This window comes from Arthrobacter sp. Y3221048, from assembly GCF_059092685.1.
In genome coordinates, this window is sequence record NZ_JBNHHX010000002.1 from 167,586 (window position 1) to 223,870 (window position 56,285).

The 56,285-nt window shown below is 69.7% G+C and carries 48 protein-coding genes and 1 riboswitch (2 of these 49 cut by a window edge); of the genes, 27 read left to right on the plus strand and 21 right to left on the minus strand.

Features of this window, described 5'->3' with window-relative positions:
* From AC5RVS_RS05410 to AC5RVS_RS05420, 3 genes are all read left to right on the plus strand, one after another.
* Positions 1 to 71, plus strand: the end of a protein-coding gene (locus tag AC5RVS_RS05410) for a D-sedoheptulose-7-phosphate isomerase (RefSeq protein WP_494107860.1). 583 nt of this gene lie to the left of the window's left edge; the window shows 71 of its 654 coding nt (coding positions 584–654); its start codon lies beyond the left edge, outside the window; its stop codon occupies positions 69 to 71.
* Positions 68 to 1,429: a PfkB family carbohydrate kinase gene (locus AC5RVS_RS05415; protein WP_494107431.1), complete on the plus strand. Its 1,362-nt coding sequence runs from the start codon at positions 68 to 70 to the stop codon at positions 1,427 to 1,429. Before AC5RVS_RS05410 ends, AC5RVS_RS05415 begins: the two co-directional genes overlap by 4 nt.
* Before the next feature lie 74 nt (positions 1,430 to 1,503).
* Positions 1,504 to 2,205, plus strand: coding sequence for an SDR family oxidoreductase (locus AC5RVS_RS05420; RefSeq protein WP_493989685.1), 702 nt, complete (start codon positions 1,504 to 1,506; stop codon positions 2,203 to 2,205).
* On the opposite strand, the gene AC5RVS_RS05425 is transcribed toward AC5RVS_RS05420, so the two are convergent.
* Entirely contained in the window at positions 2,171 to 3,361 is a 1,191-nt protein-coding gene (locus tag AC5RVS_RS05425; protein WP_494107432.1) for a glycosyltransferase family 9 protein, read from the minus strand. The two genes, AC5RVS_RS05420 and AC5RVS_RS05425, sit on opposite strands and share 35 nt — an antisense overlap.
* Positions 3,362 to 3,860: 499 nt before the next feature.
* On the opposite strand from AC5RVS_RS05425, the gene AC5RVS_RS05430 reads away from it, so the two are divergent.
* From AC5RVS_RS05430 to AC5RVS_RS05440, 3 genes are read left to right on the plus strand one after another with little or no spacing between them, the layout of a single operon-like run.
* A complete protein-coding gene (locus AC5RVS_RS05430; RefSeq protein WP_494107433.1) occupies positions 3,861 to 5,258 on the plus strand; it encodes an aldehyde dehydrogenase family protein in 1,398 nt (465 codons plus the stop codon).
* Positions 5,255 to 6,805 carry a D-glycero-beta-D-manno-heptose 1-phosphate adenylyltransferase gene (gene rfaE2 / locus AC5RVS_RS05435; protein ID WP_494107434.1) on the plus strand — a complete coding sequence of 517 codons (1,551 nt, stop codon included), beginning with the start codon at positions 5,255 to 5,257 and terminating at the stop codon, positions 6,803 to 6,805. The genes AC5RVS_RS05430 and rfaE2 overlap by 4 nt, the downstream gene beginning before the upstream one ends.
* A 35-nt stretch (positions 6,806 to 6,840) precedes the next feature.
* Positions 6,841 to 7,659 carry a glycosyltransferase gene (locus AC5RVS_RS05440; RefSeq protein ID WP_494107435.1) on the plus strand — a complete coding sequence of 273 codons (819 nt, stop codon included), beginning with the start codon at positions 6,841 to 6,843 and terminating at the stop codon, positions 7,657 to 7,659.
* Here the strand turns inward: AC5RVS_RS05440 and AC5RVS_RS05445 are convergent, their stop codons facing one another.
* Entirely contained in the window at positions 7,660 to 7,998 is a 339-nt protein-coding gene (locus AC5RVS_RS05445) for a hypothetical protein (protein WP_494107436.1), read from the minus strand.
* Between the two features lie 329 nt (positions 7,999 to 8,327).
* Between AC5RVS_RS05445 and AC5RVS_RS05450 the strand changes: the two genes are divergently transcribed.
* Entirely contained in the window at positions 8,328 to 9,512 is a 1,185-nt protein-coding gene (locus AC5RVS_RS05450; RefSeq protein WP_494107437.1) for a TerC family protein, read from the plus strand.
* Between the two features lie 256 nt (positions 9,513 to 9,768).
* The gene (locus tag AC5RVS_RS05455) at positions 9,769 to 10,926 is read left to right on the plus strand and encodes a baeRF2 domain-containing protein (RefSeq protein ID WP_494107438.1); all 1,158 of its coding nucleotides are present in this window, start codon (positions 9,769 to 9,771) and stop codon (positions 10,924 to 10,926) included.
* A 101-nt stretch (positions 10,927 to 11,027) separates the two neighbouring features.
* Here the strand turns inward: AC5RVS_RS05455 and AC5RVS_RS05460 are convergent, their stop codons facing one another.
* Both AC5RVS_RS05460 and AC5RVS_RS05465 read right to left on the minus strand, forming a co-directional pair.
* Complete coding sequence (locus AC5RVS_RS05460; RefSeq protein WP_494107439.1) at positions 11,028 to 12,917, minus strand: glycogen debranching N-terminal domain-containing protein; 1,890 nt, start codon at positions 12,915 to 12,917, stop codon at positions 11,028 to 11,030.
* Positions 12,918 to 12,986: 69 nt separating this feature from the next.
* Positions 12,987 to 13,223, minus strand: coding sequence for a hypothetical protein (locus AC5RVS_RS05465; protein WP_493989676.1), 237 nt, complete (start codon positions 13,221 to 13,223; stop codon positions 12,987 to 12,989).
* A gap of 146 nt (positions 13,224 to 13,369) precedes the next feature.
* On the opposite strand from AC5RVS_RS05465, the gene AC5RVS_RS05470 reads away from it, so the two are divergent.
* The 6 genes from AC5RVS_RS05470 (at position 13,370) to AC5RVS_RS05495 (ending at position 22,151) form a co-directional block, all read left to right on the plus strand.
* A complete protein-coding gene (locus tag AC5RVS_RS05470; protein WP_494107440.1) occupies positions 13,370 to 14,056 on the plus strand; it encodes a GntR family transcriptional regulator in 687 nt (228 codons plus the stop codon).
* Positions 14,057 to 14,113: 57 nt separating this feature from the next.
* Positions 14,114 to 15,613 (plus strand): MFS transporter, encoded by a 1,500-nt coding sequence (locus AC5RVS_RS05475; RefSeq protein ID WP_494107441.1) that lies wholly within the window; start codon positions 14,114 to 14,116, stop codon positions 15,611 to 15,613.
* Positions 15,614 to 15,712: 99 nt separating this feature from the next.
* Positions 15,713 to 16,225 carry a mycothiol transferase gene (locus AC5RVS_RS05480; RefSeq protein WP_493989673.1) on the plus strand — a complete coding sequence of 171 codons (513 nt, stop codon included), beginning with the start codon at positions 15,713 to 15,715 and terminating at the stop codon, positions 16,223 to 16,225.
* A gap of 101 nt (positions 16,226 to 16,326) precedes the next feature.
* Positions 16,327 to 16,426, plus strand: a riboswitch (glycine riboswitch).
* A 171-nt stretch (positions 16,427 to 16,597) separates the two neighbouring features.
* Positions 16,598 to 19,477 (plus strand): aminomethyl-transferring glycine dehydrogenase, encoded by a 2,880-nt coding sequence (gene gcvP / locus AC5RVS_RS05485; protein WP_493989672.1) that lies wholly within the window; start codon positions 16,598 to 16,600, stop codon positions 19,475 to 19,477.
* Between the two features lie 15 nt (positions 19,478 to 19,492).
* Entirely contained in the window at positions 19,493 to 20,644 is a 1,152-nt protein-coding gene (gcvT, locus tag AC5RVS_RS05490; protein ID WP_494107442.1) for a glycine cleavage system aminomethyltransferase GcvT, read from the plus strand.
* A 79-nt stretch (positions 20,645 to 20,723) separates the two neighbouring features.
* Positions 20,724 to 22,151 carry an L-serine ammonia-lyase gene (locus AC5RVS_RS05495; RefSeq protein ID WP_494107443.1) on the plus strand — a complete coding sequence of 476 codons (1,428 nt, stop codon included), beginning with the start codon at positions 20,724 to 20,726 and terminating at the stop codon, positions 22,149 to 22,151.
* Here AC5RVS_RS05495 and AC5RVS_RS05500 read toward each other — a convergent pair.
* Positions 22,132 to 22,797, minus strand: coding sequence for a hypothetical protein (locus tag AC5RVS_RS05500; protein WP_494107444.1), 666 nt, complete (start codon positions 22,795 to 22,797; stop codon positions 22,132 to 22,134). The genes AC5RVS_RS05495 and AC5RVS_RS05500 overlap by 20 nt on opposite strands.
* 256 nt (positions 22,798 to 23,053) lie before the next feature.
* On the opposite strand from AC5RVS_RS05500, the gene AC5RVS_RS05505 reads away from it, so the two are divergent.
* From AC5RVS_RS05505 to AC5RVS_RS05515, 3 genes are all read left to right on the plus strand, one after another.
* Positions 23,054 to 24,400, plus strand: coding sequence for an NAD(P)/FAD-dependent oxidoreductase (locus AC5RVS_RS05505; protein ID WP_494107445.1), 1,347 nt, complete (start codon positions 23,054 to 23,056; stop codon positions 24,398 to 24,400).
* Between the two features lie 340 nt (positions 24,401 to 24,740).
* Positions 24,741 to 26,036 (plus strand): MFS transporter, encoded by a 1,296-nt coding sequence (locus AC5RVS_RS05510; RefSeq protein ID WP_493989667.1) that lies wholly within the window; start codon positions 24,741 to 24,743, stop codon positions 26,034 to 26,036.
* Between the two features lie 57 nt (positions 26,037 to 26,093).
* On the plus strand, positions 26,094 to 27,002 hold the full coding sequence (locus tag AC5RVS_RS05515; protein ID WP_494107446.1) for an aldo/keto reductase: 909 nt from the start codon (positions 26,094 to 26,096) through the stop codon (positions 27,000 to 27,002).
* Between the two features lie 82 nt (positions 27,003 to 27,084).
* Here AC5RVS_RS05515 and AC5RVS_RS05520 read toward each other — a convergent pair whose 3' ends face one another.
* The 10 genes from AC5RVS_RS05520 to AC5RVS_RS05565 form a co-directional block, all read right to left on the minus strand.
* Entirely contained in the window at positions 27,085 to 27,936 is an 852-nt protein-coding gene (locus AC5RVS_RS05520; RefSeq protein ID WP_494107447.1) for a DNA-3-methyladenine glycosylase family protein, read from the minus strand.
* 3 nt (positions 27,937 to 27,939) lie between these two features.
* Complete coding sequence (locus AC5RVS_RS05525) at positions 27,940 to 28,332, minus strand: universal stress protein (protein ID WP_493989664.1); 393 nt, start codon at positions 28,330 to 28,332, stop codon at positions 27,940 to 27,942.
* 149 nt (positions 28,333 to 28,481) lie between these two features.
* The gene (locus tag AC5RVS_RS05530; protein WP_494107448.1) at positions 28,482 to 29,084 is read right to left on the minus strand and encodes a DNA-3-methyladenine glycosylase I; all 603 of its coding nucleotides are present in this window, start codon (positions 29,082 to 29,084) and stop codon (positions 28,482 to 28,484) included.
* A 69-nt stretch (positions 29,085 to 29,153) separates the two neighbouring features.
* Complete coding sequence (locus AC5RVS_RS05535; protein WP_494107449.1) at positions 29,154 to 29,819, minus strand: alpha-ketoglutarate-dependent dioxygenase AlkB family protein; 666 nt, start codon at positions 29,817 to 29,819, stop codon at positions 29,154 to 29,156.
* Complete coding sequence (locus tag AC5RVS_RS05540; RefSeq protein ID WP_494107450.1) at positions 29,816 to 30,448, minus strand: methylated-DNA--[protein]-cysteine S-methyltransferase; 633 nt, start codon at positions 30,446 to 30,448, stop codon at positions 29,816 to 29,818. The genes AC5RVS_RS05535 and AC5RVS_RS05540 overlap by 4 nt, the downstream gene beginning before the upstream one ends.
* Positions 30,445 to 30,969, minus strand: coding sequence for an RNA polymerase sigma factor (locus tag AC5RVS_RS05545; RefSeq protein ID WP_494107451.1), 525 nt, complete (start codon positions 30,967 to 30,969; stop codon positions 30,445 to 30,447). Before AC5RVS_RS05545 ends, AC5RVS_RS05540 begins: the two co-directional genes overlap by 4 nt.
* Before the next feature lie 49 nt (positions 30,970 to 31,018).
* Entirely contained in the window at positions 31,019 to 31,531 is a 513-nt protein-coding gene (locus tag AC5RVS_RS05550; protein ID WP_494107452.1) for a methylated-DNA--[protein]-cysteine S-methyltransferase, read from the minus strand.
* 124 nt (positions 31,532 to 31,655) lie between these two features.
* The gene (locus AC5RVS_RS05555; protein WP_494107453.1) at positions 31,656 to 33,134 is read right to left on the minus strand and encodes a gamma-aminobutyraldehyde dehydrogenase; all 1,479 of its coding nucleotides are present in this window, start codon (positions 33,132 to 33,134) and stop codon (positions 31,656 to 31,658) included.
* Between the two features lie 10 nt (positions 33,135 to 33,144).
* Positions 33,145 to 34,581, minus strand: a complete 1,437-nt coding sequence (locus tag AC5RVS_RS05560) for an NAD(P)/FAD-dependent oxidoreductase (RefSeq protein WP_494107454.1) — start codon at positions 34,579 to 34,581, stop codon at positions 33,145 to 33,147.
* Positions 34,578 to 36,290, minus strand: a complete 1,713-nt coding sequence (locus tag AC5RVS_RS05565; RefSeq protein WP_494107455.1) for an amidohydrolase — start codon at positions 36,288 to 36,290, stop codon at positions 34,578 to 34,580. The genes AC5RVS_RS05560 and AC5RVS_RS05565 overlap by 4 nt, the downstream gene beginning before the upstream one ends.
* A gap of 241 nt (positions 36,291 to 36,531) precedes the next feature.
* Between AC5RVS_RS05565 and AC5RVS_RS05570 the strand changes: the two genes are divergently transcribed.
* Both AC5RVS_RS05570 and AC5RVS_RS05575 read left to right on the plus strand, forming a co-directional pair.
* Positions 36,532 to 37,575 (plus strand): iron-siderophore ABC transporter substrate-binding protein, encoded by a 1,044-nt coding sequence (locus AC5RVS_RS05570; protein WP_494107861.1) that lies wholly within the window; start codon positions 36,532 to 36,534, stop codon positions 37,573 to 37,575.
* A gap of 113 nt (positions 37,576 to 37,688) precedes the next feature.
* Positions 37,689 to 38,954 (plus strand): MFS transporter, encoded by a 1,266-nt coding sequence (locus AC5RVS_RS05575; RefSeq protein ID WP_494107456.1) that lies wholly within the window; start codon positions 37,689 to 37,691, stop codon positions 38,952 to 38,954.
* Positions 38,955 to 38,976: 22 nt separating this feature from the next.
* Here the strand turns inward: AC5RVS_RS05575 and AC5RVS_RS05580 are convergent, their stop codons facing one another.
* From AC5RVS_RS05580 to AC5RVS_RS05590, 3 genes are all read right to left on the minus strand, one after another.
* Positions 38,977 to 40,068 carry a GTP pyrophosphokinase gene (locus AC5RVS_RS05580; RefSeq protein WP_494107457.1) on the minus strand — a complete coding sequence of 364 codons (1,092 nt, stop codon included), beginning with the start codon at positions 40,066 to 40,068 and terminating at the stop codon, positions 38,977 to 38,979.
* A gap of 116 nt (positions 40,069 to 40,184) precedes the next feature.
* Positions 40,185 to 41,555, minus strand: coding sequence for an aspartate aminotransferase family protein (locus AC5RVS_RS05585; RefSeq protein ID WP_494107458.1), 1,371 nt, complete (start codon positions 41,553 to 41,555; stop codon positions 40,185 to 40,187).
* A 12-nt stretch (positions 41,556 to 41,567) separates the two neighbouring features.
* Positions 41,568 to 43,061, minus strand: coding sequence for a CoA-acylating methylmalonate-semialdehyde dehydrogenase (locus AC5RVS_RS05590; RefSeq protein ID WP_494107459.1), 1,494 nt, complete (start codon positions 43,059 to 43,061; stop codon positions 41,568 to 41,570).
* Positions 43,062 to 43,216: 155 nt separating this feature from the next.
* On the opposite strand from AC5RVS_RS05590, the gene AC5RVS_RS05595 reads away from it, so the two are divergent.
* The 3 genes from AC5RVS_RS05595 (at position 43,217) to AC5RVS_RS05605 (ending at position 46,945) form a co-directional block, all read left to right on the plus strand.
* Positions 43,217 to 44,902 carry a PucR family transcriptional regulator gene (locus AC5RVS_RS05595; protein WP_494107460.1) on the plus strand — a complete coding sequence of 562 codons (1,686 nt, stop codon included), beginning with the start codon at positions 43,217 to 43,219 and terminating at the stop codon, positions 44,900 to 44,902.
* A 100-nt stretch (positions 44,903 to 45,002) separates the two neighbouring features.
* A complete protein-coding gene (locus tag AC5RVS_RS05600; RefSeq protein WP_493989631.1) occupies positions 45,003 to 46,127 on the plus strand; it encodes a glutathione S-transferase family protein in 1,125 nt (374 codons plus the stop codon).
* Positions 46,128 to 46,132: 5 nt separating this feature from the next.
* Entirely contained in the window at positions 46,133 to 46,945 is an 813-nt protein-coding gene (locus AC5RVS_RS05605; protein ID WP_494107461.1) for a gamma-glutamyl-gamma-aminobutyrate hydrolase family protein, read from the plus strand.
* A 120-nt stretch (positions 46,946 to 47,065) separates the two neighbouring features.
* Here AC5RVS_RS05605 and AC5RVS_RS05610 read toward each other — a convergent pair whose 3' ends face one another.
* Positions 47,066 to 47,839, minus strand: a complete 774-nt coding sequence (locus tag AC5RVS_RS05610) for a MerR family transcriptional regulator (protein WP_494107462.1) — start codon at positions 47,837 to 47,839, stop codon at positions 47,066 to 47,068.
* A gap of 85 nt (positions 47,840 to 47,924) precedes the next feature.
* Here AC5RVS_RS05610 and AC5RVS_RS05615 point away from each other — a divergent pair, with 85 nt between their 5' ends.
* Together AC5RVS_RS05615 and AC5RVS_RS05620 are read left to right on the plus strand one after the other, a co-directional pair.
* On the plus strand, positions 47,925 to 48,983 hold the full coding sequence (locus AC5RVS_RS05615; RefSeq protein ID WP_494107463.1) for a DMT family transporter: 1,059 nt from the start codon (positions 47,925 to 47,927) through the stop codon (positions 48,981 to 48,983).
* 44 nt (positions 48,984 to 49,027) lie between these two features.
* A complete protein-coding gene (locus tag AC5RVS_RS05620; RefSeq protein ID WP_494107464.1) occupies positions 49,028 to 49,990 on the plus strand; it encodes a hypothetical protein in 963 nt (320 codons plus the stop codon).
* 13 nt (positions 49,991 to 50,003) lie between these two features.
* Here AC5RVS_RS05620 and AC5RVS_RS05625 read toward each other — a convergent pair whose 3' ends face one another.
* On the minus strand, positions 50,004 to 52,037 hold the full coding sequence (locus AC5RVS_RS05625) for an acyl-CoA dehydrogenase family protein (protein ID WP_494107465.1): 2,034 nt from the start codon (positions 52,035 to 52,037) through the stop codon (positions 50,004 to 50,006).
* 164 nt (positions 52,038 to 52,201) lie between these two features.
* Between AC5RVS_RS05625 and AC5RVS_RS05630 the strand changes: the two genes are divergently transcribed.
* Positions 52,202 to 53,239: an LLM class flavin-dependent oxidoreductase gene (locus AC5RVS_RS05630; RefSeq protein ID WP_494107466.1), complete on the plus strand. Its 1,038-nt coding sequence runs from the start codon at positions 52,202 to 52,204 to the stop codon at positions 53,237 to 53,239.
* Positions 53,240 to 53,301: 62 nt separating this feature from the next.
* Here the strand turns inward: AC5RVS_RS05630 and AC5RVS_RS05635 are convergent, their stop codons facing one another.
* Positions 53,302 to 54,045, minus strand: coding sequence for an alpha/beta fold hydrolase (locus tag AC5RVS_RS05635; RefSeq protein WP_494107467.1), 744 nt, complete (start codon positions 54,043 to 54,045; stop codon positions 53,302 to 53,304).
* 173 nt (positions 54,046 to 54,218) lie between these two features.
* Here AC5RVS_RS05635 and AC5RVS_RS05640 point away from each other — a divergent pair, with 173 nt between their 5' ends.
* Together AC5RVS_RS05640 and AC5RVS_RS05645 are read left to right on the plus strand one after the other, a co-directional pair.
* On the plus strand, positions 54,219 to 55,334 hold the full coding sequence (locus tag AC5RVS_RS05640) for a FecCD family ABC transporter permease (RefSeq protein WP_494107468.1): 1,116 nt from the start codon (positions 54,219 to 54,221) through the stop codon (positions 55,332 to 55,334).
* Between the two features lie 137 nt (positions 55,335 to 55,471).
* On the plus strand, positions 55,472 to 56,285 hold the 5' portion of the coding sequence (locus AC5RVS_RS05645) for a FecCD family ABC transporter permease (RefSeq protein WP_494107862.1). 263 nt of this gene lie beyond the right edge of the window; only the first 814 of its 1,077 coding nucleotides appear in the window; it begins with the start codon at positions 55,472 to 55,474; its stop codon lies beyond the right edge, outside the window.

Here is a 56,285-nt window from a genome sequence, read left to right on the forward strand (position 1 = left end):
CCTTCGACGCCGAGGTGGCACGCCTTGAGGCAGGCACCGCCGGCGGGCGCGGGCAGGGAGGCCGGCCATGAGGATCGTAGTGGTGGGCGACGTACTGCTCGATGCCGATGTGGAGGGTGCGGCAACCCGGCTGAGTCCGGACGGACCGGTGCCGGTGGTTGATGCCGCCGAAACGACCTACCGCGCCGGGGGAGCCGGGCTCGTGGCCCGGATGTTGGCCCGCGACGGCCGGGACGTTCTCCTGGTCACGGCGCTGTCCGACGACGGCGCTTCCTCCCGGCTGCACGACGCCTTGGACGGCGTCCGCGTGGTCGCCGGACCATCCGGCGCCCCAACGCCGGTGAAAACCCGGATCCGGGCCGGCGGGCAGTCGGTGGTCAGGGTGGACGAAGGCTGCGCCCCGGCACCTGTGCCGGTACCGACACCGGACATGCTCGACGCGCTCGGGACGGCCGACGCCATCATCGTGGCGGACTACGGCCGCGGCTTGGCGGCCGCACCCGCGCTGCGCGACGCCCTGGCCTCGCTGGTGCACCGGATCCCCGTGGTGTGGGATCCGCACCCGGCAGGCCCGGCCCCGGTCGAGGGCGTGGCCGCCGCAACGCCGAACCTGCCCGAAGCCCTGCGCATCGCCGGCCAGCGGGACAACGGCACCCGGGAAGCGGCACTGGCCGCGGCGGAACTGCGTTCACGGTGGAACAGCAGCGCCGTCGTCGTCACGCTCGGCGCGGAAGGAGCCCTGATCCAGTCGGACGGCGACCTGCCGCAGGCCGTTCCAGCCCCGACGCTGGAGCCGGCCGACACCTGCGGCGCGGGGGACCGGTTCGCCGCCTCCCTGGCGGTGGCGCTGGCCTCCGGGCAGCCGCTGACCGCCGCGGTGGAAGAGGCCGTCGGACAGGCGGCGGCTTTCCTCGCCGCGGGCGGGGTGGCATCGCTTCGGCGGGAAACCGCCCCGGTCCCGCTGCGCGGGCCGGGGGTAGACGCCATGCGCGTTGCCGCGCAGACCCGCGAAGCCGGTGGCACGGTGGTAGCCACCGGAGGCTGCTTCGACTTGCTGCACGCCGGCCACGCCAGGACCCTGGCCGCCGCCCGGAAGCTGGGCGACTGCCTGATCGTCTGCCTTAACTCGGACGATTCGGTCCGCCGCCTCAAAGGCGAAGAGCGTCCGATCATGAACCAGGAGGACCGGACCGAGCTGCTGCTGGCGCTGGAGTGCGTGGATGCGGTGCTGGTCTTCGACGAGGCCACCCCCGAAGCGGCGCTGGAACGGCTGCGCCCGGACATCTGGGTCAAGGGCGGCGACTACACCGCGGACCAACTGCCCGAAGCGCGGCTGCTGCAGTCCTGGGGCGGGCAAACCGTCACCGTGCCCTACTACCCGGCGCGTTCCACTACCGGCCTGGCCGCCGCCCTGGCGAAAGTCGGCTGAAACGCGACCCTGCTCCGCGCACCCGGCGGGCGGGCCGGACCAAAGAACCATCCCCGAACCTGAGGAGGAAAAACATGAGCATTGCACCAACGAACCCCGGGCGCGTCCTGGTCACCGGCGGAGGGTCCGGACTGGGAGCCGCCGTCGTGGAGGCGGTCCTTGCCGCCGGCGGCACGCCGGTCGTGCTGGACCGTGACGTCAGCCGGGTGGGCCAGGCGAAGAGCATCGAGGTGGACGTCGCCGACCGCGCCGCCGTCGAAGCGGCAGTGCAGCAGGCCGCCGATACCCTCGGCGGGCTGGACGCCGTCGTGACGGCGGCCGGGATTGACCGCTGCGGACGCCTGGAAGATGTGCCGGCCGAAGAATGGGAGAAGGTCATCGGCGTCAACCTGATGGGCACCGTCTCCGTGGTGCGCGCGGCCCTGCCGCACCTGATGTCCTCCCACGGGCGCGTGATCACGGTCGCCTCGTCGCTGGGAATCAAGGCCGTCTCCGACGCCACCGCCTACTGCGCCTCCAAGTTCGGCGTGGTCGGTTTCAGCCGGGCGCTGGCGGCCGAAACCCGCGGCCAGGTCGGAGTGACCACCATGATTCCGGCCGGCATGAAGACCAGGTTCTTCGACGACCGCACCGAGCAGTACAAGCCGCAGGACGACTCCCGGCTTAACGATCCGGAACGGGTGGCCGATGCCATCATCTTCGCCCTGTCACAGCCGAAGGGCTGCGAGGTGCGCGAGATGGTCATTTGCCACGAAGAAGAAGACTCGTGGCCCTGAGCTGGCGCAGGTCCGCGTAGACATCCTCTGCGCGGACCTGATCCGTCAGGGAGAATTCGTGGCTGCAGCGTTCGGCAGTCCAGCCCACTTGCCTCAGGTCGGAGCCGCAGGCCGGGCACTGCGTCATCCAGGACATGTGGATCCGGTGCATGGTCCGGCCCAGTGCCCCGGCCATGATCATGTTGCCGGCCCAGTAGATGCCCACCGTGGGCGTTCCCACCGCCTGCGCCAGGTGCCGCGGCCCGCTGTCATTGCCGACCATCACGTCGCTGGCGCGCAGCACGGCGGACAACTCATCCAGCTCCAGCCGGCCGGCCACGGAGTCGATGCTGCCGCCGCTGCCGGTTCCGGCCGCCGCGCGGCCCAGGCGAACCACTTCCTCGGCCAGCGCCACGTCGGATTGGTCGCCTACGACCAGGACCTGGCACCCGTCGTCGGCCGCCCATGCAGCCACCTGGGCAAACTCCGACGCCGGCCACCGACGCCGCGGGTCGGTGGCGCCCGGGTGGATGGTCACCAGCGATGGCCTGCCTTCTTCGAGCAGCCCGGCCAGCAACGCCTCTTCGTCGGCCAGGGGCTGCAGTTCCGGCTGCAGCGCGGCCGGAGCAGCGCCGGCCAGGCCCACCACCTCCAACGCGCGCAACACCTCGTGCTGGTAGTACAGATACGGGATGGACCGCTCGAGCGCGGCCGCGTCGTCGGTCCGGGTGCCCACAGTGTGCCGCGCGGCCAGTTTCAGCAGGAACGGGTTCGAGTTCCGGCCGCCGCCGTGCAACTGCACGGCCAGGTCGAACTGCTCGGCGCGCATCCGCTGCTGGAACCGGGCGGTGGCCTGCGGCTCCTCCGGTCCCGGGCGAACCCCGTGGGCGAACGGCAGCGGTTCCACCCGGTGCACCGGGCCGGGCCTGCCGCGAAACAGCGCGGCGTGGGCCTCGGTGCCCAGCAGGGTCAGGCTGGCCTCCGGATAGGCGGCAGCCAGCGACTCCAGTGCCGGGACCGAAAAAAGCACGTCGCCCAGTCCTCCGCCCCGGAGCACCGCAATCTTCCGCACACCCTCGAAGGGCTCCAACAACGGTCCGATGCCCCGGCCATGCCTGGCCTCGGTACTGAGCCTTTGGTCACCGAAAGCGGCGCCGCCTGTGGGGGAACCAGCCATCTCCACCTCCTGGATCAACGTCCCGCTGCAGCGATCCACCCGGCGCGCGGGTTTCAGGCCTGCCGCATCCCCTGAGAACCCGCCCCCGCGAGCCCATAGTGAACTTCACCCTAGGGTGCTTTCGACCCGCTGGCCAGAGCCCGCATCGGGCCCGGAGGCACAAACCGGCCAGCAGGAACCTGTCACACCGATGCCTGAAACCGCGCGATGCGACTGAAACCGCGCGGTGTGTCTGAAACCGAGCGATGCGACTGAAACCGAGCGGTGTGTCTGAAACCGAGCGGTGTGTCTGAAACCGCGCGATGCGACTGAAACCGAGCGGTGTGTCTGAAACCGAGCGGTGTGTCTGAAACCGCGCGATGCGGGGTAGGGAACCAGTACCACGCATTGTTGCCGGTGTTGCGTGCCCGTGGCGGGCACTGCACTGCCGCTGCGTGACCGTGGACTTTGGCCAGACACCAACGGGCGGGCCCAGGCCGCCGTGGAGGGGAGGAGCAATATGACCACCGATTCCGATACTGCCCGGGATTTTGCCTTGTTTCAGGTGCACGACCCGAGGGACGGCAGCCTGGTGGGCAGGCTTGAGGAAACGAGCCCCGACGAGGTGCGGGCCGCCGTCGCCGCCGCCAAGGCTGCCCAGCCCGGCTGGGCGGCCACCGACGCTGCCGCCCGCGGCGAACTGCTGGAGGCGGCCGCGGCGGCCTTGCAGGAGCACTCGCAGGAACTGGCCGAGATGAACGCGCGGGAAACCGGCCGGCCGGAACATGAAGCCCTGGAGGGCGTGCTGGCCGGCGCCGGGACCCTGCGGCAGTACGCCCAGCTGGGCCCCGTGCACCGCGGCCGCAGCCTGCGCGGCGGTTCGCTTGCCGCCGACTACACGGTGAACGAACCGCGGGGCGTGGCGGCTGTGCTCACGCCCTGGAACGATCCGGTGGCCGTGGCAGCCGGGCTGCTGGGTGCCGCCCTGGCCACGGGAAACACCGTCCTGCACAAACCAAGCGAACGCTGCCCGCATCTGGGCGAGCTGCTCGGCCGGATTCTCTCGGACGTGCTGCCGCCGCAGGTCTTCACGACGCTGACCGGCGGACCCGCCGTCGGAGCGGCGCTGGCCGGCCATCCTGATGTCGATGTAATCGCGCACGTCGGATCGAGCCTCACCGGCGCCCGGATTGCCCGGGCGGCGGCGCTCACCGGCGCCCATGTGATCCGCGAGAACGGCGGAAACGATCCGCTGATCGTCGACGCCGGCGTTGATCCGGCGTGGGCGGCGGAGCAGGCAGCCATCGGGGCGTTCGCCAACAGCGGGCAGATCTGCACGTCGGTGGAGCGGATCTACGTGCACCGCGACGTCGCCGGCCCGTTCTGTGAAGCGCTCGTCGCCGAGGCCCGCACCCGCAACGACGCCGGACTGATGGCACCGCTGGTGGACCGCAGGCTGCGGGACAGCGTCAACGCCCAGGTGGCAGAGGCGCTTTCGCTCGGTGCGACGGCTGCCGAGGGCGGCTCGGTGCCCGAGGGGCCGGGTGCCCATTATCCGGCCACCGTGCTGCTGGACTGCACGGACCGAATGACCGTGATGCAGGAGGAGACCTTTGGCCCGGTGGCCCCGGTCCGGGTGGTGGACAGCTTTGACGACGGGCTGCAGCTGGCGGCGGAGGGCCGGTACGGTTTGGCCGCCACGGTGCTGACCGCGGACCTGGAGCATGCGCACCGGGCCGTAGCGGCGCTCCAGGTCGGCACGGTTAAGATCAACGCCGTCTTTGGCGGCGCGCCGGGCGGTTCCGCCCAGCCCCGCCGGGACAGCGGCGACGGGTTCGGCTACGGCCCCGAACTGCTGGACGAGTTCAGCGCGGTGAAGGTCGTCCACGTCGGCCTGCCCGGTGGGGTGCGGCGATGAGCACGCCCCTGTCGGACGTTTCGGGGCTGGCCGGCTGGTTGCCGGCCCGGCTGGCTGAGGCCGCACCGCAGGTCACCGTGGTGGGCGACGTGATGCTGGACGGCTGGTTCGGCGGCCGGATCGAACGGTTCTGCCGGGAAGCCCCCGCCCCGGTAGTGGACATGACCAAGCGGGAGTACGCCCCGGGCGGCGCCGCCAACACGGCCATGAACCTCGCCGCCCTCGGGGCGCGGGTGCGCATTGTCGGCCTGATCGGCGGGGACGACGCCGGCCGCCGGCTGGGTGCCCTCCTGCAGGGTGCGGGGGTGGAAATCTCGGGGCTGGTGGAACACGAGGACGTCCTGACCACCACCAAGTACCGCATTATCGGCGGCGACCAGATCATGCTGCGGCTGGACGAGCGCACGGAGCGGGTACCGGAAGCGGCGCAGGAACGGCTGGCCGCAGCAGTGCCGGACGCGCTCGCCGGCAGCGACGCCGTGGTGGTCTGCGACTACGGATCCGGCGCGTTGGGCGACGCCTTGCGCAGCGTGCTGGCGCGTCACCGCGACGGCCGGCTGCTGGTGGTCGACGCCCACGACCCGCGGCCCTGGTCGGCGATCGCGCCGGACCTGGTCACTCCGAATGCTGCGGAAGCTGCCGCGCTGCTGGGCGTGACGCTGGATCCCGACAAGGACCGGGCCGCCGCCATAGCCGACCATGCCGGGGAGCTGCTGCAGGCGACCGGGGCGGGCGCCGCCGTCGTCACGCTGGACAAGGACGGTTCTTTCCTGCTGACGCCCGACGGCGGAACCCACCGCACCTGGGCCAGCCCCGTCACCGAGAAGCAGGCTTCGGGCGCCGGCGACACGTACGTGGCCTGCCTGACCCTGGCGCGGGCCGCGGGACTGCAGCTCAGCACGAGCCTGGACCTGGCCCAGGCGGCCGCGGATGTAGTGGTGCGCCGGCGCGGCACGTCGGTCTGCGGCACCACCGACCTCGCCGCGCACCTGGGCAGCTTCTCCGACGCCGCGCTGGACGCGGAGGCGCTCGGGCAGGCGGTCGCCGCCGAGCGGGCCTCGGGCAAGCGCATCGTGCTGACGAACGGGTGTTTCGACGTGCTGCACCGCGGGCACACCCGCTACCTGAACCAGGCCAAGCAACTGGGCGACGTGCTGGTCGTGGCGCTGAACAGCGACGCATCCGCCCGGCGGCTGAAGGGACCGGACCGGCCGATCAACCCGGCCGCCGACCGGGCCGGCATCATTGCAGCCCTCAGCTGCGTGGACTACGTGACCGTCTTCGACACGGACACGCCCATCCCGCTGATCGAAGCGATCCGCCCCGACATCTACGCCAAGGGCGGGGACTACTCCCCGGAGATGCTCGAGGAAGCGGCGGTGGTGGAGGCCTGCGGAGGCGAGGTCTGCATCCTGGACTATGTGTCCGACCACTCCACCACGGCGGTGGTCCGCCGGATCCGCGGCTCCGCGCCCGCGGCCGAGACAGGTACCGCGCCGGAGGCGGGAGCGGATCCGGCGCCCGCCTCGGGAGCCGATTCTGCGTGAGCCGCAGGAGTTCAGCCAGCTGGGCCCTGGCTTCAGTGGAATCAGGGCCTGAGCTGGACGTGTTGGTGCCCAGCTACGGCCGGGAAGCGGAGCTGGCGGTAACGCTCGCCGGGCTGGCGGCACAGGACGGTCCGGCGTTCTCGGTCATCATCAGCGACCAGACCGACGGCGCCGCCGCCTGGGAGCACCCGGCCGTGGGCGCAATGATCAGGGTGTTGGAAGCGCAAGGGCGCCCGGTCCGGCTGGAACGGAATCTGCCCCGGCGAGGGCTGGCCGAGCAGCGCGACTTCCTGCTCGGGCTTGCCACGGCTGAACTGGTGCTGTTTCTGGACAACGACGTGTGGCTGGAACCGGGCATGCTGGCCCGGATGACGGCGGCCATTCGGGACGCCGGCTGCGGGTTCATCGGTGCCGCGGTGCAGGGCATGTCCTACCTGGACGACGTACGGCCGGGGGAGCAGGAGCCCTTCGAACTGTGGGACGGTCCGGTGCGCCCCGAGCGCATCCGCCGTGCGGACGACCGGTTCGGCCGCTGGCAGCTGCACAACGCGGCAAACCTGACGCATATCGCCGCCGAGCTGGGAATTCCGGACGGCGGCTGGCGGCTGTACAAGATCGCGTGGGCCGGCGGCTGCGTGCTGTACCGGAGGAGCGCGCTGCTGGACTGCGGCGGCTTCGGGTTCTGGGAGGAGCTGCCACCAGCCCACGCCGGCGAAGATGTGGTGGCGCAGCTAAGGGTGATGGAACGCTACGGCGGTGCCGGCATCCTGCCCTCCGGTGCCGTGCACCTGGAATCGCCGACCACTGTCACCGATCGCTCCACCGAAGCCGCCGACGTCGTGCTGCGGGATTAATCAGCCGCCCGCAATTTGCCCGGCGTCCTCCCACCCGCCGCCGACCGTATAGCTGGCGACCAGCGTGCCCGCGCCGGGCTGCATCGAGTCGTCGGGGTCGTCGTAGAGCTGCGCCGTGTCCGCCTTGCTGTTGGACAGGATGGACTCCGCCGCTTCCTTGGCCTCCGCCAGCGACGCCCCGAACACCTCGCTGCGGGCGGGCAACTGGTCCGTGCGTACGATTTCCGCATCCGTTTCGCTCAGCGGGACTGTATAGCCGCGGTGTTCTTCGCTGATCGGGAACTCGAAGCCTCCCTCGTCCGGCCCGGCCGGGATGGTGTACTCCAGGTAATAGGACATGGCGGTGCTCCTTTCGGCGCTGGTCGGCCGCCGGTCAATCGAGGGCGGCGGCCCGGGCCCCCAGCCTGTCACAGCCGAAATGCGGTGCATAGGCCGCAGGAGTTCAGCCCCCTCCGGCGGGGCGTTCCGGCCCCGGCCGCCCCCGATCCGCCCGCCGCCCGTTAGCCGTGCGCCGTCGTCGTCGTTAGACTGGCAGGTGCGTAAGGGAGTATCCAGATGCGCTGCAGCCGTCAACACGTAGGGCACCGACGCCCGGCCGGTTGCAGTGGCCGGCCGTGCCGGAGGAGAGACTTGCGGGCTCACCGCTACCCGCTTACGAAAGGAAACACATGAGCGTTTCTCCCCTGATTTGGGGCATCACGATCGCCGTCATCCTCGCGTTGCTCGCCTTCGACTATTTCTTCCACATCCGCAAGGCCCACGTGCCGTCGCTGAAGGAAGCCGCCATCTGGTCCGCCTTGTACGTGGGCATCGCTATCGTCTTCGGGATCCTGGTGCTGATCTACGGCGGCGTGGACATGGGCTCCGAGTACTTCGCCGGCTACATCACCGAGAAGGCGCTCTCGGTGGACAACCTGTTTGTCTTCCTCATCATCATCGCCAGTTTCAAGGTGCCGCGGGAAGACCAGCAGAAAGTGCTGCTGTTCGGTATCGTGTTCTCGCTGATCGCCCGCACAGGTTTCATCTTCCTGGGCGCGGCGCTGATCAACACCTTCGCCTGGGTGTTCTACGCCTTCGGACTGATCCTGATTATCACGGCAGGCAACCTGCTCAAGCCCGGACACGACGGCGGCGAGGCGGACAACTTCGTCATCCGGCTGGCCAAGCGCTTCTTCCACACCACCGATTACTACGACGGCGACAAACTGTTCACCCTCAAGGACGGCAAGAAGGCGATGACGCCGATGCTGCTGGTCATGGTGGCCATCGGCGGCACGGACATCCTGTTCGCGCTCGACTCCATTCCCGCGATCTTCGGCCTGACGCAAAACGTCTTCATCGTCTTCACCGCCACGGCCTTCTCGCTGATGGGCCTGCGCCAGCTGTACTTCCTGATCGACGGCCTGCTGGACCGCTTGATCTACCTGTCCTACGGCCTGGCAGCGATCCTGGCCTTCATCGGCGTGAAGCTGATCCTGCACGCACTGCACGAGAACAACCTGCCCTTCGTCAACGACGGCAACCCGGTTCCCGTGGTCGAGATCACCACCGGACTCTCGCTTACCGTCATCATCGGCATCCTGGTGGTCACCGTCGTCGGCTCGCTGCTGAGCAAGGCCGGCAAGGCACAGAACGCCATCAACAACGCACGCCGGCACGCGGTCAACTACATGGATCTCTCCTACACCGCTGACCCGGCAGAACGCGAACGGATTTACCGGCTGCTCGTGGAAGAAGAACGCCAGATCCTGCAAATGGAACCGAAGTACCGCAACAAGGCCAAGGACGTGGACATCATCCGCGAACAGGTGGCCGAGGCCCACCGCCAGCACGCGGAATACCAGAAGAGCTAGAGGCGGCCTGGCCCGGCCGGGCCCCAGGAATCGGGACCCCAAAAGGACGTCCCGCCGGGGGCGCCGGCAGGCACGGACCGCCGTTCCCACACCCCTCCGGACCGCGGGCGACGGCGGCAAACCGGCCCGGCGGACTGCTTCTCCGGGCCGGTCAGGACAGGACCGGCCGCCTCTTCAAGGGCAAAACGTCCGGTGCTACGGTGAGGGCAACTGATCAAGAAAACCCGCAGGTCCAATCGCAGGGAAGGTGATCACGATGACCGAGCAGGTCAACACGACCCACGCAGCCAACAAGAAGTACGCCGAACTGTACAAGAAGCCGGGACCTTGGATCACGGTCTACGTGGACGCCAGTACGGGCACCGTAAATTCCCTGCGGGCCGGCGACGTGCTGCCGGACAGGCTGCGGGAATCGCTCGAGAAACAGGGCGCCGCGAAGGCGGACATAGAGGCCGTGATCGACGCCGTTTCCCCGGCCACCGGCGTTCCGTCTCCGGTCGGCCGCTTCGTACTGGTGCGCGGCGGTGAGGCCGAGATCAATGAGGTGCTCCCGGGCGAGCTGTCCGGTCCGGAGGTGGTTCAGGCCGGCCCGATTCCGGACCTGGTGCCCCTTTTGAAGGCCCGCGGCGACGACTTCCCATACGTTGTGGCCGAAGTGGGCCGGGACGGCGGCGAGGTCCACCTGCAGTACGCGCGGCGGAACGGCGTGGTGGAAACGAGGACGGTGGAGGGCGAGCGGGAGAACCTCACCAAGGTCCCCGGCGGCGGTTGGTCCCAGGGCCGCTACCAGCACCGCACCGAGGAGATTTGGCGCAAGAACGCCGATGAAATAGCCGCCGAGATCGATCGCGTGGTGCAGGCCAGCAAGGCGCGGCTGCTGATTGTGGCGGGGGATATCCGGGCCCGGGAGCTGGTGGTCGACCAGCTTTCCGAAGCCAGCCGTGCGATCGAATCCACCATCGACTCGCACACCCGCACCGGCGGAGCGGACAAGGACGCGCTCCGCGCGGAAATAGCCGCCCGGGTGGCCCATGTGTGGACCGAGCAGCGCAAGGCCATCCTGGACCGCCTGGCCAACCAAACAGGGCAGGCCCATCCGGAGTGGACGGCGGGTCTGGGCGAGTGCGTCCGGGCGCTGCAGCAGGCGCAGGTTGGCACGCTGCTCATGAACGACGACGCCCTCGCCGATCATCAGGTGCATGCCCTGACGTCCGAACCGTGGATCGCCACGGCCGGCGAGCAAGCCGTCAACGGCGACCTGCTGGCCAAGGTTCCCGCCCCGGCGGCGCTGGTCCGCGCCGCGGCGCTGACCGACGCCCGGGTGACCATGGTCCCCGAAGGGGCCCTGCCGGGAGGGAAGAGCATAGCGGCGCTGCTCCGTTGGCCCACGGGCCCCGACGTGCCGCGGGGCTAAGGTCATCCGGGGTGCCGAGGGTGCCGGAGCGCCCGGGCGTCGCGCGCGGCGATCAAACGCCTGACGCCCGGCGGGACGGACCGCCTGCCCGGCGGCGGTGGCTAAACGGCCGTGGCGCTGAAACCGCCCAGTGCCAGCGCCACGGGCACCGCTGCCGCGGCCGCCCCGGCATGCGGCCGGCAGGCGGACGGATACGGCAGCGCCGGGCGGACCTCCACCGCGGCCTGCCCGCTGAAGAGCTCCGGCAACCGGTAGTCGAATCCCTCGGCCGCGTCGAGCAGCCCTGCCGCCAACTGTGCGGCCTGTTCCTGGAAGCCGGTGCGCAGCAGCCCCATCACAACCCACGCGGTCTCCTGCGTCCAGACCGCCCCTGAGCGGCGGCGGGTGGGCCAGAACCCGGGGTTCGCGGCGGACAGGGTCCGGACGCCGTAGCCGGAGAACAAGGTCCGGTCCATCAGCCGCGCAACCACCGTCCGGGTTTCCTCGGGGTTAAGCAGCCCCGTGCCCAGCAGGTGTCCCATGCCGGACCCGACACCGTCCACCCGCTGCTTCCGGTCGTCGAGGGCCATCGCCGGGTACGGGCCGGCGTCGTCGGTGCACCAGAACCGGCTGCGGAAGTTTTCCGCCAGCCGGGACGCGTAGTCCCGCCACTCGGCGCCGGCGTTCGATTCGCCGAAGTAGTCCAGCAGCACGGCTCCGGCACGCGCCGCCTCGTAGGCGTAGGCCTGCAGTTCGGCCGACGCGACCGTACCTGTCGCCGGCCTGCCGTCCAGATAGCGATAGGCGGCGCGCGTGTCGCCGGACCCCTGGTGCCCCGGCCCCTGAAGGGCGGGAACCGGCGTCTCCAGGAAGCCGTCGCCGTCGGGGTCGCCGTCAAAGCGCAGCCAGTCCAGCGCAGCCTCCAGATGGGGCAGCAGGTCCCGGACGGCGTCCTCGGGCATCCCCGAGTGCCAGGCGTCGTGCAGCAGCACGATCCACAGCAGCGTGGCGTCGGGCGACCCGTACAGGACCGGGGGAAGCTGCCGGACCACGGCATCGGCGGGCATCGCCAGGCGGCGCTGCCGCACCTCCTGGACCATCAGGCCGGGCCGTTCGCCCGATTCGGCCGACTCGGCCGTGCCCTGCCACGCTGCCACCGCCCGCAGCGTCCCTTCCGCAACCGCCGCGTCGACCGGCAGCAGCAGCCGGGCGGCAATCAGCGCCTCCCGGCCGTACAGCGTCAGGAACCACGGGGCACCCGCCGCCAGGAAGACATCGCCAGGGGTCTGGCGCCCGGCCATCCGCAGGCTGTTGAGGTCGGTCATGGATCGGCTCATCAGCCGCTGCAGCCGGGGATCCCCCGCCAGCGACGGCGTGCGCAGCGGGGGCGCGGCCGCGGCAGTCAGGGGAGCATCGTCGTCGTCAAGCTCAAGACTCCAGGAGAGGACGACGACGGCGCCCGGCTTGAGCAGCTCCGTCCACTCCAGCCGGACCAGGCTGCCGTCAAAACTGATCCGGGCACCTTCGGCCGTCAGCGCGGCGCGTGTATTGTCCCGCCAGTTCCAGGCGGCTGCGCCGGGGGCCACCGAGCCGGCCTCGCCCGCGGCCCCGGCGCGCACCTGTTCCAGCGGAATGGCGTCGGCCACCAGGTCGACGCGGACCTGGAGCTCCAACTCCTCCTCGAGGGCCGACGTAAACGTGAGCGCCTCGGCCAGCCGGCCGGCTTCCACCGCACGCGAGCGGTTCAGCGTCACCAGCGGATCCGTCCCGTCCGCCGCGGTCCGGATGAAGGCGAAGAAGTCGGCGCGTCCGGCCGAGCGCGACTGGGTGGAGATCCACTCCGGTTCCTGCCCGTTCACTGCCAGCAGGCAGCGGGCCAACACGCGGTCGTCCCCGCAGTAGACCCCCTGGGCTCCGGTACCCCTGATCTGCCCGTGGGGCTCGCTCCAGGCTTGGACGGGTGCCGCAAAGACCCCCGTGAGATCGTGCAGATACGGCTCGCGGTAGACCATGGATTCAATCTTGGCAGCATCGGCAGTCCCGGAACAATCTCCGGCCGGCCGGCCATTGGCCGGACGAATTCAGCCGACGGTGCCGGAGGCGTCCCCACCGCCGGGTGTCCAGGACAGGTGGATCAGGACCCCGTCCGTCGTCTCTTCGATGACCAGGCGCAGCTCATCGCCATAGAGTTCCCGGGGACCTGCGGGGCCGCTTTCGCTCTGCTGCACCAGATCGGCCAAGGCGGCGGCCATCGCCCGGCCCCAGTCCTGGTGGTTCTTGCTGTTCGCGGTTGCGGTGGCGGTATAGGTGGCGTTCATGCTGCGCACGTCCTGACTGCACGTTTAGAACCTGCCGCACGACGCTGTGCCGCAGGTCCCATCAGAGTAGCCAGCCCCGTGACCCCGATCTACCTTTTCGCGTACATTACTCGTATGTGACGCCAGTCATAATCCGGCAGGAGGTCATGATGAGGGGCAGCGGGCCCGGGCGTGCGGGCCGCGACGAGGCGGTCCGGAAACTGCGGGAGGACATCCTGGCCGGCGGCCTGAAGCCAGGCTCCAGGGTGACCGTTGCCGGGCTCGCCGGGCGCATCGATGCGGAGGAAGCCCCGGTGCGCGACGCCGTCGGCGTCCTCACGGAAGAAGGCCTGGTTGAGGCCACCGGGCACGAACACCGGATTGCCAATCCCGGTCCACAGCAGGCCATCCAGCTCCTGGATGTGATGGGCGTGGTGCTGGTCGCGCTGTTCGAGCGGGCTGCCCCGCGGTTGTCGCCCGGCGAGATTGACACCATGGCCACGCTGGCGGAGGACCTGCGGGCGGCGATCAACCGGGAGGACATGCTGGCCTCCTACCGCGCCATCGGCAGGCTGGTGGCCGTCATCCTGGGGGCGGCGGATCATCAGGAACTGAGGGCCGTGAACATGCATGTGCTCGACCGCTCGCTCGGCCGGTTGCACCTCGTCCAACACGCCGTCGCCTATCCTCTCTGGACCGACGGCTGGTGCGAGACCGTGCAGTATCTCCAGCAAGGTCAGCCCGAGGCGGCAGTGGAGCGGCTGCGGCAAACATTCTGGATCCTCGCCGAAGGGCTGGCTCAGGAGGTTCCTGGCCCGCCTGCCGGGCAGCCGGGCCGCGACGGGATAAAGTGATTCCCGGCCGGTTTTGATCCCGGCCGCCCGCCCGGCCTTTCGACCCATGGACCACCCTTGCCCTCGCCCGCACGACTGACTGCCGATACCCGACCGAGCCCCGATTCCCCGCCGCGTCCCGAGACCCGCTCCGGGCCACGCCCCGCCCAGCGGCGCCCCGCCCCGTTTGCCGGCCGGCTGACTGTATTCGCCGGCGTCCTGCTGCTCGCGTTCAGCCTGCGGCTGGCCGTCTCCGGTGTGTCGCCGGTGCTGGCGGATATTGCCGCGGATGTGCCGTTCGGCACGGCCTCCACCGGTGTGCTGGGCATGCTGCCCACGGCAGCCTTCGCCGCCGCCGGGTTCGCCGTTCCGGTGCTGATGCGCCGGATCGGCTTGGAAGCGCTGCTGCTCGTGGCACTGGGCCTGGCCGCGATCGGCCAACTTGGCCGTGCCATGGTCTCCGATGTGCCGTCGTTCCTGGTCCTGTCCGGCCTCACCATGGTGGGCTACGGGATCGGCAACATCCTGCTGCCGCCGTTGGTGAAGCGCTATTTCCCGGACCGGATCGGCCTGATCACCGCGCTTTACGTGACATTGCTGGCGGTCAGCACGGCGTTCAGCCCGCTGCTTGCCGTGCCGCTTGAGCAGGCTGCCGGCTGGCGGTTCTCGATCGGAGTGTGGGCGGCCGTGAGCGTGGCCGCGCTCGTGCCGTGGCTGATGACCGCATGGACGGAACATTGGCGCCGTCGGACCGCGCGCCTGGTGCTGCAGCCCTACCGCCCCGGTGGGTTGGACATCCTCCCGCCGGAGGACGGCAGCGCCCGGCACGCGGCCGGGCCCGGGCCTGCCATTGGTCCCGCGACGGCAGGTGGCCCCGCCTATCCCCGCTCCGGGATGGCACCCGGCCCCGGGGGGACCGGTGGGCCGCCCGCTGCGGACGCCTCGGGCACCGCGGCGGGAGCCGCGGCCGGTTCGGCCGAAACGACGGCGGTACGCGTCTGGCGCTCGCCGGTCGCCTGGGGGCTGGCCCTGGTGTTCGCCGGGACCTCGTCCAACACGTTTGCCATGTTCACGTGGTTGCCGCCGTTGTTGGTGGACAGCGGGATGCTGCCCCCGACGGCCGGCACCATGCTGGCCTACTACGCCATCTTGGGCCTGCCGACCAGCCTGTTGGTGCCGCTGATCGCGGCGCGACTGCGCAATCCGCTGGGCCTGGGCCTGCTGTTTATCGGCTTTTATGTGGCCGGATACGCCGGGCTGCTGCTGTCGCCCTCGTTTGGCACGTGGCTGTGGATCACCTTGGCCGGGCTCGGCCAGGGCACCTACGCCATGGCGCTGCTGCTGGTTAACCTCCGGACCCGCACCACGGCCGGTGCGGGGGCGCTCTCCGGGTTCGCGCAGGGGATCGGATACGCCGTCGCCTGCGCCGGTCCGCTGATGTTTGGGCTGCTGCGCGACGTCAGCGGCGGCTGGGGTGCTTCCTTCGGCCTGCTGGGAGCTGCGTTGCTCATCCTGGCGGTGGGCCTGGTCATCGTGGGGCGGCCCCGCTATCTGGAGGATTCGGCCCGGGACCGGTAGCGGCTGCCGACGCACGGCCCCACGCCTCACGCGTGGCACGCATTCCTCGCTGCGGCACCAGGCGGTAGGCTGGCGCCCAGTCGACTACGAGGAGGCGCCATGAAGTTCAATGACCTGCTCGCCGATGCCTACGGCAGGATCCAGGAACGCGTCCACACCGTGCTGGACGGGCTGGACGCCGGACAGTTGGCCGCCCGGCCAGGCGGCGACAGCAACTCGATCGCCTGGCTCCTCTGGCATCTGACGCGCATCCAGGACGACCACATTGCCGATGTCGCCGGCACGGACCAGTACTGGCTGACCGGTTGGGCGGAGCAGTTCGACCTGCCGCTGCCCCGGAAAGACCATGGCTACGGCCACACGTCCGAGCAGGTAGCGGCCGTCCGGGTCGAATCGGCCGACCTGCTGCGCGGCTATTACGACGACGTCCATGCGGGCACCCTGAAGTACCTGGCCGGATTGACCGAGGATGACCTGGACCGGATCGTGGACACCCGGTGGGACCCGCACGTCAGCCTGGGGGTCCGGCTGGTCAGCGTCCTGGACGACTGCCTGGAGCACGTCGGGCAGGCCGCGTACGTGAAGGGCATGCTTTCGCGCGGGAAAACCTAGCGGCCGCGGCCGCTAAACCGGGCCCTTGGCCGTCGCCGCCTTGTTGCCCGCCAGCCGCTGGACTACCATTCAAGGAGTCAGAAACAACTGCATACAGCCTTCGACATGCGGCGGGAGAGTCCTGCTGGGTACCAGTCAGCAGGCGCCGTAGGAGCAATACCTCCCCAGGAATCTCTCAGGCCCCTGTACCGCCGCGGAGAGGCAACTCTGGAAAGCAGCCGGACCGTTCAGGACCGGCTCACCGACGGTGCAAGCAGGAGGCGGCCCCACGGGCCGACGACTGCGGAATCTCTCAGGTTCAGTCACAGAGCGGGGAGGAACCCTTCACTACCGGCATGGTCCGCCCTGCCGGGGATTACTGGAGTTCCTCAAATGACGGCTAAGTCCAACCTCGCTACCCGGCCCGGCAGCGCCACCTTCACCGACCGCCACATCGGTCCGCGCCGTAACGACGCGGAAACCATGCTCAAGCAGTTGGGCTACGGCAGTATCGACGACCTGGTGGACGCGGCCGTACCCGCCGACATCCGCCAGCAGGAACCGCTGGCCCTGCCCGCCGCCCGCAGCGAGTCCCAGGTCCTGGCGGACCTGCGCGCCCTCGCCGCGAAGAACGTGACGGCCGTGCAAATGATCGGCCAAGGCTACTACGACACCATCACTCCGCCGGTGATCCGCCGCAATGTGGTGGAGGACCCGGCCTGGTACACCGCCTACACCCCGTACCAGCCGGAAATCTCGCAGGGCCGGTTGGAGGCGCTGCTGAACTTCCAGACCATGGTCCAGGACCTCACGGCGCTCCCGATCGCCAACGCCTCGCTGCTGGACGAAGCCACCGCAGTGGCCGAAGCCGTGCTGCTGATGCGCCGGTCCAACAAGTCCAAGTCCGCCGGCAAGACCGTGCTGGACGCGGACCTGCTGCCGCAGACCATCGCCGTCGTCAAGGGCCGGGCCAAGGCGCTGGACTTCGACGTAGTGGTTGCCGACCTCTCCGCCGGCCTGCCCGACGGCGACATCTCGGGCATCGTGCTGCAGCAGCCGGGAGCCTCCGGCCGCGTGTTCGACCACGCTCCGGTGATCGCGCAGGCCAAGGAGCGCGGCGCCCTGGTCACCGTGGCCGCCGACCTGCTGGCCCTGACCCTGATCACCCCGCCGGGCGAGCAGGGCGCGGACATCGCGGTCGGCAACACCCAGCGTTTTGGCGTGCCGCTCTTCTTCGGCGGACCGCACGCCGCCTACATGGCCGTGCGCAAGGGGCTGGAGCGCTCGCTGCCCGGCCGCCTGGTGGGCGTGTCCAAGGACGACGCCGGCCGGCCCGCCTACCGCCTGGCCCTGCAGACCCGCGAGCAGCACATCCGCCGCGAGAAGGCCACCTCCAACATCTGCACCGCGCAGGCCCTGCTGGCCGTCGTTGCCAGCATGTACGCCGTCTACCACGGCCCCGAGGGGCTGAAGGCAATTGCGCAGCACGCCAACGAGGCCGCCCGCACCCTGGCCGGCGTGCTCACCGGCGCCGGCTACTCGCTGGTGGCCGACCAGTTCTTCGACACCCTCACGGTGAAGGCTCCCGGCAAGGCCGCGGAGATCGCCGCCGCCGCCGAGGCCAAGGGCGTGAACCTGCGCCGCATTGACGCGGACCACGTGGGGATTTCCGCCGACGAAACCACGACGGCGGAGCACCTCGCCCTGGTCGCGGAGGCCTTCGGTGTGGAGGACGCCGCCGGCAAGACGGCGGAAACGGCCGGGAACGCCGGCTTCGAACTGCCGGAGGACCTGCTGCGCAGCTCGTCCTACCTGGACCATCCGGTGTTCCACAGCCACCGCTCCGAGACCCAGATGCTGCGCTACCTGCGCCGGCTGTCAGACCGCGACCTGGCGCTGGACCGGACCATGATCCCGCTGGGTTCGTGCACCATGAAGCTGAACGCGACCGCGGAAATGGAAGCGATGACCTGGCCGGGATTCGCCTCCATCCACCCGTTCGCCCCGGCCAGCCAGACCGCCGGCTGGCGCGAACTGATTACCGATCTGGAGGAACGCCTCGCGGCCATCACCGGCTATGCCGGCGTCTCCATCCAGCCCAACGCCGGTTCGCAGGGCGAATACGCCGGGCTGCTCGCCATCCGCCGCTACCACCTGGCCAACGGCGACGACAAGCGCGACGTCTGCCTGATCCCCGCCTCAGCGCACGGCACCAACGCGGCCTCGGCCGTGCTGGCCGGCATGAAGGTTGTAGTGGTCGCCACGGCACCGGACGGCACCATCGACCACGCCGACCTGCGCGCGAAGATCGACCAGCACGCGGACGCGCTTTCGGCCATCATGATCACCTACCCGTCGACGCACGGTGTGTACGACGCCGACGTGCGCGACGTCTGCGAGGCGGTCCACGCAGCCGGCGGCCAGGTCTACATCGACGGGGCCAACCTTAACGCGCTGGTCGGACTCGCCCAGCCGGGCAAGTTCGGCGGCGACGTCTCCCACCTGAACCTGCACAAGACCTTCTGCATCCCGCACGGCGGCGGCGGCCCCGGCGTCGGGCCGGTCGCGGTGGCCGAACACCTGGTGCCGTTCCTGCCGGGGAACGCCGCGCTGGCCGAACACGAAGGCAAGGGCGTGCCGGTCTCGGCCACCGAGTACGGCTCGGCCGGCGTGCTGCCGATCTCCTGGGCCTACGTGGCCATGATGGGCGCCGAGGGCCTGACCGAGGCCACGAAGAGCGCCCTGCTGGCCGCCAACTACGTCGCCGCCCGGCTGAACGAGCACTTCCCGGTGCTCTACACCGGCAACGACGGGCTGGTCGCGCACGAGTGCATCCTGGACCTGCGCGAACTCACCGCCAAGTCGGGGGTGACCGCCGAGGACGTGGCCAAGCGCCTGATCGACTATGGCTTCCACGCGCCCACGCTGTCCTTCCCGGTGGCCGGCACCCTGATGGTGGAGCCGACCGAGTCCGAGGACCTGGGGGAGATTGAGCGGTTTATCGACGCGATGATCGCGATCAAGGGCGAAATCGACCAGGTGATCGACGGCGACTTCCCGCTCGACGCCAGCCCGCTGCGTCTGGCGCCGCACACCGCCGCGGCCGTGGTCAGCTCCGACTGGGACCGCCCGTACACCCGCGAACAGGCCGCCTTCCCGGTACCGGGCCTGCAAGTGGACAAATACTTCGCCCCGGTCGGACGGATCGACGGCGCCGGCGGCGACCGCAACCTGATCTGCAGCTGCCCGCCGCCCGAAGCCTTCGAGAACTAGAGAGGTCCGCACCGCATGACTACCGAGACCACCACCATGCCCCGGCACACCGCCCTCTACGAGGAACACGAGCGGCTGGGTGCTTCCTTCACGGACTTCGGCGGCTGGATGATGCCGCTGAAGTACAGCAGCGAGTTGGCCGAGCACCGCGCCGTGCGCAACAGCGCCGGCCTGTTCGACCTCTCGCACATGGGCGAAGTCTGGGTCACCGGCCCGGAAGCCGGGAAGTTCCTGGACTTTGCACTTGTCGGCAAGCTCTCCGCCGTCACCGAGGGCCGGGCCAAGTATTCGCTGATCTGCAACGCGGACGGCGGGATCATCGACGACCTGATCATCTACCGGCGTCCCGCCGACCAGAACGGGGACCGCTACCTGGTGGTGCCCAACGCCGGCAACGCCCGCACCGTCGCCGCGGAACTCGCCGCCCGGGTCCGGGGCTTCGACGCCACGGTGGAGGACGCCACGGCCGAGACGTCGCTGGTGGCAGTGCAGGGCCCGAAATCCGTGGAGATCCTGCTCCAGCTGGTGCCCGCCAACCAGCACGCCGTGGTGCGGGACATGAAGTACTACGCCGCCGACGAGGTGGAATTCACCGTGTCCGGGGCGCCGCTCAAGCTTCTGCTGGCCCGGACCGGGTACACCGGCGAGGACGGCTTCGAGATCTACGTTCCCAACACCAACGCGGCCGCGCTCTGGAACGCCCTGCTGGAAGCCGGGCGGGGCGCCGACCTGCTGCCTGCCGGGCTGGCCTGCCGCGACTCGCTCCGGCTGGAAGCGGGCATGCCGCTCTACGGCAACGAGCTCAACCTCCAGACCAGCCCGTTCGACGCCGGCCTGGGCGGCGTGGTGGCGCTGAAGAAGGACGGCGACTTCGTGGGCCGAGAGGCCCTCGAGGCGCAGAAAGAGAAGGGCTCGGCCCGCAAGCTCGTGGGGCTCAAGGGGGCCGGACGGCGCGCCGGCCGCTCCCACTACCCGGTGCTGAAAGACGGCCGGACCGTTGGCGAAGTCACCTCCGGCCAACCCAGCCCCACGCTCGGCTACCCGATCGCGTTGGCCTATGTGGACGCCGAGTACGCCGTGCCCGGGACCCGGGTGGAGGTGGACCTGCGCGGCAAACCGGAGCCGTTCGACGTCGTCGAGCTGCCCTTCTACCGGCGGGACAAGTAACCGCATCCCGGCGGACAAGTAGCCGCGGCACTGCGGACCCGTTGTGCCTGAGCACTGCGTGAATAAGGAAAGGGATGACATGGCTGTAGGCGTTTTCGACCTTTTCTCGGTGGGCATCGGTCCCTCCAGTTCGCACACGGTGGGCCCGATGCGGGCCGCCTCCGTGTTCGTGCGGGAGGTGGCCGAGGCCGGCCTGCTCGACAGGGTGGACGGACTGCGCGTGGACCTGTACGGCTCGCTCGCTGCCACCGGACGCGGACACGGGACGTTCACCGCCGTGCTGCTGGGGCTTGAGGGCTTCGCCCCGGAGCAGATCCTGCCCGCCCAGGTGGAAGAGCGGCTGGCGGACATCGCCGCGTCCGGCCGGCTGCGGCTGGGCGCGGAACTGCCCGGCACCGCCGGCCGGTCGCTTGACTACGGCGTGCAGGACATGGTGCTGCACCCGCTGACCGTGCTGCCCAGGCACACCAACGGCATGACGTTCCAAGTGCTGGAATCGGCCGACGACGGCGAGGCCCGCCTCCTGCACGAAGCCACCTTCTTCTCGGTGGGCGGCGGCTTCATTGTCCGCGGCGGCGAGGAGGAAGCCGCCCGCGAGGAACTGGAGTCCTCCAAGCAGCAGCTGCCCTATCCGTTCCGCACCGCGGCAGGGCTGTTGGAGCACTGCCGCAACACCGGCCTGGCCATCAGCGACATCATGATGCTCAACGAAGAGGCCTCACGCCCGCGCGAGGAGATCGAGGCCGGGCTGCTGCACATCTACAACGTCATGGAAGAGTGCAAGGACTCGGCCATCCGGCGGGAAGGCGACCTGCCCGGCGGACTCAACGTCCGCCGTCGGGCCCCCGCCTGGCACGAGCGGCTGCGCAAGGAAGACCCGGACCGCGACCACAAGTACTGGCAGGAATGGGTCAACCTGGTGGCGCTGGCCGTTAACGAGGAAAACGCCTCGGGCGGGCGTGTGGTCACCGCGCCCACCAATGGGGCCGCCGGCATCATCCCCGCCGTGCTGTTCTACGCCACGCACTATGCACCCGGCATGGAACAGGCCACCCGCGAGGACAAGGAGCAGGTGGTCGTGAAGTTCCTGTTGACCGCCGCCGCCGTCGGGGTCCTCTACAAGGAGCAGGCATCCATTTCCGGTGCCGAGGTCGGCTGCCAGGGCGAAGTCGGCTCCGCGTCGTCGATGGCTGCCGCGGGACTGGCCGAAATCCTCGGCGGAACCCCGGCACAGGTGGAAAACGCGGCCGAAATCGCGATGGAGCACAACCTGGGGCTCACCTGCGATCCGATCGGGGGGCTGGTGCAGATCCCGTGCATCGAACGGAACGCCATCGGCGCGGCCAAGGCCGTGAACGCGGCCAAGATGGCGCTGATGGGTGACGGCACGCACCGGGTGTCGCTGGACCAGGTCATCGTGACCATGCGCGAGACCGGGCGCGACATGAGCGACAAGTACAAGGAAACCGCCACCGGCGGTCTCGCCGTCAACGTCGTGGAGTGCTAGGAAGCCACGTCCTCCAGGTCCTGTCCCGACGGTCGACGGCGGGCGGGCCAGCGGGACGCCGCGGCGGCATCGGCGGCCGGCGCGTGGCGACCGGCTTTCGGGCGCCGGACAAGACCGAGGCAGGACGTTCAGGGGTCTGCGACCGGGTGGGTGCGGCGAGCGGCTGATGCGGCGTCCCCGGCCGGCGCCCCAAGGCGTCGCGCCACTGTCCGGCACCGGCGCCCAGCTGTCCGGCGCCGGACTTGGCGGCAGCGCCAATCCGGCGGGCGGCCGGGGCGATTTGACTGGCCAAGACCGTGGCACGACCGGCGGCCGCACCCCATGGCAGCCTGGAGATCACCGCGCCGGCGGCGCGTGCCGCGGCTAAAAGCCGCTGGGCGGCCGGGCGCCGGCCATCCGCCTCGGGCCAGTTGAGCACCATCAGGATGGCGGCGAGCAAGGCGACGGGGATGGAGACCAGCACGGCAACGGCGCCGGCATACATGGCCAGGAAGACCTTGGCGGGGGAATCAAACATGCCGGCGAGGAAGGCCGCGGCTCCCAGCAGCAGCCAGAGCCAGAAAACCATGACGCCACAGAGCGTGGTGCGGGCCTGACGATAGGTACGGAGCGACCGCCCGCGCACGGTGTGCTTAGCCGCCTCCACGCTTCCTACTCCCCAACGACAGCCCCACGAATCGGGGCACCTGAGCACATTCTAGGCCGCCGCCTGCCCCGGGCGCGGAGGGCACGCCGGAGGAACGGGCCGGTGAATGCGGCCCTGCCGGAAGCCGGGCCGGACCGAGGGTTCAGCTGCGTCTGGGGCGGTGCTAGTCTGGCCGCAGGCCGGCCCTGAAACTGCCGGCGAGGAATGCACCAGGACCACTCAATCACTGTCGACAAACAGGGAGGAAACCTGGATTATGACCACTTCAGCGACGCCTCACATACTCATCCTGGGCGGCGGCTACGTCGGCCTCTACACTGCCTGGGGGATACGCAAGCGGCTGGGACCGTCGGATGCACGAATCACCGTTGTTGAGCCCAACTCGTACATGACGTACCAGCCGCTGCTGCCGGAGGTAGGCGGCGGGGAAATCGAACCGCGAATCGTCACGGTTAACCTGCGCAGCGCGCTGAAGAAGGTAGACATCGTCCGCGGCAAGCTGGTGTCGCTGGACGTCCAGTCCAGGAACGCCCAGGTGCGCGAGCTCGGCGGTGACGAATTTTCGGTGGCCTACGACCACGTGGTGTTCGCCGTCGGCGCGGTCACCAGGACCTTCCCCACGCCGGGGCTGGAACAGCACGGCATCGGGTTCAAGACCGTGGAGGAAGCTATCTACTGCCGTGACAAGGTGCTCGACAACGTGGCGCTGGCCGCCGGCACCAGCGACCCGGAGGAACGGGCCAGGGCGCTCACGTTCGTGGTGGTCGGCGGCGGCTATACCGGCGTCGAGGCCCTGACCGAGTTGAGCGACTTGTCTAAGCTGGCCGTGGACGCGCATCCGGAGTTGGACCGCTCGCAACTGCGCTGGGTGCTGGTCGAGGCGCTGGACCGGGTAGCCCCCGAGGTCGGACCGAATCTCTCGGAGTGGACCTTGGGCCAGCTGCGCCAGCGCGGTATCGATGTGCGGCTGAACACCACCATGCCCTCCTGCGAGGACTCGGTGGCCGAGCTCAGCACCGGCGAGCGCATCCCGGCCGGCCTCATTATTTGGACGGCCGGCATGAAACCCAACCCCGTCTTGGACGACACGAACGTGCCCCGCGGCCCGAAGGGGCACGTGAACGCGAACGCGCGGCTGCAGGTGATCGACGATGCCGGTCAGGTGGTGCAAGGCGCCTGGGCCGCAGGCGACTGCGCCCAGGTACCCGATCTGGAGGCGGAGAAGCAGCCGGCCTACTGCCCGCCGAACGCCCAGCATGCGGTCCGCCAGGCCAAGCTGCTCGCCCAAAACGTGGTCAACGCCGTGCAAGGCCAGCCGCCGGCCGAGTACCGGCACAAATCGCTGGGCACGGTCGCGACCTACGGCGTGGGCCGGGGCGCCGCGAAGGTCTTTGGCTACGAGTTGAAGGGCAAGCCCGCCTGGTACGTCGCCATGGGCTACCACGGCTTGGCGCTGCCCACCTGGATCCACAAATGGCGCCTGCTGGCAGGCTGGAGCCCGCTGGTGTTTGGCGGCCGGGACATCACGTCGATGGGGGCCACCCAGCATCCGCGGCGCGCCTTCGTCGAGGCCCATGCCGACACGCAGAAGGGCCGGAAGTAGGCCCTAGGGCGAACAGGAAGGCGCCCCAGGCAGGCCCCGGGCAAACAGGCAGGACCCGCAAGCAGGCCCCTGGCCCGGAACGGCCGGCTACATTGGCGTCGCGGCCGTCCGGGTAGCACGGCGGCTTCCACCCGGCCATCGCCGGTGCCCCTGATTCGCGCCCTTTCGCGCCCGCCCGGGCACCATCATGGCGGCTGGAGGCTCCGCGGCGGCGCCGAACGTGAGCCAGCTCTCCATTGTTACGGTGGGAGACTCTTCTGCTGCGAAGCCTGCCGCCGGAAGGCTGTGCCCGGGAGTAGCCTGCTGGACGGAGCCCGATCCGGGCAGCGAGGAGGGCAGTATGTCCAAACACCCCAGCGGCGCACTGCTTTTCGTCCTGACCTGCGCCATGGGCGTCGGCCCGCTGCTGAACTACGGCCTGAGCACCGTCAGCCCGCTGGTGATCGACGACCTGGGCATCAGCGAGGGCCAATTCGGCCTGCTGGCCACGGCCATTTTCGCCAGCGCCGCGGTCTCCAGCATGTGGCTGGGCAAACTCAGCGACAGGATTTCCAACCGCGCCCAGCTCGTCCTGATCTTCGCCGGCACGGCGGTGGCCCTGGTGGTCGCCGCCCTGTCCCAGCACTATCTGGTCCTGGTGATGGCAGCGCTGCTGGCCGGCCCCGCGCAGGCCATTTCCAACCCGACCACAAACCGGATCATCATGACGCAGGTTCCTGCGCCCAAGCGCCCGGGCTGGATCGGTGTCAAGCAGTCCGGCGTCCAAGGCAGCCAGCTGTTCTCGGGCTTGTTCTTCCCCGTTGCCGCGCTGTGGGTCGGCTGGCAGGGCGCCACCGCCCTGGCGGCCGTCGTCGCCGTCGGGCTGTTGCTCTACGGACTGCGCCAACTCCCGGAACCCGGCACCGCAACGACGGCGGCGAAGGCGCCTCCCGCCCACGCGGCGCCTTCCACCACTCCGCCGGCTGATGCCCCGGCCGCACCTCCTGCCGGCGCCCCGGCCGCGCAGCCGGGTGGCGCGGCGCGAACCAGGGGCGCTGGTGCACCGGCCCGGTTCCCGCTCTCGGTCTGGCTGTTCGCCGGCTACGCACTGCTATCGGGCCTGGGCATGCAGGCCACCAACGTCTACCTGCCGCTGTTCACCGTCCGGGAACTGGACTTCAGCCTGGTCATGGGCGGCGTGGCAGCCGGCGTCTCCGGCGTCGTCGGCGTGACCTCCCGGGTGCTGTGGGGGCGGCGGATGGCCAAGGGTGTGCGGGCCTCCACGCTGCTCATCCTGCTGGGAATCGGGGCGCTCGGCGGAGCGGGAGCGTTCCTGGCCGCGGGCTCGCTCGGAATTCCCGCGTTGCTCTGGCTGGGCGTCGTCCTGCACGGTGCCACCGTGTTGGGCACCAATGTGGTGGTGATCGCCGGCGTGATGCGCGTGGTTTCGGCCGAACGGGTCGGAGCAGCCTCCGGCATTGTCTCGATGGGAATGTATGCCGGTTTCGCCGCCGGGCCGCTGCTCATGGGTCTGCTGCTCGAGGCCACCGGCAGCTTCGATACCGGCTGGCTGCTGGTTGGCGCCGGATACCTGCTGTGCTCGCTGCTCGCCGTCGCCCTCCGCGCCTACGGCAACCGCGCCGGCGTCGTGCGCTGATCCCGCCTCCGGTAGCTTGGTGAATGGTTAGATGTTGGGACTGCAGGAAGGCACGCGGTGAAACAACGCGCACTCGGACGGTCGGGATTGCACGTCTCAGAATTGAGTTTCGGGGCCGGCGGGTACTGGGGCATGAAGGCTTTCCCCGAGCGGCAGGCGGCGCACCTGATCGACCAGGCGCTCGACGGCGGCATCACGGCCTTTGACACCGGCCCGAATTACAGCCGCGGGAATGCCGAGGAGCGGTTGGGCCGTATCCTCAAAGGCCGCACGGAGAATCTGGTGATTTCCACGAAGGTCGGGTCCCACTGGATCAACAACCGGAATGTGAAGGATTACTCGGCCCGGGCCATCGAAAACAGCGTGCATGGCAGCCTGCGGCGGCTCCAGGTGGACCACCTGCCCTTGCTGCACTTCCATGGTTTCCCCCAGCCGGCCGGTCCCGCGATCGACACCGTCCTGAAGCTGAAGGAACAGGGGAAGGTCGGGGCGCTCGGCGTCTCCACCGGCCGCGGCGGAGCCGGGAAAGCGCTGAAGCTGGGCATCTTCGACGCCCTGATGGTGGAATACAACATCGTGGACCGGTCGCTGGCGACGGTGATCTCCGAGGCGCGGGACGCCGGCGTGGGCGTCAAGCTCAAGTCGCCGCTCGCCCAGACCCTCTACTCGCGCGACATCTTCAAGATCACCGGCCCCAGCGACGTCTGGTACCTGTTGCGGGCGCTGAAGAACCACCGGCACAAATTTGTGCAAGGCCGGAAGTACCGGTTCATCAACGACGTCGACGGCCTCTCCGCGAGTGAGATCGCGCTGGCCTTCGTGCTCGGCAACCCCGGGGTCTCCAGCGCGGTGATCGGCACCGTGAAGCCGGAACACCTGCGCTCCAACCTCAAGGCGCCGCAGGTCCGGTTGCCCGCGGAGCTGTTGGAGCGGATCGAGCAGGCAGGTTCTGCAGCCCGGAGATGAAGGGTGCTCGCCCGGCGGTGAGGACCGAAAACTGGCACGCCGCTCCCGCCCCGCGCCGGGCAGCCGGGAAAGGGCGGTTTTCCTAAGGCAAGTAGGCCGAGGCGGTCCAGAGGTGGAAGACGGCGTAGGCCCGCACCGGAGACCACGACCGGCCGAGCGCGCGGGCCTCGGTGGCGGTCTTCACTCCGAGGGCCCGCCGCAGCACCAGATCGCCCTCAGGATAGGCATCGCGGTCGTGCAACGCCCGCATGGCAAGGTACTCGACCGTCCACGGACCGATGCCGGGCAGCGCCAGCAGGCGGCGGCGGGTGTCGGCGTGATCCGTGTCCGGAGAGAGGTCCAGCCCGTCCGCGCAGGCTTCGGCCAGGACCTGGACGGTCCGGGCGCGGGCACCGGTCAAGCCGACGGCATCGCGGACGGCGTCGGGGCCGGCGGCGGCCAGGGCATCCGGTGTGGGGAAGAGCACCAGGCCGGTGCCGGACCGGGAGCCGAAGGCAGAGACCAGCCGGGCCGTGAAGGTGCGGGCCGCGGCCAGCGAGACCTGCTGGCCGATCACGGTGGAGACGGCACCCTCGAAGCCGTCCGGGTAACCCAGGATCCGCAGCCCGGGACGGTCAGCGAGCAGCGGCCCGAGGACCTGATCGGCGCCCAACGCCGCCGCCACCCGCTCCGGTTCCAGGTCCAGGTCCAGCCAGCCGCGCACCGCCGTCGTGATTTCGCTCAAGGCGGCGGGGGAATCGCTGCCGATGTCCAGGCCGACGGCGTCGGGCGACAGGGTGGCGGTGACCGGCACCGGGCCGGCGCTGGTACCGAACAGGCGGGTGCAGGTGCCCGCCGCCATATCGACGGTCTCGATGCCGGGGACCGCATGGGCGGCCAGGGCAGCCAGAGCGGAGGAGTCGAACGGCGGAAGCAGCGGCAGGCCAACCTGCATGGGTCAGCGGGCCTTGACCGCCAGGACCGGGCAGTCGACGGTCAGCAGGATCTCCTGGGCGGTGCTGCCCATGATCAGCTTGCCCACCGGCGAGCGCCGGCGCAGGCCGATGACGAGCAGTGAGACCGAGAGTTCTTCGACCAGTTCCACGATTTCGGCCACGGCGTCCTTGCCGCGGACGAACTGCTTGAACTCTGCTTCCAGGCCGGAGTTGTACAGTTCTTGCTGCACCCAGGCCGCGTCGTGGGGGTCAGCGAACGACTCGTCCTTCTGTGTCCCGCCCGGGCTGGCGTTGACGACCACCAGCTTCTCGTTGGTCTGGGTGGCCATCTGAATGCCCTTGCTCAGGGCGGCACGGCCCTCGGGACGCGGGGCGTAGGCAACAAGAATCGTCAACGTGCTCTCCTTACCGGATAACTCCTGCGGTGCCGGCATCCGGTCGAACATGCACGTCCGGTTCCCCCGAAGCCAGCGGGTGCACTTCATTGTGGCACGCATCTCACGGTGCGGCGGATGCGTGAAGTGATTGTGAAAGCGAGCGGGCGTTAGTTCCAGACGCCGGACGAGCCGCGGCGGTGGCTGTCCACCAGGTGGGTGTCGATCATGCCGATGGCTTCCATCAGGGCGAACATGGTGGTGGGGCCGACGAAGGCGAAGCCGCGCTTGCGCAGCGCCTTGGACAGGGCGACGGACTCCGGCGATGTGGTGGGCACGTCCTGGATGTGCCGCGGGGCCGGTGTTTCCTCCGGCTGGAACGACCAGACGAAGTCGCTCAGGCCGCCTTCTGCGCGCAGTTCAATGGTGGCGTTCGCGTTGGTGACGGCGGCGCTAATCTTGGCCCGGTTCCGCACGATTCCGGCGTCCTGCATCAGCGCCTCGACGTCGTCTTCGGTGAACGCGGCGACGGTGTCCACGTGGAAGTCATGGAACGCTTCCCGGAAGGCCGGGCGTTTGCGCAGGATCGTGGCCCACGAGAGCCCGGCCTGGAAGCCCTCCAGCGTGATGCGCTCATAGACGCCTTGCTCGCCCCGGACCGGCATGCCCCATTCGGTGTCGTAGTATTCGCGCAGCATCGGATCCGTGGCGGCCCACGCCGGCCGGGCCAGGCCGTCCTCGCAGAGGACTACGCCGGAAGCGGTTGTCTCCATGGTTCGATTCTCTCCTACCGTGGCGCCGCCCGCAGTCGCTCCTGACATGCTGTGGAAGACCGCGAACCCTCACCCCAGTCCGGTCACCCGCATGGTCAGGTTCAACCGGCCGCCGGTCAGCCCGCAGGCGGGATCGGCGGTGCCCGGGTAGATCCTGGGCACGCCGTGGTAGGCAAACCGGGCCGGTCCGCCGAATACGAACAGATCCCCGGAGCGCAGCCGGAGGTCGGTATACGGTTTGGTCCGCGTTTCGGTGTTGCCGAAGCGGAACAGGCAGTCGTCACCGACGCTGAGCGATACCACCGGGAAGTCCGCCTGTTCGTCCTTGTCCTGGTGCATGCCCATCTTGGCGGTGTCGTCGTAGAAGTTGATCAGGGCCGTATCCGGCTCGTAGCCTTGCCCCGCGGCGGGATCCCCCGAAGCGTCGGCCAGGGCCAGCCTGCCCCACTCGGCGAGCCAGCCGGGGAACTCCAGCACGCGAGCGCCGTTCACGTCGTCGGCGGTGCGGGTGTACTTGTACGGTGCCCAGTGCCAGCCCAGGCACAGCGTCCGCACGCTCATCTCGTGGCCGCCCGGCAGCTTGGCCGCGCGGTAGGGGACCGGTCCACGGCCGAACTCCCGGCAGGCTTCGACCAGTTCGCGCTGCTGCGCCACGGTCAGCCAGCCCGGCACATGCACCGCGCCCGGAGCGATCTCGCGGGGGCCGGCTGGAGCGTCGTCGAACAGCGTGCTCACGCCGCCGCCTCCAGGCCCAGCAGGTAGGCCTTCGCCTCCGGCCCGCCGAGGTAACCGCCGAAGGCGCCGTCCGAGCGCAACACGCGGTGGCAGGGCACGACGACGGGCAGCGGGTTGGTGGCGCAGGCGCTGCCCACGGCGCGCACCGCCTTGGGATTTCCGACGGCGGCGGCCACCTGCGCGTAGCTTTCTGTCCGGCCGTAGGGGATCTCGGGCAAGTGCCTGAGCACGTCCGCCCGGAATCCCTTGGACAGCCGGCGGTCCAGCCGAAGGTCGAAGGAGCGCCGCAGGCCGGCGAAGTATTCATCCAATTGCCGCGCGGCGGCCTCAAGCCGGGCCGGAGCATGCAGGATCCTGGGGCTGACCCTGGCAGCCAGGCCGGCCAGCACGGCATCGTGGTTTTCGCCCTCGAAGGCCACGCGGACCAGTCCTTCATCCGTCGCGGCCAGCAACAGCTGCCCAAGCGGCGTGTCGGCGGTAGCGTAGGCCAGGTCGAGGGTGCCTGCGGCAGCGGCCTCGCGTTCCAGCCTGGCGTGCAGCCGCTCCAGCAGCGCCGGATCCAGGCGGGTCAGCACGTCCAGCCCGGGGCCCGGCGTGGCGTCCCGAGCCGCCGATTGTGCGGTGGTCATCGCATAACTCCTTCACTCGCGTGATGTGTGGCAGCCCCTGCGGCCTGCTCCGGGCCACTGCGGTACAACGCCCGAAGCCTGGCGATGCCGTCGGCGGCTGCGCGCCGGACGGCTCCGGTAGTGGATCCGGTGATTTCGGCGGCTTCGGCATACGGCAAGCCGGCCAGGTAATGCAACGCGACCGCTTCGCGCTGCCTCAGGGGCAGGGCCGCGACGGCCTGGCGCAGTTCGTCGTCGTCATTCCCGGGGATACCCAGCGTTGACGGCGACTCGGGCAGGTACTCTGCCGGCACCGGAGTGCGCGCCCGCCGCCGGACGACATCGATGGCCTTGCGGTGGGCGATGGTGACCAGCCAGGCCTCATGGTTTGTGGCGGCGGGCAGCTCCGGATAGGCCCTGAGCGCAGACAAGAAGGTCTCGGACCAGGCATCCTCGGCGTCCGGCCCGGGACCCAGCACCACCCGGCAGATGCGCAGCACGGTGGGGCCGTGGTCGCTGACCAGTTGCTCGAAGGGTTTCATCTGCACACCTTGTAGACGCTCGCCGGGCGCATTCCGTGAGGTGGGCGCATCAGAAAAGCTTGCCCGCTTTCACGTCCGCCGGCTCTTCCAGCTCCAGCAGGAAGCGCTTCCGTTCCAGCCCTCCGGCATAACCCACCAGCGAGCCGTCCGCTCCGAGCACCCGGTGGCACGGCACCACGATGGACAGCGGGTTCTGGCCGTTGGCGTGGCCCACGGCCTGGGCAAGATGCGGGTCGCCCAGCTCGGCTGCCAGCTGTCCATAGGAGCGGGTCTGGCCGTAGGGGATCTGCCGCAGCAGCGCCCATACTTTCAGCTTGAAGGGGTCGCCCTTCGGCGCCAACGGCAGGTTGAACTCCGTGCGCCGGCCGGTGAAATACTCGTCCAGTTGCTCAGCGACTGCTGCAAAGACCGCGTCGAAGCCGACGGCGGTGCGGTCGCCGAAGGTGGCGGGGGCCGGCATCCGCTTGTGGCCCGGGAAGTAGAGCGCGCTCAGCGACCCGTCCTCGGCGACGGCCGTCAGCTCCCCGACCGGGGTGTCGATGAGGGTGTGCACGCGGGTCATGGCGCTCCTTCGTCCGCTTTCATTCTCTCCCGTGCAGACGTTCCGGCGCGCGTTAAGGTGAGTCCCGCGCTACCGTTCCGACGTCCTCCGGGGCGGGGCAGCGTGGCGGGGCGGGGGGTCCCGGTCAGCCGCGGTAACGGAACACCGTGTCCTGCCATTCCTTGTGCGCGGCCGGGTCGCTGCCCATGCTCACGTGCTTGATGTTCGTGTAGTCCTCCAGTGAATACGCGGACATGTCCTTGCCGAAACCGGAGGCCTTGTACCCGCCGTGCGGCATTTCGGAGACGATCGGGATGTGGTCGTTGATCCAGACGCAGCCGGCCTGGATGTCGGCCGATGCGCGCAGGGAACGGGCCAGGCTGCTGGTCCACGCGGAGGCAGCCAGCCCGTACTGGGTGTCATTGGCCAGCGCGATGCCCTCGCCGTCGGTGTCGAACGGCTTCGCGGTCAGCACCGGGCCGAAGACCTCGTCGCGGACTATTTCCGCATCCTGCCCGATGCCGGTGACCAGCGTGGGCCGGTAGTACGCACCGTCCGCCAGCTCGGCGCCGGGAGCCGCGCCGCCGGCCAGGACCTTCGCCCCCGCGTCCCTGGCCCGGTCCACGAAACCCGCCACCTTGTCCCGGTGCCCGCGGCTGATCAGGGAGCCCATGTCGGTGGCTTCGTCGGTCGGGTCGCCCACCACCACCAGTTCCATCAGCTCGGCCACCCGTGCGGTGAAAGCGTCGAACAGCGGCCGCTGGATGTACGCGCGCGTGGCGGCGGTGCAGTCCTGGCCGCCGTTGATGGTGCAGCCGGCCACCGCTCCGTGCGCGGCGGCTTCCAGGTCCGCGTCGTCGAACACCACGAACGGTGCCTTGCCGCCCAGCTCAAGGTGCACGCGGTTCCCCCGCGCCGCCGCCAGCGCCATGATGCGGCGTCCGACGGCGGTGGAGCCGGTGAAGGACGTCATGGCCACATCCGGGTGGGTCACCAGGGCCTCGCCCGCTTCCCGGCCGCTGCCGGTGACGATGTTGACCACGCCGTGCGGTATTCCCGCCGCGGCCGCTGCTTCGGCGAAGATCAGGCTGGTGCCCGGCGTGAGTTCGGAGGGCTTGAGCACAATGGTGTTGCCGGCGGCGATCGCCGGCAGGATCTTCCACGCGGCCATTTGCAGCGGGTAGTTCCACGGCGCCACGGAGCCCACCACGCCGATCGGCTCGCGCCGGATCATTGAGGTGCCGCCGGTGCCGTATTCGCCGGCCGCCACTCCCTGCAACTGGCGGGCCGCGCCCGCGAAGAAGGCCGCGTTGTCGACGGTCCCGGGAACGTCGAACCCGGTGGCCAGGCGGATGCTCTTGCCGGTCTGCGCGGTTTCGACCGCCGCCAGCTCCGCCGCCCTGCGCTTGAGTTCGGCCGCCAGTTTCAGCAGGGCCTCGGAACGTTCGGCAGGCGTCGCGCCCGCCCAGGACGGAAAGGCGGTTTTGGCGGCCGCCACGGCGTCGTCCACGTCGGCCCCGGAAGCATAGCGGATGGTCTCCGCGGCCTCTCCGGTGGCCGGGTTGACGCGTGTGGCACGCTCTCCGCGGCCTTCGCGGAGTCCGCCGTCGATGTACTGGTGCATTCTTGTCTCCTTACGAGTCGAAGCCCATGCCGGCCGCGTCCATGGCTTTCAGCCAGGGGCCGCGTCGTCCCCGGTTGCGGTCGGCGCGGATCAGGGCAGCGGTGGTGAGCTTGATGCCGAGCCAGGCGAGCGGCTCGGGCGGGAACGGCAGCGGCTTCCGCCGCACCAGCTCCAGCTCCGTCCGTTCGGTCGGCCGGCCGGACAGCAGGTCCAGCATCACGTTGGCGCCGAACCGCGACGCTCCCACGCCGAGGCCGGTAAAGCCGGCGCAATAGGCCACCCGGCCGGCGCAGGCGGTGTCGAAGAAGGAGAAGAAGCGGCTGCAGGTATCGATGGCGCCGCCCCAGGCGTGGCTGAAGCGCACGTCGGCCAGCTGCGGGAAGGTGGCGGCGAAGTGTGCGGCGAGACGGCGGAACGTTTCCGGGCGCTGTTCGTGGCCGTGCCGGAGCGACCTGCCGTAGTGGTAGACCGCGTCGTAGCCGCCGAACAGCATCCGGTCCTGCCCGTCGGCATCGGTGGTCAGCCGGTAGTAATGGAACCGGTTGTCGTTGTCGGAAATGCCAAACCGCTCCGACCAACCCAGCGACTCCCGTTGCCCGCCGGTCAGTGGTTCGGTCATCAAGGCGTAGTCGTACACCGGGACGGTATGCAGCCGGGTGCGCGCCAGCAGCGACGGGAAGGCGTTGGTCGCCAGCGCGACGCGTCCGGCGGCCACGGAGCCGGCGTCGGTGCGCAGCAGGATGGATCCCGCCCGTTGGGACAGGGAGCGTGCCGGCGTGTGTTCAAAGATCTCGACGCCGGCGCCCAGGCAAGCGTCGCGCAGTCCCCAGGCGAGTTTCGCGGGGTGCACCATCGCCGTTCCCCGCCGGTCCCGCAACCCCGCCCGATAGGCGGGGGAGGCCACCTGCTGTTGGACGGCAGCCTGGTCCAGGAACTCGAGCGCGGGGTCCTCGGCGGCCTCCTCGGCCAGCCAGGTGACGTGGTGCTCTTCGGTGCCCACGGACAGCGTGCCGGTGCGTTCAAAGCCGGCGTCGATCCCGTACCGGGCCAGGCTCTCTTCGATCTCGTCCAGGTTCTGCAGACCCAGCTTGTCCAGCAGTTCGTTTTCGCCGGGGAGGTGTCTCTGCCCGTTCGCGCTCCCGTGGGTCAGGCTGGCCTCGCAGAAGCCGCCGTTGCGCCCGGACGCGGCCCAGCCGATGCGGTTGCCCTCCAGGAGCACCACCGAGCGGTCCGGGTCCCGCTCCTTGGCCAGCAGCGCGGTCCACAAGCCGGTGTAGCCGCCGCCGACCACCGCCAAATCCGCCGTCACCGGGCCGCGCAACGCCGGCAGCGGTTCGGGGCGCGAGGGATCATCCAGCCAGTACGCCGTCGGGGACGCCCCGGCCAAGGCGGCGTCGAGGCGGGCGGCCGGGATCTGTTCTTCGGCACGGTCATAGAACGTTTTCATGCCGGCACCCCCTGTCGTTCGAAGACCGGCTGGCCGGCCACCAGGGTCATGTCGGTGCCGACGGTGTGCAGCTCCGCCGGCGGCAGGCTGAACGGGTCGGCGGTCAGCACCGCCAGGTCGGCCGGCGCTCCGGGAACAATCCGGCCGCCGTCGTCATGGCGGTTCAGCCACGCAGAGCCGGAGGTGTAGGCGGCCAGCGCCGTCTGCAGGGACAACGCCTCGCCGGGAAGCAGCGGCCCGTCCGAGCCGTCGTCCGGGTGCCACCGGTTCACCGCCACGTGGATGGCCTGCCAGGGATCCGGCGTGGACACCGGCCAGTCCGAGCCCATCGCGAGCCGGGCGCCGGAGGCGGCCAGGGACGCGAAGGGGTACTGCCAGCCGGCCCGTTCCTCGCCGATCAGCGGCACCGTCAGCTCGCGCATCTGTGCGTCGTTGCAGGCCCAGAGCGCCTGCAGGTTCGCGGTGATGCCCAGTTCGCCGAAACGGGCGATGTCGGCGGGGTGGATGATCTGCAGATGCGCCATGTGGTGCCGGCCGCTGCCGGGGCCGTTCGCGTGCCTGGCCCCCTCGACGGCGTCGAGTCCCTCCCGCACGGCACGGTCGCCGATCACGTGCAGGTGCAGGTCGAATCCGGCGGCATCCAGTGCCGTCACCACTGCCCCCAGAACGTCCTTGGGCAGATACGTCAGCCCGCGGCTCGCCGCCGGACTGGCCGCCGCGGCGCCGCGGGCCGCAGGGTTTTCGTGTCCTGCCGCGCCGGCACAGGCACAGGGTTGCAGGTACGGCTCCAACATGGCCGCGGTCCTGTTCTCCGGCACCCCGTCCACCATGATCTTGGCGCTGGTGGTGCGGAAACCGGCCGCCGCATTCTGTTCCCGGCGGGCGATAAACTCCGCGACCAGGTCGGGGACCGACGCCAGACTGGTGCTCCGCGGCACCCAAAGGGCTCCGGCGGCGCGGCCGGTCAGCAGGCCCTCGTCCCACAACGTCCGGTACGCGGCACTGGCCTCCGGATAGCCGGCATAGTCGCCCAGGATCGCCTCCTGCCACCCGGTTACGCCTACCGAGTGGAGGTAGCGCTGGGCCTCCAGCAAGCCGGCCCGCATGTCCTCGGCCGTCGCGCGCGGGATGACCCGGTTGACCAGATCCATGGCGCCTTCGTGCAGGGTTCCGTCCGGGCTTCCGGCAGCATCGCGCTCCAGCAGGCCGTCCTTCGGGTCGGGGGTGGCGGCATCGATGCCGGCCAACTCCAAAGCACGGCTGTTGACCCAGACGCTGTGGTGGTCCGCATTGACCAGGTAGACCGGGCGGTCCGGGACCACCACATCCAGCGCCTGCCGGGTCGGGTAACCGCCCGGGAAGTCCGCCTTGTGCCAGCCGCCGCCGGTGATCCACCCGCTGGTGCTGGACGAGGCGAACGCGGCTATCCGGGCCAGCACTTGGTCGGCCCCGGTGCAGAGGGACAGGTCGCAGCCCAACCGCTCCATCCCGGCCATCACGGCGTGCACATGGGCGTCGGTGAAGCCGGGCGCCAGCAGCCTTCCGCGCAGGTCCACGACGGTGGCATGCGGCCCCGCCGCTGTCCGGGCTTCGGCGTCGGTTCCGATGGCCGTCACCACCCCGCCCGCGACGGCAACCGCCGTGGCTCCGGGCAGCAGGCGCAGCCCATCGAAGATCCTGCCGGAGTGGAATATCCAGTCTGCCGCCATGGCCGCTCCTCTGACGGTGCCGGAAATGAATGGGTTTCACTTATGACACAGCCGGCCGGTCCCTTTGTCAACGGTTTTGCCGGAGTTCCCCGGGAAGGTGCGGCCCCCGGCCTCGCTCGGCCCGCCGGGCCTCGGCGTCGGAATACGCAACGAAGCAGTTGCTTAATCCGTGTGAGCGTAGGCTACCCTTACTTTTGTTCGTTTCCCTTGATTCGAGGAGGCCCCGGTGGCCCTTTCACGCATGCGCGGGCTGGCTGCTGCCGCCGCCGTCGTCCTGATGTCCCTGACCGCCTGCTCCACCGGTCCCGCCGGCGGAGGTTCCGAGGGCGGCCCGTCGGCCGCGGCGTCCGACCAGTTCCCGGTGACGGTTGAACACGCCTTCGGCGAGACCGTGATCGAAGAACAGCCCGAACGCGTGGCCACCGTGTCCTGGGTCAACTCCGACGTGTCGCTGGCGCTGGGCGTGGTTCCGGTCGGCATGCCCAAGGAGGACTGGGGCGGAAACGAGAAGGGGTCCACCCCGTGGCGGGACGCCAAGCTGAAGGAGTTGGGCGCCGCGATCGGCAGCGAAAACGCGCCCACGCTGTATTCCGAGGCGGACGGCATCGCCTTCGACGAGATTGCCGAGCTGGCCCCCGACGTCATCCTGGCCGCCTACTCCGGGCTGACCCAGGAAGACTACGACACGCTCAGCAAGATCGCCCCGGTCGTCGCGTACCCGGAGACTCCGTACGGCACCGACTGGCAGGATTCCACCCGGATGATCGGTCGGGCGCTGGGCCGCAGTGCGGCCGCCGAGGACCTGGTGGCCGAGACCGAGCAGGCCATCGTGGCCAAGGCCTCGGAGTACCCGCAGTTGGCTGGCAAGAGCTTCATCTACGGCAACCTCGAACCGGCCAAGGGCGACGGCGTGAACGTCTACACTGCCAACGACAACCGGCCGAAGTTCCTCACCAGCATCGGCATGGTCCAGGCGGATGTGGTCACGGAGGCCACCGCCGGCTCCGACGAGTTCTTCATTCCGTGGTCGGCGGAGAAGGCCAACGAGCTGGAATCCGATGTCTTCGTGACCTGGGTGCCGGATGACAAGACCGCCGAGCAAATCACTACGGACCCGTTGTTGAGCCAGATCCCGGCGATCGAAGACGGTGCGCTGGTGGCGGACTCGGACAATACGCTGACGCTGTCCATTTCCGCCGCGTCTCCGCTGAGCCTGCCGTGGGCGCTGGATACCTTCCTGCCCATGCTCGCCGAGGCCGCCGACGCGGCAGACGCCGCCAAGTAGCCTGCGGCCGCCGCCCCGGTACGACGGCGAGGGGCACCCACCGCGCGGATTGAGCAGTGCCGGCGCGGGCAGGGTGCCCCTCTGCCTGTCCAGTCGCATAAGGTTGCCGGAGATTGCCTATCGCGGAAGGGGTGGGGGCGGTGAAGACCCGCGGGTCCAGCCGGGCGATGTCGGCCGGGCTGCTGATTGCCGGCATCCTGCTGGTGGCAGCCAACCTGCGCCCGGTGCTGACCAGCGTCGGCCCGCTGCTGGACCAGATCGGCGCGGACACCGGACTGGGAACCACCGCCCTGGGTGTGCTGGCCGCAATCCCGTTGCTGGCCTTCGGCGCGGTGTCCCCGCTGGCGCACGGACTGAGCGAAAAGTTCGGCGTCGAGCGCACGGTCTTCGGTGCCCTGATGCTGTTGGTCGCCGGGACGTTCCTGCGGCCGGTTCCCGGTACCATCGCGAATCTGTGGATCGGCACCTTCCTCGTCGGTGCGGCCATCGCCGTCTGCAACGTGATGCTGCCCGCGCTGCTCAAGCGCGACTTTCCGGAACGGATGGCTTCGCTCACCGGCGCCTATTCGGCCGTGCTGGGCGGCTGCGCCTCCCTCGGGGCAGGCCTCGCGGTGCCGCTGGCGCTCGTTCCGTTCGGCGGCGGACCGGCCGGTTGGCGCTTCGCCCTGACGGCCTTCGTGGTGCTGGCGGTGCCGGCCGTGCTGCTGTGGCTGCCCCGCCTGCGGCGCGGCGACGCGGCCGCAGAGCGGGCCCGTGCCGCCGCCGCGCCGGCTCTGGTCCGCGGTTCAGTGTGGAAGTCCGGCCTCGCCTGGCACGTGACGGTGTACATGGGCCTGCAGTCGATGACCTTCTACATTCTCATCACGTGGCTGCCCACCCTGGAACGCTTCCACGGCCGCGGCGACCTGGCCTCCGGCTGGGACCTCATGCTGTTCCAGCTGATCGGGGTGGTATCCAGCCTGCTGACCCCCGTTGCCTTGCGCGGGCCGACCCAGCGCCTGGCCGCCGCGCTGCCGCCCCTGCTGGTGGTGGCCGGCGGCCTGGGCATCATGCTGATGCCGCAGGTCATGCTGTTCTGGGTGCTGGTGGCGGGCTTCGGCTGCGGCAGCTCCCTGGTCACCGCGCTCTCGCTCTTCGGCTTGCGCACCCGCACCCACCGCGAAGCCGGTGCCCTCTCCGGCATGGCTCAGTCGATCGGCTACCTGCTGGCCGCCGCCGGCCCGCCGATCTTCGGCGGGCTCTTTGCCGCCACCGGCGCCTGGGAAACCTCCCTGGCGATGCTATGCCTCATCGCCGTGGGGCAGGCGGCCATCGGGCTGCTGGTTGGGCGGGATCGCTTCGCCTTCGCACCGGTGAGCCCGGCAGCGCCGGCCGGGTGACCCGGAAAGCCCGGCCGGCCGCCTACACGCCTTGGCGGTAGGTCTCCAGCTGCCGGAACCGGCGCTGCAGCGATTCGCGCCGGTGCACGTCCTCGCCCGCGGTGAGCTCGATGTGGCGGCGGCCGAAGCGCCACAGCAGCAGGTCGTCCAGCAGACGGTCCGGTCCGGGGGAGTAGCGGTGTTCCAGGGCGGCGCGGACATCCGTGATCGTTTCCGGGTTCAGCAAAGCAGCCAACTCGGTCGTGGTTTTCAGGCCGTGCGCCGCCAGCAACTCCGCTGCCCAGCCCCAGTCGTCGTCGGACTTGCGGTCCACGTGCGGCAGCAGGGTCTGCCAGACCTCGCGGACCCGGCGCGGGGTCAGCGGCGCCGCGCCTTCGCCCTCTTCGTCCCAGTAGCCGGTGACGGTTTCGTAGCGCTCGTGGAGTTCGGCGAAGGCCGATTCGACTGCCTCCAGCATGGCGGCCGTAGCCGTGAACTGCCGGTCGAAGTAGGGGCTCCAGGCCCGCGGGTCAGAGGACTTGAAGCGGATATCGTGCTCCAGTTCCGACCACGCGTGCGAAAGGATGGTACGGATCTGGACCTCGAAGAGGTAGCTGCCGGTGGCGCGGGCCGGTTCACCCAGGGCCTGCTGGTAAGCCTTCACCGTGTTGTTCTGCAGGGTGCGCATGATCAGGTGGCGGCTGGCGTAGCCATAGGTGCCGGACTCGATCGAGCCGATGTCCTTCTCGCGGTCGGCGCGGCAGTCGAAGTCGCTGCGCTGCCGCTTGATTAATGCTGCGGCCTCCCGGATTTCGTGAGGCAGGCTCACGATCACCCGGACGCCGACCAGATCGTGGATCTCTCGCAAGGGATCCGGAAACTCCAGCGCCGGCGCACCGCCCGGTTCGGCAGGCTGCAGCATCCGCGACGCTTTGTCCCGGAACGATTCAACGCTTTTGGTCCGGGCGGTGACGAACAGAGGCGTCAGTTCGGCAGTGCGGAAGATGTCGCGGATGCCCGACTGCAGCTGGGACGTGACGGTTGCCAGCGCCGGGCGCACTCGCTCGTACTGCGCGGTGTTGGCCTCCACCTGCGCACGCAACCGCTCGTCCAACCGGTCCCAATGAATGCCCATGCGCGCCTGGCTCTCCTGCGGTAGGTTCGTGCGGTAAATGAATAACCTACCAAGACAGCGGCCGCGAAACGTATCCGCAGGATGCCGGAAGCGAACTGCGTCCCGCGGCCGCGCGCTCAGCCCGCGGCGTGCGTGTCCGCCACCTCCAGCACCTCGTCCAGGATGGCCAGGCCGGTGCGTGCATCCTCCGGGCTGATGTTCAGCGGCGGCACCACGTGGATCCGGTTGAAGTTGGCGAACGGCAGCAGCCCCCGTTGGCGGCAGGCCGCAACCACCTCGTTCATCTCCGGGCTGGAGGAACCGTACGGCGCCAGGGGCTCGCGCGTGGCCCGGTTGCGCACCAGTTCCACCGCCCAGAAGGCCCCGACGCCGCGGACCTCGCCGACCGACGGGTGCTTTGCTGCCAGTTCCGCAAGCCCCGGGCCGAACACCGTGGTGCCCAGCTCCGCCGCATGCTCGACCATCTTTTCGTCCCGCATGGCGTTGATCGTCGCCACTGCCGCGGCGCAGGCCAGCGGGTGCCCGGAGTAGGTCAGCCCGCCGGGGTAGGCGCGTTGGGCGAAGGTCGCGTAGATCTCCTCGGAGATCGCCACGCCGCCCAGCGGCACGTAGCCGGAGTTGACGCCCTTGGCGAAGGTCAGCAGGTCCGGCACCACGTCGGCGTGCTGGATGGCGAACCACTTGCCGGCACGGCCGAACCCGGCCATCACCTCGTCCGCGATGAACACGATCCCGTACCGGGTGGCCAGCTCGCGGACGCCCCGGAGGTAGCCGGGCGGGGGCACCATGATGCCCGCGGTGCCGGGAATCGATTCCAGCACGATGGCGGCGATGTTGGCCGCTCCCTCCAGCTGGATCGTGGTTTCCAGGTGCTCCAGCGCGCGTTGGCATTCCTGCGCCTCGTCAGCGGAGTGGAACTGGCTGCGGTACAGGAACGGGGCGTGGAAGTGGACCGTGCCGGCGTTGCCGTAGTCGTTCGCCACCCGCCGCGGGTCGCCGGTGATATTGACCGCCAACGCCGTTCCGCCGTGGTAGGAGCGGTAGGCGGAGAGCACCTTGTAGCGACCGGTGTGGAGCCGGGCCATCCGGACCGCATGCTCCACGGCATCCGCGCCGCCGTTCGTGAAGAAGATCCGGTCCAGGTCGCCCGGGGTCAGTTCGGCGATCAACCGCGCCGCCTCGGACCGGGCGGCGTTCGCATGCTGGGGCGCCACGGTGCACAGCAGCCCGGCCTGCTCCTGGATGGCCGAGACCACCTTGGGATGCTGGTGGCCGATATTCGTGTTGACCAGCTGCGAGGAGAAGTCCAGCAGCCTGTTGCCCTCGCCGTCCCAGACCCAGGAACCTTCCGCCCGGGTGATAACCATGGGCGTGATCTGTTCCTGGGCGGACCAGGAGTGGAACACATGCTGCCGGTCCAGTTGATAGGCGCGGCGGCCGGCTTCCAGCTCCGCCGGGCTCAACGGGGTGCCTGTGGTGGTGGTCATCGCTCTCTCCTCTTAGATGTTCTGCGGGAAGCCCAGGTTGATGCCGCCGTGGCTCGGATCCAGCCAGCGCGTGGTCACGACCTTGCCGCGGGTGAAGAAGTGCACGCCCTCGGAACCGTGTGCATGGCTGTCACCGAACAGCGAGTTCTTCCAGCCGCCGAATGAGTAGTACGCCATGGGCACCGGGATCGGCACGTTGATCCCCACCATACCCACCTGCACCTCGTTCTCGAAGCGCCGGGCGGCACCGCCGTCGTTGGTGAAAATCGCGGTGCCATTGCCGTACGGATTGTCGTTGATCAGCGCCAGTCCTTCGTCGTAGCCCGGCACCCGCACCACCGACAGGACCGGTCCGAAGATCTCGTCCGTGTAGATGGACATCTCCGGCGTCACCCGGTCGAACAGGGTCGGGGCCAGGAAGAAGCCGTCGCCCTCGGCATCCGGCTCCACAGTGCGCCCGTCGAGCACCAGTTCGGCGCCGGCTTCGGCACCTGCCGCGATGTAGCCGGCCACCTTGTCGCGGTGAGCCGCCGTGATCAGGGGCCCCATGTCCGTGCCGCGCAGGCCGTCGCCCACGCGCAGCTTCGCGGTCCGCTCGGCGATCTTGGCCACCAGTTCGTCCGCGACCGACTCCACGGCCACCACCGCGGAGATCGCCATGCAGCGCTCGCCGGCCGCGCCGTAGCCGGCGTTGACCGCCGCATCCGCGGCAAGGTCCAGGTCGGCATCGGGAAGCACCAGCATGTGGTTCTTGGCCCCGCCCAGCGCCTGCACCCGCTTGCCGGAGGCCGTGCCGCGCTCGTACACGTAGCGGGCGATCGGCGTCGAACCGACGAAGGAAACGGACTTGATCTCCGGGTGCTCCAGCAGAGCATCCACGGCTTCCTTGTCGCCGTGGACCACGTTGAACACGCCGTCGGGCAGCCCGGCTTCCTTCCACAGCTCGGCCATCCAGTTGGCGGCCGTGGGGTCCTTTTCGCTGGGCTTCAGCACCACGGTGTTGCCGCTGGCGATCGCCACCGGGAAGAACCACATGGGTACCATCGCGGGGAAGTTGAAGGGCGAGATGATCGCCGCCGGCCCCACCGGCTGCCGGACCGAGTGCACGTCCACCTTGGTGGAGGCGTTCTCGGTGTAGCCGCCCTTGAGCAGGTGCGGGATGCCGCAGGCGAACTCCACGACCTCCTGCCCGCGCGACACCTCGCCGAGCGCGTCGTCCAACACCTTGCCGTGTTCGGCGGTGATGATGGCGGCCAGCTCGCCCTTGCGCGCGTTCAGCAGCTCGCGGAAGTTGAACAGGATCTGCATGCGGCGGGCCAGCGACGTATCGCGCCAGGCCGGGAACGCTGCCGCTGCCGCCAGCACCGCTTGATCTACGACGGCGGTGCTGGCCAGGGCGACGCGGGAGGAAACTTTGCCGGTGGCCGGGTTGGCCACGTCGCCGAGCCGGCTGTCGGCCTGCGGGGCCGTGTAGGTCCCCTCGATCCAGTGCTGGATGGTCTGCATGATGCTCCTTCTTCGCGGCTTCTCGTGATTGCACGCACACAGCCTGCGGCGAACCGAGGAGGTGTGCGTGGGTCTTCCCCTATCGTCCGGCGACTCGGGCGGTGGCACCACTGACACTCTGTCGGTTTAAGAGCTTTGCGACTTACACTGTGTCAATGCAGCTGAACGTGCGGGATGTCCTCGACCTCGAGGTAGTGCGGGCCGGCGGCCCCGAAGTCCTCTCGGGCGCAGACGCCTTGGCCACGCCTGTCCGCTGGGTCCATGTGGCCGAGCTGAGGAGCCTTGCCGGCCTGCTGGAGGGCGGCGAGTTGGTCCTGACCACCGGCCTGGCGTTCGAGGACTCAGCCACCGAAGCGACCCGCTACCTCGCCGAGCTGGCAGCGGCAGGGGCCGCCGCCGTCATCGTCGAAATTACTGCCCAGAGACCGCAGGCCGCCGCGGCACTGCGCGAGGCCGGCCGCACCGCAGGCCTGCCGGTCATCCTGGTGACCCGCCGCATCCGCTTCGTGGAGGTCACCGAGGTGGTGCACCGCATGCTGGTGGCCGGGCAGCTGGCGCAGCTGGAGCGGTCGCGCCAGGTGCACGAGGTATTCACCATGCTCAGCTTGGAGAACGCCCCGCCGGAGGAGATCGTGGCCCGGGCCGCCGAACTGATCGGCGCCCCCGTGGTGCTCGAAGACGTGGCGCATCTGGTGCTGGCCTTCGCCACGGCCGGCGTGCCCGCTTCGGAACTGCTCGACGGCTGGGCCGAACGGTCGCGCCTGGTGCACTATCGTGAGGAGACGGTCCGGGCCGGTTCGGCGGGTTGGCTGCAGGCGCCGGTAGGACTGCGCGGCCAGCGCTGGGGCCGGCTGGTGGTGCCGGTGGCTGGCGAATCAGAGGGCGGACCGGCAGCCGGCGAACCCTCGGTCGGCGGTCCCTCGTCGGGGGACCCTTCGGCCGGCGGGCGGGCGGCAGGAAATGCCGGAACCGCCGCAACTGCCGACGCCGACGCCGCCATGGTGCTGGAGCGGGCGGGCCAGGCCCTGACCATCAACCGCATGGCGGAACGGGACCAGCGCGAACTCTCCCACCAGGCCCGCTCCGGCCTGCTGCACGAACTCCGCCGGCCCGGTGCACTGGAAGAGAGCGAAGCCCTGGCCAGGGCGGCGGCCCTGGGGCTGGCGTCCGCCCCGGTCTACCTGCCGGTGGTGTTCCAGTTGGCCCGGCCTGCCGCCGAAGAACCGATCGAACTCCAGCGGCGGGAACGGGCGCTGCTGGACCTGCTGAACAGTGTGGCCGCGGCCGCCCGGGTGTCGGCGCTGGCAGCGAGCCTGCAGGCCGGCTCCATCGGGCTGCTGGTCTCGGTGCCGGCCAGGCAGCTGGAAGACCCGGTGCTGGAACGGCTGTGCGGCCAGTTGGCCGAGCAGACCGACCCCGACTGGACCGTGGGGGTCGGCCGCGGCCGGCCGGAGCTGCTGGCCGCTGCGGCGGGGATGGATGAAGCGGCGCATGTGGCCGAATCCGCGGCCGGGCTGGGCACCGGAAAACGGTTCTACCGCTCTTCCGACGTCCGGATGCGCGGCCTGCTCTCCCTGCTGCGCGACGATCCGCGCGTGGCCGCCTTCGCGGACGCCGAACTCGCCGCCATCGCCAACGACCGCGACGCGCTGGACCTCCTGCAGCGGTACCTGGAGGCCGGCGGCAACAAGGCCCGGCTGGCGCGCGACGGTTACCTCAGCCGCCCAACTCTTTATGCCAGGCTGGCCCGCCTGCAGGAGCAGCTCGGCGTCCCGCTCGACGACGCCGAGTCGCGGGCTTCGCTGCACGTGGCCCTGCTGCTGCACAGGATGCGCAGCTAACCCGACGCAGCAGACGCAGGGCGGCGAGGATGAGCCCCGGCCCCTTGCGCCGGCTCAGGCCCCTTGCCACCGGACGCCGACGGGCCGATATGGTGGAGGCATGAGCCAGAGCAGTGACACGGCAGAGTTCAGCACCAAGGGCGCCTACATCCAGGGCGGCGGGGAATTCGACCGGGACACCAACTACATCGAGGACCGGATTGTCGCCGATCCCGAAGCAGTCCGGGCCTCGAACGGTCCCACCGGCGGCACGATCGGCAACCCGAACGGCGGCCTCGGCGACGGGGCCACGGCCTGGCCGGTGGAGGCCGGCCGATATCGGCTGGTCGCGGCCCGTGCCTGCCCCTGGGCCAACCGCGCCATCATTGTCCGGCGCCTGCTCGGGCTGGAGGACGCCATCTCGCTCGGACTGCCCGGTCCCACCCATGATGCCCGCTCCTGGACCTTCGACCTGGACCCCGGCGGCCGCGACCCGGTCCTCGGCACCGAGCGCCTGCAGGAGAACTACTTCAAGCGCTTCCCGGACTACCCGCGCGGCATTACCGTGCCGGCCGTCGTGGACGAGGCGAGCGGCGCCGTCGTCACCAACGACTACCCGCAGATGACGCTGGACTTCTCCACCGAGTGGAAGGAGCACCACCGCGACGGCGCGCCGGACCTGCTGCCCGCCGACAAGCTCGACGAAATGCAGCCGGTCATCAAGCGGATCTACACCGAGGTCAACAACGGCGTATACCGCTGCGGGTTCGCCGGATCGCAGGAAGCCTACAACGCGGCCTACGACCGGCTCTGGGTGGCCATGGACTGGCTGGAGGAGCGCCTGACCAGCCGGCGCTACCTCATGGGCGACACCATCACCGAGGCAGACGTCCGCCTCTTCACCACGCTGGTCCGCTTCGACGCCGTCTACCACGGCCACTTCAAATGCAACCGGAACAAACTGGACGAAATGCCGGCGCTGTGGGGTTACGCCCGAGACCTGTTCCAGACCCCGGGCTTCGGGGACACCGTCGACTTCGTGCAGATCAAGCAGCACTATTACATCGTGCACGAGGACATCAATCCCACCCGGATCGTCCCGCAGGGCCCCGACCTCTCCGGCTGGCTGACCGATCACGGCCGCGAGGCCCTCGGCGGCAGCCCCTTCGGGGACGGCACCGCGCCGGGCCCGGTACGCGAATCCGAACGTGTCACCGCCGGCCACAACCCGCTCTACCCCGCGTAGCCGCTGTGTCCCTCCGGCTGGATGACGACGGCGGTGCCCGCGTGGAGCCACGCACCGCCGTCGGGCGTCCCGGCCCCCGCACCGGCCATCCCCGTATTGCCGTCAGCTACGCCCAGAACGCACCGTCCCATCCCGCCTGGTTCTCGGACGTGCTGGCCGGGCTGGCGGGGCATGCGGCCGCAGGCCTGAAAGCCGCGGGCGCGGATCCCGTCGTCGTGAATTCGGCGTCGGGCCACGTCTTCAGCGCCCTCGACTATGACGGCGTGGTCATCCTGGGCGGCGGGGACGTGGATCCCGCCCGCTACGGTGGCGACAGCGACGAAAAAACCGTCCACGGCGTGGACACCGCCGCCGACGAGACCGAGATTGACCTGGTCAAGGGGGCTATCGCGAACGGCCGGCCGGTCCTCGGCATCTGCCGCGGACTCCAGCTGATCAACGTTGCTTTCGCCGGCACCCTCTTCGAAGACCTGGGCCCGGAATCGTTCCACAAAATCCATCGGCCTCAGCCGCCCATGGCCAGCCATCCGGTGCGGATCGCCCCCGACAGCCTGCTGGCGGCGGCGCTCGGCACCGGAGAAGTGGCGGTCCAGTCCGGCCATCATCAGGCGGTGCGCCGGTTGGGTGACCGGCTTCGCGTCGTGGCAACTGCGGCCGACGGGGTGGTGGAAGCCGTGGAACTCGCCCGCCCCGATGAAGGCTGGCTGCTGGCGGTCCAGTGGCACCCCGAAGAACCCGGATCACCCGAAGGGCAGTTCCGGGCCTTGCTCGAGCCGTTCGTCGGGGCGTGCCGGAAGACGACCGCAGGACTGGGCTGACCAGGGCGGGCTGCGGAGCCGGTTGGCGGAGCGGTGGCCCGGAGCGGTTGCGGACTTTGCCTCCCCAGGCTCCGGGGTGGGAACCCGGCAGTTGAGCCCGTCCCGCTGAGGCTGGGGGGCCTAAGCCAAATGCTTCTCGGCGTAGGCCTTCATGGCATCCCGCACGAAGGACGCGCCGGCGTTGCCGCCGTAATTGGCGCCGAACCGCGGGTCGGCCACGTACATCTCGCCAAGGCCGGTGAAGTAACCGTAGGAGACCTGCTGGCCGCCGTTGGCGCTGGAAAGCCAGTCGAACTGGCGCTGCGCCAACGCCTGCGCCTCCGCGCTGTCGGCGGCGACCCCGGCTTGGCTGGCGGCGACCCAGTCGGCGATCAGCTGGCCGGACCGTTCCGTCCAGGCCTTCCGCTCCGCGCCGGACATGCCGTGCCACCACCTGTCGCCCTTGGCATAGGCGTCCTTGCCCCAGCGCGCTTCGACCTCCTCCTTGTACTGCGTGTGGTCGAATCCGTCGAACATCTCACTGGCCACGAGATCTTCGCCCCTTTCTGTCTTGTCGATGGTGGTCTTGACGGAGGCAATCTGCCTTTCCAGCCGATCACGCTCCTGCATCAGAAGTTCCAGATGGCCGCGCAGGGCCGCTGACGCGTCCCGGGCGCCCTCGAACACTTTGGTGATCTCCGGCAGCCCCAATCCGAGTTGACGCAGCAGCAGGATGCGTTGCAACCGCAGCAGGGCTCCGTCGTCGTAGTAGCGGTAGCCGTTGTGGCCGATGCGGCTCGGTTCGAGCAGGCACATGTCTTGGTAATGCCGCAGGGTCCTGCTGGTTGTTCCTGCCGCCTTGGCGACCTCCTGGATGGAGTATTCGGCCCGATCGAGCTGCGGTGCTGTTCCCATGACAACCACTATGGAGGTTGACGTAACGGCAACGTCAAGTGGGTCAAAGAGACGGGATTCTTGCCGTCCGGGATAGCATCGGCACGTGCACTCCGACCGGCCCGCAGATTCTCCCCGCGACACCGGCGGCGGTGCCTACCCACCCGGCGGGCAGAGCGCGGCGCGCCGCCAAAGCATCCGGATGGCCGGGCCGCTCGCGTTGTTCCTGGCGATGGTCGCGGGAGTCGGGCTGGCCATGCAGAGCCGCCTCAACAGCCAGTTGGGCATCGAGCTTCGGGACCACGTGGGAGCGGCCCTGGTGAGTTTCGGTACCGGGTTCGCGGCCGTTCTGCTCTTCACGCTGGTGCACCCGTCGGTGCGGGCAAAGTTGCGTGCCGTTCCCGGGCTCCTGCAGCAGCGTGCCTACCCCCGCTGGTACTTGGCGGCCGGCGTTGTCGGCGCCTTCTATGTGTTCGCACAAGCAGCCACCGTCGGGCCGATCGGGTTGTCGCTGTTCACCATCGCCATTGTGTCCGGCCAGATGGCTTCCGGCCTCCTGATGGACCGCTGGGGGATTGGGGCCGGACGGAAAATCGAGGTCAGCGGTGCCAGGTTTGCCGGCGCCGCTTTGGCTTTCCTGGCCTCGCTCATTGCTGCCAGCGCCCACCTGGGTTCATCCAGTTCCGCGGGGCTGCTCGTACTGTTCATGCTGATCCCGCTGGCGGCCGGGTTGATGCAGAGCGTGCAGCAAGGCGTCTTGGGCCAGATCGGCGCGGCGCACGGCAGCCCGGTGATTTCCACGCTGCTGAACTTCGGGGTAGGGACCGTCGCGCTGCTGGCGGTCTGGGCGGTCCAGGCGGTGTTTACCGGGCGGGCCGACCTGGTGACCGGGGACTGGTGGTTGTACCTGGGCGGGCCGCTCGGAACCTTGATCCTGGCCGCCGCCACCGTCGCGGTGGCCAGCACCGGCGTGCTGTTGACGACCTTGACGGTGATCGGCGGGCAGCTGGTGGGTGCACTGGTGTTGGATCTTTTCTGGCCGTCCGTGGGGAGCGCGGTCGGTCCGCAAACACTGGTGGGCATCGGGTTGACGGGCGCGGGGCTGCTGATTGCTGCCCGTTCCGGCCGGTCCCGCCGTCCCGGCCGCGCACGGCAGGCAGGCTGAGCGCCGAAGATCGGCGGGCGGGCGTGCGGCGCTACCATGGCCCAATGGACGACGGCGGTGCCTCGATGGGCCCGATGCGCTCGGTCTTCGGCGCGGATCCGGAGAGCCGCGCGGCGCTGGCCGTCCTGCACATGTTGCGCGAACTGGAGCCATGGCTGCTGCGGGACGACGCCGTCGTCGAGCGGGGGTCCCCGCTGGCGCTGCTGGACGATCGATTCGCCACGGTCCAAAGCGTGAGCAGCCTGCTGCGCCAGTCCCTGGCCGCGGCGACCGACAATGTGTTGGCGCTGCGCCGGCTGCTGTTCGAGGAACAGGGGGAGCAGGAGCAAGAGGAGCACGGGCAGCACCCGGAGCAGGAGAAGCCCGGGAAGCCCGGGAAGCCCGGGCCACCGGGGCAGCACGGGACCGCGGCCTACCGCGTGCACACGCACTCGCCGTACTCGCTGGTGCGAACGGTCATCGAATGCACCTCCACCGTGCTGTGGGCGCTCCTGCCCGACGACGGCACTGAGCGGGCGCGGCGCAGCCTGGTACTCATTGCCCGCGACGTCTTCAATGCCGCGTCGTTCTGGGATGCGTATCTGGCCGATCTTCGGCCGGAACGGCATGCCCGGGCAATGGATTACTTCAACGGGCGGCGCCGTGCGGTCAACGAGGCCGCGGAGTCGCTGCAGCTGCCGCCGGTCTTCGCCCGCAAGGCCGACGGTTCCTGGGGTTACGCCACCAAGAACCGTACGCAAACCTCCATCCTGAAGGACCTGCGGGAGGAGGATCTGCCGCCGTCGTTGATGTATGTCTGGCAGTTCTGCAGCGGGCATTCACACGGGCTGGAGTGGGCCTCCGCGAAGGGATCCCGGTATCCGGATCCGTTCAGCGAATCCGGCACCGAGGAGTTCCGGCCCGGGAGCATGCAGCAGCTGCAGCGGATGTGCGAGGTGTCGCTGGGCCTGGTGCCGCGCGCTTGGGACGTTTTCGATGCGCAACGCCGGGTGTGGCCCTTGCTCTGAGCCTCGGGAGGAATCAGCGGTAGGAGCGGTGCAGGTTTTCCTTGGCGGAGGCGCCGCCCGGGTGCTCGGAAATCCACGGTCCGGTGCCCTCGGATGGGTCCAGCACGCCGGTTTCCAGCCAGGCGTAGTCGCCCGCCAGCACATGCGAGGCCAGCCTGGCGTCGCTGGAGTCGGAATTACGCCAGAGTTCGCCGAAGAGCCGGCCGATCCGCTCCCTGGACTGCAGGCAGAAGGCGTCGGCCAGCTGGTAGGCCGACTTGCCCTGGGCGGCGTCCTGGCTGCGCAGCAATTCGGCGTGGCTGCAGCAGGCCGCCATGGCAAAGAGTTCGGCACCGATGTCCACGATCCTGCCCAAGAAGGCCTGCCGCTTCTCCAACCCGGCCTGCCACCGGCCCATCCCGAGGAACGTCTGCCGGGCCAGCCGGCGGGAGGACCGTTCGATGAACCGCAGGTGCCGGGCCAGCAGGCCGAAATCGTTGTACGACCGCGGGTCCATGCCTCGGCCGGCGAGCAGTTGGGGGAGCCATCTGGCGTAGAAGCTGCTGGCGCCCAGGGCCGCCTTCGCCTTGGCTTGGGCGCCGGCGTCGGGCGAGGCGAGGTCTCCGGCCGCTGCCAGGTGGGCGTCGACGGCCTCGCGGGCAATCAACAGGTGCATGATTTCGGTAGAGCCTTCGAAGATCCGGTTGATCCGCATGTCGCGGAACGCTTGTTCCGCCGGAACGGCGCGCTCGCCGCGGGCAGCGAGTGATGCGGCGGTCTCGTAGCCGCGGCCGCCGCGGATCTGGACCAGCTCGTCGGCTATCCTGCAGGCGAATTCGCTGGACCACAGCTTGGCCAGTGCCGCTTCAATCCGGATGTCCTTCATCCCGGCATCGGCGAGTCCGGCGGACAGCTCAAAGACGGCGTTGAGGGCGAAGGAGCTTGCGGCGATGAAGGCGATCTTTTTGCCGACCGCCTCGTGCTTGCCCACGGGTTTGCCCCACTGCACCCGGGCATTGGACCATTCGCGGGCGATCTTCAGGGACCACTTGCCGTTCGCGGCGCAGAGCGCGGGGATGGACAGGCGGCCCGTATTCAGCGTGGTCAAGGCGATCTTCAGGCCCTGGCCTTCGCGGCCCAGGCGGTTGGCCACGGGGACGCGGACGTTGTCGAACCGGGTCACGCCGTTTTCGATGCCCCTCAGGCCCATGAAGGCGTTGCGGTTTTCCACCGTGATGCCGGGGGAATCCGCTTCCACCACAAAGGCGGAGATGCCGCCGCGCTGTCCGTCATGCTCCGGGACCTTGGCCATCACCACTACCAGTTCCGCTATCACCCCGTTGGTGGTCCACAGCTTGCTGCCGTTGAGCAGGTACGCTTCGCCGTCTTCGGTGGGCGTGGCGGTGGTGCCGAGCCGGGCGGGGTCGGATCCGACGTCGGGCTCGGTGAGCAGGAACGCCGTCACGGCGCCGGCCGCGCAGCGGGGCAGGTATTCCCGCTTCTGCTCCTCGGTGCCGAAGACCTTCACCGGTTCGGGAACGCCAATGGACTGGTGGGCCGAGAGCAGCGCACCGACCGAGGGGTGCACGGAGCCCAGCAGCATCAGGGCGCGGCCGTAATAGAGCAACGACAGTCCGAGGCCGCCGTATTCGACCGGGATCTTGATGCCGAACGCGCCGAGCTTGGCCAGGCCGGCAAGGTACTCATCCGGGATCTTCGCGTCGCGCTCGATCCGCGCACCGTCCATGGTGCGGGCATACTCCTCCAGCTTTGCCAGGAACGACTCGCCGGCCTCGCGCTCGGACGGTTTCGGCAGCGGATGGGGATGGATCAGTTCCAGTTCGAAGCGGCCCATGTACAGGCCCTTCGCGAAACTCGGCCGGTTCCATTCGGTTTCGCGGGCTGCCTCGGCGAGTTCCCTCGCCTCCCGCTCGCCGGTCTCGGCCGGTCCGGCTGTCCCTGCTTCGGCCGGCAACGGTCCCGCGTCGGGCGCCGTGCCGGCTTGCCCGGCCTTCGCTCCGGCACCGGCGGCGCGGGCGGCAGTTGTCTGGTCGGTCTCGGCGCTCATGGCAGTCCCCTTCGACGCGGGCCTGCGGGCTCCAGGCCCTGTGCTGTTCCCTCATGTTACTGCCCGGTAGCCCTTTTGCCGAGGGGGGAGTCGGGATCCCGGGAATATCCGTGAATAACTGAAGCTTCAAGTAATCAGTTATTGCACGCTACCCCGGGAGCACCATGGACTTTGGCATCTTTACCTTCGGCGAGCTGACGCGAGGCCCGGGCGGCGAGGCGCTGTCGCCCCGCCGGCGCCTGGAGGAGCTGGTTCAACTGGCCAAGATTGCCGACCAGGCCGGCATCTCGTTCTTGGGGCTCGGCGAGCACCACCGCAAGGACTTCGCAATTTCGGCACCGGAAATCGTTTTGGCTGCCATTGCCCGTGAGACCACCAACCTGCGTCTGGCCACGGCGGTGACCGTGCTGTCCACGCAGGACCCGGTGCGCTTGTTCGAGCAGTTTGCCACGCTGGACCTGCTCTCCGGAGGACGCGCCGAGATCATTGCCGGCCGCGGCGCCTTCACCGAGTCCTATCCGCTCTTCGGGTACGACACGGCCGATTACGACGGACTGTTCGAAGAAAAGCTCCAGTTGTTGCTGGCCGCCCGCGGACAGGAAAACCTGAGCTGGAACGGCACGTACCACCACAGCATTCGGGGCATGGACGTGGCGCCGCGGCCGCTGCAGGAAAGCCTTCCGGTCTGGGTGGGCGTGGGCGGCACGCCTTCTTCCTTTGAGCGGGCCGGACGCCTGGGGTTGCCGCTGTACCTGGCGCTGCTCTCCGGTCCGCAGCACTTCGTCCGGCACATTGAGTACTACCGTGAATCCGCCGCAGCCCACGGGCACGATCCGGCCACGCTGCCGGTGGGAACGGGCGGCCATTTTTTCGTCGCTCCGACCTCGCAGCAGGCGCGCGACACGTTCTACCCGTACTACCGCGCGTACTTCGAGCAGAACATGCCGCGGCCTGCCGGGCATTTTCCCCGCGAGACCTTCGAAGCCTGGGCCGGCCCGGGCGGGGGCCTGCTGGCCGGCAGTCCGCAGGAAGTGATCGACAAGATCATGGAGCAGTACCAGCTGTTCGGCCACGACCGCTACATGGCGCAGGTGGGCCTGGGCGGGCTGCCGTTCGCGGACACCGCCCGGTCCATCGAACTCCTGGCCACCGAAATCATGCCGGTGATCCAGCGGGAAACCCATCCGGCCAAGCAGCCCTAGCGCGCCCTGGCCCGGGGTGTAACGCGCCCGGGGGTTGACGACCTTGGGCGCGGCGGCTTGGATCAGGCGCGGTGCTCGGCGGACGCCGCGTGCCGCAGGAGCGCGGCGGCGCAGGCGGCAGGCTGCTCCCAGTGCACCATGTGCCCGGCATCCTGCACGGCTTCGTGGTGCCAGTGCGGGTGCCGGGCCAGGAAGTCCGCGACCGCGGCGGGCGGCCGGGTGGGATCCCGCGTGCCGGTCAGTACCAGGGTGGGCGCGGCCACCAGCTCCGCGACCCCGGGTGCGGCGCCGGCCAGCCCCGCGGGAAGGCTCCGGCGCACGACGTCGGGGTGCCGCCTGAAGGGGGCCCGGAATGTTTCGCGGTCCGCACCCTGCGGTTCGCTGCCGCCTCGGAACCAGGCCCCGATGAGCTCATCGGCCGCAGCAAGGTCCTCCTCGGGGCGGGCCGGCTTCCGACCGAACAGGCGGCTGAGCCTGTCGACGGTTGCCGCCGACGGCGCCACCGGAACCATCCCCACCAAGGTCAGCGACGTCGTCGTCCGCGGGAAGCGTGCCGCGATGGTGGCGGCGATGTTCCCGCCCAGGGAGTGCCCGACCCAGTGCACCGGCCCGCTGCCGAAGCGGTCGACCAGGGCCGCGGCGGCGTTCTCGACGGTCCAGTCGAAGCCGGCGGGCAGGCCGCCGCCGTAACCGGGAAGGTCCGGGGCCGCGACGTCGCGGCCGCCGGCGGAGAGCCGGGCGGCCAGCGGCTTCCAGTAGCCGGCGGAGCAGGCCCAGCCGTGCAGCAGGACGATCGGAGGCGTCATGGCTCGATTATGCCCGGCGGGCCGGGCGTTCGCCGATGCCGCGGAGGTCGCGGGCCGTCCCGGAGCCGTGGGTGCGGCACGGGGGCAAATAGGGCAAGAAATCGTTTCTTATTGCCAGCGAAGATAGGTTAGCCTTACTTGAGTCGCTTTTTCGGGCCCGAGGGGGTATGCGCATGCCAGCTGATCTGGCGGCAACGGCGCCTTCCCATCCGGCGTCCGGACATCCCGCCGGCCGCGCGTCGGGCAGCGCCAACGGAACCGGCAAGCCGTCCTCCACCGCTCCCGGTACGCGGCTCCCGCGCAGGGCGCTGGTGGGCATCCCGGCCGCCCTGGTGGTGCTGGCCCTGATCTGCTTTGCCTCGCTGTCCCTCGGGGCGCGCCCCATCAGCGTGGAGACGTTCATCCAGGCCTTCACCGCCTTCGACCCCGCCAACGGAGACCACGCCGTGGTCCACTCGCGCATCCCTCGGACCGTCACCGGACTGCTGGTGGGAGCGGCCTTGGGCGTCGCCGGCGCCGCGATGCAGGGCGTGGCGCGCAACCCGCTGGGCGATCCGGGCATCCTGGGCGTTAACGCCGGCGCCGCGCTCGCGGTGGTGGCGGGCATCTTCCTGTTCGGCGTGACCCAACTGTCCGGCTACGTCTGGTTCGCGTTCGCCGGTGCCGCGCTCGCCGCCGTGCTGGTCTACGGGGTGGCCAGCATGGGTCGGGAAGACGCCACGCCGATCAAGCTGGCGCTGGCCGGCGCCGCGCTGTCCGCAGGGCTGAGCTCACTGATGTACTCGGTGCTGGTAACCAACCAGGACACCCTGGAGGGCTTCCGCTACTGGCAGGTGGGATCGGTGGCCGGCCGCGGCTGGGACTTGATCGGGCAGGTGGCCCCGTTCATCGCCGTCGGACTGGTCGTCACGCTGTTCACCGGAAGGATACTGAACAACCTGTCCCTGGGTGACGACGTTGCCCGCGGCCTGGGCCAAAAGGTGGGCCTGTCCCGCGCCCTGACAGCGCTAGGGGTGGTGGTCCTGTGCGGCGCGGCCACGGCCATCGCCGGCCCGATCGCCTTCGTGGGCCTGATCATTCCGCACATGGTCCGCGCGCTGACCGGACCCGACTACCGCTGGATCCTGCCCTACTCCATGGTGCTGGCCCCCGTGCTGCTGGTCGGTGCCGACGTGGCGGGCCGTTTCGTTGCGCCGCCGGGCGAGATCGAAGCCGGCATCACCACCGCGGTCATCGGCGCCCCCGTGTTCATCTGGCTGGTCCGGCGGCGGAAGGCGGCCGGGCTGTGAGCCGGCTGCATACCCCGCGCGGAAATCGCCCGGAATTGGCGCAGCAGGCGGCCGACTCCGCTCTGCCCCAGGCCCCAGATCGCCCAGGGCAGGGTTTGTCGTCGAGGGCAGGGTCTATAGAGGGTGCCCTCGAAGACATACCCCGCCCTCGCGAAGGCAGCGACAAGCGAGCCGCCGCTTCGGGCAGGGCCGGACGACGCAGCCGGCGGCGCGCGGTAACCGTCGGCATTCTGGCAGGCATCGTCGTCGTACTGTTTTTTGTCGACGTGCTGCTGGGCAGCTATACCGTGACCATTCCGGACTTCCTCCGGCTGCTGGCCGGGGAACAGATCCCCGGGGCCAGCTTCATCGTGATGGAGCACAAGCTGCCGCGGGCCGTGATCGGCGTGCTGGTCGGGCTCGCGTTCGGCCTGGCCGGCAGCATCTTCCAGACCATGCTGCGGAACCCGCTGGCCAGCCCGGACATCATCGGCATCAGCTACGGGGCGAGCGCCTCCGCCGTGACCGCGATCGTCGTGTTCGGCGCGGCCGGGGCGGCGGTCTCGGCCGCAGCCATGACCGGTGCGCTGGTGGTGGCGGGGGGAATCTACGCGATTTCGTACCGCTCCACCACGGCGTCCGGGGCGGCCGGCTCGCGGCTGATCCTGGTGGGCATCGGCTTCGCGGCCGTGATGCAGGCCCTGGTCAGCTACCTGCTGACCCGCACGGACATCCGCACCGCCCAGGACGCGCTGGTCTGGCTGAACGGGTCGCTGAACTCCAGCAATTGGGACCGGGCGGGGGTGCTGGTGGCCGGCCTGGCCGCGCTGTTCGTCGCCGTGGCGCTGCTGGCGCGCAGCCTGCGCGGCCTGGAAATGGGCGACGACGCCGCTGCGGCGCTGGGGGTCCGGGTGGCGCCGGCCCGCTTGGGCCTGATGGCTGTGGGCGTGTTGTTGGCCGCCGCCGCCACTG

Excerpts from the sequence above, each read along its gene's own strand:
- AC5RVS_RS05415 (WP_494107431.1), top strand. The coding sequence starts at position 68 with ATGAGGATCGTAGTGGTGGGCGACGTACTGCTCGATGCCGATGTGGAG.
- AC5RVS_RS05420 (WP_493989685.1), top strand. The coding sequence starts at position 1,504 with ATGAGCATTGCACCAACGAACCCCGGGCGCGTCCTGGTCACCGGCGGA.
- AC5RVS_RS05425 (WP_494107432.1), bottom strand. The coding sequence starts at position 3,361 with ATGGCTGGTTCCCCCACAGGCGGCGCCGCTTTCGGTGACCAAAGGCTC.
- AC5RVS_RS05430 (WP_494107433.1), top strand. The coding sequence starts at position 3,861 with ATGACCACCGATTCCGATACTGCCCGGGATTTTGCCTTGTTTCAGGTG.
- rfaE2 (WP_494107434.1), top strand. The coding sequence starts at position 5,255 with ATGAGCACGCCCCTGTCGGACGTTTCGGGGCTGGCCGGCTGGTTGCCG.
- AC5RVS_RS05445 (WP_494107436.1), bottom strand. The coding sequence starts at position 7,998 with ATGTCCTATTACCTGGAGTACACCATCCCGGCCGGGCCGGACGAGGGA.
- AC5RVS_RS05450 (WP_494107437.1), top strand. The coding sequence starts at position 8,328 with ATGAGCGTTTCTCCCCTGATTTGGGGCATCACGATCGCCGTCATCCTC.
- AC5RVS_RS05455 (WP_494107438.1), top strand. The coding sequence starts at position 9,769 with ATGACCGAGCAGGTCAACACGACCCACGCAGCCAACAAGAAGTACGCC.
- AC5RVS_RS05460 (WP_494107439.1), bottom strand. The coding sequence starts at position 12,917 with ATGGTCTACCGCGAGCCGTATCTGCACGATCTCACGGGGGTCTTTGCG.
- AC5RVS_RS05465 (WP_493989676.1), bottom strand. The coding sequence starts at position 13,223 with ATGAACGCCACCTATACCGCCACCGCAACCGCGAACAGCAAGAACCAC.
- AC5RVS_RS05470 (WP_494107440.1), top strand. The coding sequence starts at position 13,370 with ATGATGAGGGGCAGCGGGCCCGGGCGTGCGGGCCGCGACGAGGCGGTC.
- AC5RVS_RS05480 (WP_493989673.1), top strand. The coding sequence starts at position 15,713 with ATGAAGTTCAATGACCTGCTCGCCGATGCCTACGGCAGGATCCAGGAA.
- gcvP (WP_493989672.1), top strand. The coding sequence starts at position 16,598 with ATGACGGCTAAGTCCAACCTCGCTACCCGGCCCGGCAGCGCCACCTTC.
- gcvT (WP_494107442.1), top strand. The coding sequence starts at position 19,493 with ATGACTACCGAGACCACCACCATGCCCCGGCACACCGCCCTCTACGAG.
- AC5RVS_RS05495 (WP_494107443.1), top strand. The coding sequence starts at position 20,724 with ATGGCTGTAGGCGTTTTCGACCTTTTCTCGGTGGGCATCGGTCCCTCC.
- AC5RVS_RS05505 (WP_494107445.1), top strand. The coding sequence starts at position 23,054 with ATGACCACTTCAGCGACGCCTCACATACTCATCCTGGGCGGCGGCTAC.
- AC5RVS_RS05510 (WP_493989667.1), top strand. The coding sequence starts at position 24,741 with ATGTCCAAACACCCCAGCGGCGCACTGCTTTTCGTCCTGACCTGCGCC.
- AC5RVS_RS05520 (WP_494107447.1), bottom strand. The coding sequence starts at position 27,936 with ATGCAGGTTGGCCTGCCGCTGCTTCCGCCGTTCGACTCCTCCGCTCTG.
- AC5RVS_RS05530 (WP_494107448.1), bottom strand. The coding sequence starts at position 29,084 with ATGGAGACAACCGCTTCCGGCGTAGTCCTCTGCGAGGACGGCCTGGCC.
- AC5RVS_RS05540 (WP_494107450.1), bottom strand. The coding sequence starts at position 30,448 with ATGACCACCGCACAATCGGCGGCTCGGGACGCCACGCCGGGCCCCGGG.
- AC5RVS_RS05545 (WP_494107451.1), bottom strand. The coding sequence starts at position 30,969 with ATGAAACCCTTCGAGCAACTGGTCAGCGACCACGGCCCCACCGTGCTG.
- AC5RVS_RS05550 (WP_494107452.1), bottom strand. The coding sequence starts at position 31,531 with ATGACCCGCGTGCACACCCTCATCGACACCCCGGTCGGGGAGCTGACG.
- AC5RVS_RS05555 (WP_494107453.1), bottom strand. The coding sequence starts at position 33,134 with ATGCACCAGTACATCGACGGCGGACTCCGCGAAGGCCGCGGAGAGCGT.
- AC5RVS_RS05560 (WP_494107454.1), bottom strand. The coding sequence starts at position 34,581 with ATGAAAACGTTCTATGACCGTGCCGAAGAACAGATCCCGGCCGCCCGC.
- AC5RVS_RS05565 (WP_494107455.1), bottom strand. The coding sequence starts at position 36,290 with ATGGCGGCAGACTGGATATTCCACTCCGGCAGGATCTTCGATGGGCTG.
- AC5RVS_RS05570 (WP_494107861.1), top strand. The coding sequence starts at position 36,532 with ATGCGCGGGCTGGCTGCTGCCGCCGCCGTCGTCCTGATGTCCCTGACC.
- AC5RVS_RS05580 (WP_494107457.1), bottom strand. The coding sequence starts at position 40,068 with ATGGGCATTCATTGGGACCGGTTGGACGAGCGGTTGCGTGCGCAGGTG.
- AC5RVS_RS05585 (WP_494107458.1), bottom strand. The coding sequence starts at position 41,555 with ATGACCACCACCACAGGCACCCCGTTGAGCCCGGCGGAGCTGGAAGCC.
- AC5RVS_RS05590 (WP_494107459.1), bottom strand. The coding sequence starts at position 43,061 with ATGCAGACCATCCAGCACTGGATCGAGGGGACCTACACGGCCCCGCAG.
- AC5RVS_RS05595 (WP_494107460.1), top strand. The coding sequence starts at position 43,217 with ATGCAGCTGAACGTGCGGGATGTCCTCGACCTCGAGGTAGTGCGGGCC.
- AC5RVS_RS05600 (WP_493989631.1), top strand. The coding sequence starts at position 45,003 with ATGAGCCAGAGCAGTGACACGGCAGAGTTCAGCACCAAGGGCGCCTAC.
- AC5RVS_RS05610 (WP_494107462.1), bottom strand. The coding sequence starts at position 47,839 with ATGGGAACAGCACCGCAGCTCGATCGGGCCGAATACTCCATCCAGGAG.
- AC5RVS_RS05620 (WP_494107464.1), top strand. The coding sequence starts at position 49,028 with ATGGACGACGGCGGTGCCTCGATGGGCCCGATGCGCTCGGTCTTCGGC.
- AC5RVS_RS05625 (WP_494107465.1), bottom strand. The coding sequence starts at position 52,037 with ATGAGCGCCGAGACCGACCAGACAACTGCCGCCCGCGCCGCCGGTGCC.
- AC5RVS_RS05630 (WP_494107466.1), top strand. The coding sequence starts at position 52,202 with ATGGACTTTGGCATCTTTACCTTCGGCGAGCTGACGCGAGGCCCGGGC.
- AC5RVS_RS05635 (WP_494107467.1), bottom strand. The coding sequence starts at position 54,045 with ATGACGCCTCCGATCGTCCTGCTGCACGGCTGGGCCTGCTCCGCCGGC.
- AC5RVS_RS05640 (WP_494107468.1), top strand. The coding sequence starts at position 54,219 with ATGCCAGCTGATCTGGCGGCAACGGCGCCTTCCCATCCGGCGTCCGGA.